Origin of the sequence: Pseudomonas borbori, from assembly GCF_900115555.1 — a bacterium.
Classification (GTDB): Bacteria; Pseudomonadota; Gammaproteobacteria; order Pseudomonadales; family Pseudomonadaceae; genus Aquipseudomonas; species Aquipseudomonas borbori.
In genome coordinates this window covers 57672-112189 of record NZ_FOWX01000013.1, presented here as the reverse complement: position 1 = coordinate 112189, position 54518 = coordinate 57672, and the positions used below count along the sequence as shown (strand labels likewise).

The window sequence follows — 54518 nt, the reverse complement described above, 5'->3', positions numbered from 1 at the left end:
GCCGGTGGCCGCGGTCATCCTGCTGTCCGCCTGGCACCTCGAGTATCACCCGCTGGCGGACTTCGGCTGGCTCGGCTGGGGCGCGCTGCTGGCCGTGCATCTGCTGGCGCTGCGGCGCCTGGGCGATCTGCTGCCGGCCGGGGCGCTGAGCGCCGCCCATGTGCTGGGCTGCTGGCTGATCCTCGGGGTGCTGGCTCTGGAACTGCGCTACCTGCTTTATCTGCTGGCGCAGCACTACAACGCCTGGCGCTGGCTGGGTTGGGCGCTGCTGCCGAGCCTGTATCTGCTGCTGATGGCGGCGCCGCGGCAGTGGCCCTGGCCGGTAGCGGCCTATCCACGCGAGTACCGCCTGTGGGCCGCGACGCCGCTGGCGCTGTCGATGCTGGCCTGGTTCTGGCTGGCCAATATCGCCAGCGATGGCGCCGCCGAGCCTTTGCCTTATCTGCCTCTGCTCAACCCGCTGGAGCTGGGTTTGCTGATCAGCCTGTTCGCGCTTTTCCAGTGGCTGCGCAGCGCCCTGGCGCAACTCGGTCTGGCAACTGTGCTGCGCGGCCAGTTGCCCCAGCTGCTGGCCGGCGTTTCGCTGTTTGCCCTGCTGACGGCGGCGGTGTTGCGTGCGGCCCACCATTGGGGCGGGGTGCCCTACCAGCTGCAGGCGCTGCTCGAGTCGATGCTGGTGCAGGCGGGCTTGTCCATCGTCTGGACCCTGATCGCCCTGCCGCTGATGATCGTCGGCCACCTGCGTGGCCGGCGCGAGCTGTGGCTGGTCGGCGCGGCCCTGATCGGCGTGGTGGTGGCCAAGCTATTCTTCGTCGAGCTGGGCAACCAGGACGGCCTGGAGCGCATCGTCTCCTTTATCGGCGTGGGCGTGTTGCTGTTGATCGTCGGCTATTTCGCGCCGCTGCCGCCCCGGCAGTCGGCGCCCGCAACTGAGCAGGTGCAGGCATGAGTGGGTTGATCGGTGTGCGTGGCTGGCTGTTGGCGTGGCTGGCCCTGGTTGCGCCGCTGGCGCTGGGGCAGGAAAACCTCGGTGACTATGCCGTCCAGGTGCCGCTGAGCCTGAGTGGCGAGGGCCCCTGGTATCGCCTGGAACTGCCGATGGCCGTGCATCTGGCCGCGCGTCACGCCGACCTGCGTGACCTGCGGGTGTTCAACGGCGATGGCGAGGCGCAGGCCTATGCCCTGATCCAGGGCGGTGCCCGCGAGCGCGAGACGCAACAGGACAGCGCGGTGAAGTGGTTCCCCCTGCGTGGCCCGCTGCATGCCGAGCAGAGCCCCGGCGTGCGGGTGCGGCGCAGCAGCGGCGGCACCCTGGTCGAGGTGCTGGACGACGATGCGCCGCATGCCGCTGAAGAGGTGCTGCGCGGCTGGTTGCTCGACACCAGCGGCATAGAGGCGCCGCTGCACCAACTGATTCTCGATTGGAGCGCCGAGCGCGAAGGCTTCCAGCGTTTCAGCATCGAGGCCAGCGATGACCTGCAGCACTGGCGGGCCTGGGGCGAAGGGCAGATTGCCCGACTGTCGTTTGCCGACGAGCGCATCGATCAGCGCGAAGTGCGCCTGCCGGGCCAGTCAGCGCGTTACCTGCGCCTGCTCTGGAGCAGTCCCCGGCAAGCGCCGCAGCTGTTGTCCGCGCGGCTGCTGAGTGGCGGCGGCGACAGGCCGGCGGCCCTGAGCTGGTCGGCTGATCTGTCGCCGAGCAGCGCCAAGGCCGGCGAGTACCGCTGGGACCTGCCCCTGGCGCTGCCGCTGCAGCGTGTGCGGGTCGAACTGGCCGAGGCCAACACCCTGGCGCCGGTGAGCGTCACGGGTCGGCGCGAGGGCAAGGTGCAGTGGCAGCCACTGGCGCGCGGCCTGCTCTACCGTCTGCCGCAGGATGGCCAGGAGGTGCTGCAGGATGAGCTGGAGCTGCACGGCGTGCCAGTGCAGCAGTTACGCCTGCGGGTGGATGAGCGCGGCGGCGGCCTGGGCAGTGCCGCGCCGAGCATCCGGGTCGGCATCCGCGCGACCCAGCTGGTGTTCCTCGCCCGCGGCGCACCGCCCTATGTGCTGGCCACCGGCAAGGCGACGGGCAGCGCGGCGAACCTGCCGCTGAGCACCCTGATACCCGGCTACGACGATCAGCGTTTGGCAGCCCTGGGCGTGGCGACCGCGGCGCCCCTGCTCGAGGCAACTGCAGGCACCGGGCAGGCGCCAGGCCGGGACTGGCAGCGCCTGGGGCTGTGGGCCGTGTTGCTCGCCGGGGTCGGCCTGCTGCTGCTGATGGCCTGGAGCCTGTTGCGCGCCAGACCCAGCGCATCCTGAGGCGTGCTTCAGCTCAGCGCTTTGGGCTTGTACGCGCAGTAGCCGGGGCGCGGGCCGACCTTCGGATGGTTGCGGCAGGTGTCCGGGCGCTTGTCGTAGATGGTGCACAGGCGCGTCTTGCGGTCCAGGTACAGGCAGTCGTTGTTGCTCATGCGAATCAGGGTGAAGATCCCCGACTTCTGGTTGAAACGCTCGACGATGCCCTCTTTCTGCAGGCGCTTGGCGATATTCTTCGGCGGATCGCCGCGCTCGAAGTCGTCGACCACGCCGATGCGGATCAGGTCGCCGATGCGCACCTCGACCGGCAGCGTGCAGCAGCTGGACATGCAGCTGTGGCACATGTCGCTGGTGTATTTGGCCCAGGTGTCCAGGCGGTCGAGTTCGGCGGCGGCGATCAGGTTGTTCTTCATGGGGCTACGGGCGCGTAATGGCTGGGCGGCGGGCGATGATAGCGGCCTTGGCGGATTTGTGAACCAACATCTGCCGGCTGGTCGGTTTTCCTTGCCGGTGGCCAGTGCGGTTTGGCTGCTGCAGGGGCTGTCTGTCTGCGTGCCTTGCCGCGAACGCTTGGAGTCGCTCTTGCGTTGGCGTTGGCTGTTTTCGCAATTGCTGAGCGCCCCGAATACCGGCTTGTGCGCTCCACCCATCCCGGGGCGGAGGCGCTGCGGCCTGTAAAGGGTTAAACTGCGCACGATTTCTTTCCTTCCCGGAGCCATCCATGTCCCGCGTTACCCTGAGCCGCTATCTGATCGAACAGACCCGCAGCCATAACACTCCCGCCGATCTGCGTTTCCTTATCGAAGTGGTGGCACGGGCCTGCAAGGCCATCAGCCATCAGGTGTCCAAGGGTGCCCTGGGTGGCGTGCTCGGCAGCATGGAAACCGAGAACGTGCAGGGCGAAGTGCAGAAGAAGCTCGATGTGCTGTCCAACGAGATCCTCCTGGAGGCCAACGAGTGGGGCGGTCACCTGGCCGGCATGGCCTCGGAAGAAATGGACAACGCCTACCAGATTCCCGGGCGCTACCCGAAAGGCGCCTACCTGCTGGTATTCGACCCGCTGGACGGCTCTTCCAACATCGACGTCAACGTCTCGGTCGGCACCATCTTCTCGGTATTGCGCTGCCCCGACCGTAATGGCGAATGCGGTGATCTCGGCGAGGAGGCCTTCCTCCAGCCCGGTACCGAGCAAGTCGCCGCCGGTTATGCGATCTACGGCCCGCAGACCATGCTGCTGCTGACCCTGGGCAATGGCGTCAAGGGTTTCACCCTGGACCGCGAGCTGGGCAGCTTCGTCCTGACCCACGACGACATCCGGGTGCCGGAAACCACCCAGGAATTCGCCATCAACATGTCCAACCAGCGCCACTGGGAAGCACCGGTGCAGCGTTATGTCGGCGAGTTGCTGGCCGGCGAGACCGGGCCGCTGGAAAAGAACTACAACATGCGCTGGATCGCCTCCATGGTTGCCGACGTGCACCGCATCCTCACCCGGGGCGGTCTGTTCATGTACCCGCGCGACAGCCGCGAGCCGGAAAAACCGGGCAAGCTGCGCTTGATGTACGAAGCCAATCCGATGTCCTTCATCATCGAACAGGCGGGAGGCGCTGCGACCAATGGCAGCCAGCGCATTCTCGATATCCAGCCAACCTCCCTGCACCAGCGTGTGGCGGTCTTTCTTGGCTCCAAGGAAGAAGTCGAGCGCGTGACCGCCTACCACCAGGAGTGAGCCATGAACAAACCGTGGCAGCCCTTGCTCGACTGGTGGTTCGGTAGCGGGACAACGGCTGCCGAGGTGGCTGCGGCGCGTTCCGCGCTGTGGTTTGGCAAGCAGGACAGCCAGGATGCCGAGGCGCGTGAGCGCTTTGGCGGGCTGGTGGCGCAGGCGCTGGCCGGCGAGCTGGATGCCTGGACGGATTCGCCGCACGGCTGGCTGGCGCTGATCCTGCTGCTGGACCAGTTGCCGCGGATGATTTTTCGCGACAGCCCGCGGGCCTTCGCCGGTGACGAGCGAGCCCGGCAACTGGTGCTCGCCGGGCTGGACGAGGAACGGGAAGAGGCGCTGACGCCGCTGCAGCGGGTGTTCATTTACCTGGTGCTGGAGCACGCCGAGGATCTGCTCCTGCAGGACGAGGCGGTGCGCCGCTTCACCCGCCTGTTGTCCGTCGCCGCGGACAGCGAAAAACCCCTGTTTGCCAATTACCTGGACTACGCCGAGCGGCATCGCCAGGTGATTGCCCGGTTCGCGCGCTTTCCCCATCGCAATGCCGCGCTTGGTCGGCCCTCGACCGCGCAAGAGTTGGCCTTCCTGCAGGAACCCGGCTCGCGTTTCTGACGTCCAATCGGGCAACTGCTGCTAGTTTGTTCCCCCTTTCAATTCTGGAGCCCGCGCCATGTCGTTGCGCTATTTCGCCGTGCTGTTGTGTTGTCTGCTGCTGGCTGCCTGCAGCAAGGTCAATCAGGACAATTATTCCAAGCTCAGGGCCGGGATGAGCAAGCCAGAGGTCGAACAGTTGCTCGGCGCGCCCAGCGAGTGCGCGGGCGCCTTGGGCATCACCAGCTGCACCTGGGGCGACGAGCAGAGTTTCATCAGCGTGCAGTACGCCGGCGACCAGGTGGTGATGTTCTCGGGCAAGGGTCTGAAGTAAGGAGTGGCAATGCGTGTATTTGCGGGGCTGTTAGCCGTTGCAGTGCTGGCAGGTTGCGCCAACTCCGGTACCGGGGTAGTGCCGCCGACAACCGTCGACCAGGTCGATCTGCAGCGTTATCAGGGCACCTGGTACGAGCTGGCGCGACTGCCGATGTTCTTCCAGCGAAACTGCGCGCAATCCGAGGCGCGTTATGATCTGCAGGACGATAGCCGTGTCGAGGTGACCAATCGTTGTCGCACCCTCGAGGGTGAGTGGCAGGAGGCCAAGGGGCAGGCCGTGCCGCAGCTGGCGGGCAAGACTGACAAGCTGTGGGTGCGCTTCGATAACTGGTTCAGCCGCCTGCTGCCGGGCGTCGCCAAGGGCGAGTATTGGGTGCTTTATTTGGATGACGATTACCAGACTGCGCTGGTCGGCCACCCGAACCGCGACTACCTGTGGTTGCTGGCGCGTACCCCGCACGTAGCGCCGGCCCTGCTCGACAAGTTGCTGGAAGTCGCGCGTGGCCAAGGCTACGACACCGATGCGCTGATCTGGCGCACGCCAGACGACAAACTGCCCCCTCCCTGAAATATGCCCCGCCAGGGCAATGCCGTTCACTTAAACCCAAAGAGCGTTTTTTAGCCCGGATGCAATCCGGGGGAAGTCTGGCGCCTGAAAAGCCGCTCCCGGATTGCGCTGGCGCTTATCTGGGCTACGGGGTTGGCGTGTGCGCGGACCAACGTCGCTGCCAGGTTGCTGATGCGGTTAACCGAGCAGTTCGCGCAGCACCCGGGCGAAGGCCTGGGCGCTTTCCAGCTCTCCGGCATGCTGGCGGTCACGCACCACCCAGCGCCCGCCGACCATGACATCGCGGATCTGTCGCTCGCTGCCGGCGAACAGCCAGCGGCCCAGCAGGGCATCGTCGCTGGCCGTGGCGATGTAAGGGTCGTCGCCATCGAGCACCAGCCAGTCGGCGCGCTTGCCGAGCGCCAGCACCCCCACCGACTGGCCGAGCGCCTGGGCGCCGCCGCTCAGGGCCGCGTCGTACAGGCTGCGGCCGATCAGCGGCTGATCGCTGCGGTAGAGCCGGTTGCGGCGCTGGTCGCGCAGGCGTTGGCCGTATTCCAGCCAGCGCAGCTCTTCGGCCATGTTGACCGAGACGTGGCTGTCCGAACCGATGCCCAGGCGCCCGCCCTGGGCGAGGAAATCCACCGCCGGGAAGATGCCGTCACCGAGGTTGGCCTCGGTACTCGGGCACAGCCCGGCTACGGCGCCACTGCGCGCCATCAGGCTGACTTCGTCGGCCTGCGCATGGGTGGCGTGCACCAGGCACCAGCGTTGATCCACCGGCGCGTGCTCGTACAGCCATTGCAGGGGGCGGCGGCCGCTCCAGGCCAGGCAGTCGTCGACTTCCTTCTGCTGTTCGGCGATATGGATATGGATCGGGCTGTCGCTGTCGGCGGCGGCTAGCACCGTCTCGATCTGTTGCGGGGTGACCGCGCGCAGCGAATGAAAACACAGGCCCAGGCGCTGCGCCGGGCGCTGTTCGAGCAGTGGCTGCAGGCGCTGCTGCAGGGCCAGGTAGCTGTCGCTGCTGTGAATGAAGCGACGCTGCCCCTGATTTGCCGGCTGACCGCCGAAGCCGGAATGGCTGTAGAGCACCGGCAGCAGGGTCAGGCCGATGCCGGCATCCAGGGCGGCCTGGCTGATGCGCAGGGCCAGTTCGGCCGGATCGGCATAGGCCTGGCCCTGCGGGTCATGGTGCACATAGTGGAATTCGGCGACCGAGGTGTAGCCGGCCTTGAGCATCTCGATATACAGCTGGCGGGCGATGACCTCGATCTGTTCGGGGCTGAGCTGGCCGACCAGGCGGTACATCAGTTCGCGCCAGGTCCAGAAGCTGTCGTTGGGGTTGCCGGCCACTTCGGCGAGGCCGGCCATGGCGCGCTGGAAGGCGTGCGAATGCAGGTTGGGCATGCCCGGCAGCAGCGGGCCGCGCAGGCGCTCGGCGCCGGCGTCCGAGCCGTCGACGCTGATGCTTTCCAGGCTGCCGGAGGCGCTGACTTCCAGGCGGACGTTGTGTGCCCAGCCGTGGGCGAGCAGGGCGCGGGGGGCGAAGAATGCGGGCATAATGCGTATCCAGCTGCTGGTATTTATTTGTATATACATATACAGGTGTTTGTGGCGCGGGTAAACTGCCGGTCAGGCGACAAGGGGAAATACATGACAAAAGCATTCTCGAAGCCATCCGCGCTTGCCGCTCAGCTCAGTGAGGCGCCGGCGCCGCTATATGCCCAGGTCAAGCAGATGATCGTCCAGCAGATCCACAGTGGCGCCTGGCCGGCGCATCACCGGGTGCCCTCGGAAAGCGAGCTGGTGGAGCAGCTGGGCTTCAGCCGCATGACCATCAACCGCGCCCTGCGCGAGCTGACCAATGACGGTCTGCTGCTGCGCATGCAGGGGGTGGGCACCTTCGTCGCCGAGCCCAAGGGCCGTTCGGCGCTGTTCGCGGTGAACAACATTGCCGACGAGATCGCTGCCCGCGGTCATCGGCATCAGAGCAAGCTGATTCGCCTGGGCGAGGAGTTGGCCAACCCGGAGCGGGCCATGGCGCTGGATCTGCGCGAAGGGCAGAAGGTCTTCCATTCGTTGATCGTGCATTACGAGAACGAGGTGCCGGTGCAGCTCGAGGACCGCTACGTCAATGCGGCGGTGGCGCCGGATTACCTCAAGCAGGACTTCACCCAGCTGACCCCCTATGCCTACCTGTCGCGGGTCGCGCCGCTGACCGAGGGCGAGCATGTGGTCGAGGCGATCCTCGCCGATGCCGAAGAATGCCGCCTGTTGCAGATCGAGCGCGGCGAGCCCTGCCTGCTGATCCGCCGGCGCACCTGGTCGGGGTCGCAGGCCGTGACCTCGGCGCGCCTGCTGCATCCCGGCTCGCGCCATCGTCTGGAGGGGCGTTTCAGCTCATGAGGCGGATACAGATCCTGCGCGCGGCCGACTACCCGCGCATGCCGTGGAAGAACGGCGCGGGCAGTACCCTGGAAATCGCCCGTGACCAAGGCGAAGGCCTGGACGGCTTCGGCTGGCGCCTGTCGATCGCCGATATCGGCGAGTCGGGTGGCTTCTCCGCGTTCACCGGCTACCAGCGCATCATCGGCGTGCTGGAAGGCGACGGCATGCAGTTGCAGGTCGACGGCGCGCTCTCGCGGCCCTTGTTGCCGTTCGATCCCTTCGCCTTTTCCGGCAACAGTCGAGTCGAGTGCCAGCTGCTCGGTGGCGCCATTCGCGATTTCAATCTGATCTATGCGCCGCAGCGCTATGCGGCGCGCCTGCAGTGGCTGGCCCTGGAGCGGCCGCAGCGGCTGTTCAGTTCGGCGCCTGTCGTGCTGGTGTTCAGCGCCGCGCAGGCGCTCGAAGTGCGCCTCGATGAGGGCGGCGCTGCACGCCTGGAGCGTTACGACTGCCTGCGCATCGAGCGGGACGCCGAGCTGGCCGAGCTGCAGTTGCGGGGTGCGGATGCCGGCCACTGTTGCCTGATCGAACTGACCCCGCGCTAAATTCCTCTGTCCAGGTCATGCGCTCGCCGCTCTTCCGATCGGCCGGCCGTGCTCGCTGCCGTTCCAGCCTGTGGCCCGCTTGCCAGCATCGATGGCTGGGCTGGGTGCGCGCAATGGCTGCAACGGGCCTGGAACTATCCTTACAGAATGCAATGGGTCTGCTGTCGATGGGACGGTGATATTCTTGCTTGATCTTACCTGTATATACATGTTTAGATCTGCGCATGCCCAGCCGTAGCGCGTAACAATAGCCAGGCTGACGGCGATCTTTCCCTGGAGGATTTCTTGTGAGCAACCCGACCCGTTTTCGCGACATCGAAATCCGCGCCCCGCGCGGCAATCAGTTGACCGCCAAGAGCTGGCTGACCGAAGCGCCGCTGCGCATGCTGATGAACAACCTCGACCCGGAAGTGGCCGAGAACCCCAAGGAGTTGGTGGTGTATGGCGGCATCGGCCGCGCCGCGCGCAATTGGGAGTGCTACGACAAGATCGTCGAGTGCCTGACCAAGCTGAACGACGACGAGACCCTGCTGGTGCAATCCGGCAAGCCGGTCGGCGTGTTCAGGACCCACGGCAACGCGCCGCGGGTGCTGATCGCCAACTCCAATCTGGTGCCGCACTGGGCGACCTGGGAGCACTTTAACGAACTGGATGCCAAGGGCCTGGCCATGTACGGCCAGATGACCGCCGGCAGCTGGATCTACATCGGCAGCCAGGGCATCGTCCAGGGCACCTATGAAACCTTCGTCGAGGCTGGCCGTCAGCATTACGCCGGCGACCTCAAGGGCCGCTGGGTACTGACCGCCGGCCTCGGCGGCATGGGTGGCGCGCAGCCCCTGGCCGCGACCCTGGCCGGCGCCTGCTCGCTGAACATCGAGTGCCAGCAGAGCCGCATCGACTTTCGCCTGAAGACCCGCTACGTCGACGAGCAGGCCAAGGATCTGGACGACGCCCTGGCGCGCCTCGAGAAATATTGCGCCGAGGGCAAGGCGATCTCCATCGCCCTGTGCGGCAACGCCGCCGAGATCCTCCCCGAACTGGTGCGCCGTGGCGTGCGCCCGGACCTGGTCACCGACCAGACCAGCGCCCACGACCCGCTCAACGGCTACCTGCCGATCGGCTGGAGCTGGGACGAGTACCGCGAGCGCGCCCAGAGCGAGCCGGCGGCGGTGGTCAAGGCGGCCAAGCAGTCGATGGCCGTGCACGTGCGCGCCATGCTCGATTTCCAGCAGCTCGGCGTGCCGACCTTCGACTACGGCAACAACATCCGCCAGATGGCGCTGGAGGAGGGCGTGAGCAACGCCTTCGACTTCCCCGGCTTCGTCCCGGCCTATATCCGTCCGCTGTTCTGCCGCGGCATCGGCCCGTTCCGCTGGGCCGCCTTGTCCGGCGATCCGCAGGACATCTACAAGACCGACGCCAAGGTCAAAGAGCTGATCGCGGACGACGCCCATCTGCACCACTGGCTGGACATGGCCCGTGAGCGCATCGCCTTCCAGGGCCTGCCGGCGCGGATCTGCTGGGTCGGCCTGGGCCAGCGCGCCAAGCTCGGCCTGGCGTTCAACGAGATGGTGCGCAGTGGCGAATTGAGCGCGCCGATCGTGATCGGCCGCGATCACCTGGACTCCGGCTCGGTGGCCAGCCCCAACCGCGAGACTGAGGCGATGGCCGACGGTTCCGATGCGGTGTCCGACTGGCCGCTGCTCAACGCCCTGCTGAACACCGCCAGCGGCGCCACCTGGGTCTCGCTGCACCACGGCGGCGGGGTCGGCATGGGCTTCTCCCAGCATTCCGGGATGGTCGTGGTCTGCGACGGCACGGATGAGGCCGCCGCGCGCATCGCCAATGTATTGAACAACGATCCGGCCACCGGGGTGATGCGTCACGCCGACGCCGGTTACCAGATCGCCATCGATTGCGCCCACGAGCAGGGCCTCAACCTGCCGATGATTAAAGGACTCTGAACATGAACACCTTGAATATTCTGCCCGGCCAACTGAGCCTGGCCCAACTGCGCCAGGTCCACCAGGGCGCAGTGAGCGTCAGCCTGGACGAGAGCGCCGCCGCGGCCATCGAGGCCAGCGTCGCCTGCGTCGAGCAGATCCTCGCCGAGAACCGCACCGCCTACGGCATCAACACCGGTTTCGGCCTGCTGGCTTCGACCCGCATTGCCAGTGGGGATCTGCAGAACCTGCAGCGCTCGCTGGTGCTGTCGCACGCGGCCGGCGTCGGCCAGCCGCTCGACGATGGCCTGGTGCGCCTGATCATGCTGCTCAAGATCAACAGCCTGGCCCGCGGCTTCTCCGGCATCCGCCGCAAGGTGATCGATGCGCTGCTCGCCCTGCTCAACGCCGAGGTCTACCCGCACATCCCGCTCAAGGGTTCGGTCGGCGCCTCCGGCGACCTGGCACCGCTGGCGCACATGTCGCTGGTGCTGCTCGGCGAGGGCCAGGCGCGCTATCGCGGCGAGTGGCTGCCGGCGCGCGAGGCGCTGGCGATCGCCGGCCTCGAACCGCTGACCCTGGCGGCCAAGGAAGGCCTGGCGCTGCTCAACGGCACCCAGGTGTCCACCGCCTATGCCCTGCGCGGCCTGTTCGCCGCCGAGGATCTGTACGCCGCGGCGCTGGTCTGCGGCAGCCTCAGTGTCGAGGCCATGCTCGGCTCGCGCTCGCCCTTCGACGCACGCATCCATGCCGCCCGTGGCCAGCGCGGGCAGATCGATGCAGCGGCCGCCTACCGCGACCTGCTCACCGCCAGCAGCGAGATTTCCCGCTCCCATGAAAAGTGCGACAAGGTGCAGGATCCCTACTCGCTGCGTTGCCAGCCCCAGGTGATGGGCGCCTGCCTCACCCAGATGCGCCATGTCGCCGAGGTGCTGCGGGTCGAGGCCAACGCGGTATCGGACAACCCGCTGGTGTTCGCCGCCGAGGGCGACGTGATCTCCGGCGGCAACTTCCACGCCGAGCCGGTGGCCATGGCCGCCGACAACCTGGCCCTGGCCATCGCCGAGATCGGCGCGCTCTCCGAACGGCGCATCTCGCTGATGATGGACAAGCACATGTCGCAGTTGCCGCCGTTCCTGGTGGCCAATGGCGGGGTCAACTCCGGCTTCATGATCGCCCAGGTCACCGCTGCCGCCCTGGCCAGCGAGAACAAGGCGCTGGCCCATCCGCACAGCGTCGACAGCCTGCCGACCTCGGCCAACCAGGAAGACCACGTATCCATGGCGCCGGCCGCCGGCAAGCGCCTGTGGGAGATGGCCGACAACGTGCGCGGCATCCTCGCCGTCGAGTGGCTGGGCGCCTGCCAGGGCCTGGACTTTCGCGAAGGGCGCAAGACCTCGGCGAAACTGGAGCAGGCCCGCGCCGCCCTGCGCGAGCGGGTTGCCCACTATGAGCAGGATCGCTTCTTCGCCCCGGATATCGAGGCGGCCAGCGAGTTGCTGGCTTCGCGCTGTCTGAGTGCGCTGCTGCCGGCGCAGTTGCTGCCGTCGCAGGGCTGAGAAACGGAGGAGGAACAGCCCTTATGCAATCTCTCTGGTTCAACTGCCACGCCGCGACCATGGCCGGCGGGCGTTACTCGATCATCGAGGACGCCGCGCTGGTCACCGAGGGCGCGCACATCGCCTGGATCGGCCCGCGGGCCGAGCTGCCCGCCGGCGACTACGCCGAGCGGCATGATCTCGAGGGCGCCTGGCTGACCCCCGGGTTGATCGACTGCCACACCCACCTGGTGTTCGGCGGCGATCGCAGCGGCGAGTTCGAACAGCGCCTCGAGGGCGTCAGCTATGCCGAGATCGCAGCAAACGGCGGCGGCATCGCCAGCACCGTGCGCGCCACCCGCGAGGCCAGTGAGGGCGAGTTGCTGAGCGGCGCGCTGCAGCGTGCGCGGCAGCTGCTGCGCGAGGGTGTCACCACCCTGGAGGTGAAGTCCGGTTATGGCCTGGACCTGGCCAGCGAGCGCAAGATGCTGCGGGTGATCCGCCTCCTCGGCGACATGCTGCCGCTGACCGTGCGTGCCACCTGCCTGGCCGCCCATGCCGTGCCGCCGGAGTTTGCGGGCCGCGCCGACGCCTATATCGAGCGGGTCTGCCGCGAGATCCTGCCGGAGCTGGCGGCCGAGGGACTGGTGGATGCGGTGGACGCCTTCTGCGAACACCTAGGCTTCTCCCCGGCCCAGGTCGAGCGGGTGTTCGTCGCCGCGCAGGCGCTGGGCTTGCCGGTCAAGCTGCACGCCGAGCAACTGTCTTCACTGCACGGTTCCAGCCTGGCGGCGCGCTACCAGGCGTTGTCGGCCGATCATCTGGAGTACATGACCGAGGACGACGTCATCGCCATGGCGGCGGCCGGCAGCGTGGCGGTGCTGTTGCCGGGGGCCTTCTACCTGCTGCGCGAAACCCGCTTGCCGCCGATCGAGCTGCTGCGCCGGCACGGCGTGGCCATGGCGGTTGCCAGCGATCTCAATCCCGGCACCTCGCCGGCGCTGTCGCTGCGCCTGATGCTCAACATGGCCTGCACCTCGTTCCGCCTGACCCCCGAAGAAGCCCTGGCCGGGGTCACCCTGAACGCCGCCAAGGCCTTGGGTCTGGCGGCCAGTCGCGGTAGCCTTGAAGTGGGCAAGCTCGCCGATTTCGTCGCCTGGCAGATCCGGCGACCGGCGGAGCTGGCCTATTGGTTGGGCGGCGATTTGCCCAAACGGGTGATTCGCCATGCACGGGAGGTCGACCATGGATAACGTATTGAGTTTCAAGCGCGGCAGCACGCCGCTGCTGATCAGCATGCCGCATCCCGGCATCCTGCTGACGCCTGCAGTGGAGGCGGGCCTGGTCGAGGAGGCGAAGCGCCTCGGCGATACCGACTGGCATATCCCGCGGCTCTATGACTTTGCCGATGAACTGGGCGCCAGCACCCTGGAGGCCTGCTACTCGCGCTATGTCATCGACCTCAACCGCCCGCAGGATGACGCGCCGCTCTACGCCAGCGCCACCACCGGCCTGTTCCCGGCGACCCTGTTCACCGGCGAGCCGCTGTACCGCGCCGGCTGCGAGCCGTCCCGCGAGGAACGGGCGCGCTATCTCGCCGAGATCTGGCAGCCCTACCACCAGACCCTGGCCGCCGAACTGGCGCGGCTCAAGGCCGAGTTCGGCTATGCGCTGCTGTTCGATGCGCACTCGATCCGCTCCTGCGTGCCGCACCTGTTCGACGGCCTGCTGCCGGACTTCAACCTGGGCACCAACGCCGGCGCCAGTTGCGACCCGCAACTGAGCGAGCGCCTGCTGGCGGTCTGCGCCGCCGCCCGGGACTACAGCCATGTGCTCAACGGGCGCTTCAAGGGCGGACACATCACCCGTCACTACGGCCAACCGCAGGCCCAGGTGCATGCCGTGCAGCTGGAGCTGGCGCAGTGCACCTACATGGAGGAGCAGGTGCCCTTCGACTATCGCGCAGACCTCGCCGAGCCCACCCAGGAGGTGCTGCGCGACCTGCTGCAGGCGATGCTGGAGTGGGGCCGCGAACGCTACGGGCGTTAGCGGGCGCAGTGACTCCCTCGCGGGCCGGCGGCGCCTCACCCATTTGGGTGGCTGTGCCGTTCGAGCGGCCTGGATACTCTTCTATGCTTGCCCTCTGGCAATACTAATAAGAAGGAGCATCCATGAGCCCGACCTTGAAAACCCTGACCGCTGCCGTCCTGCTCGCCGTCCTGCTCGCCGTCCTGCCCGCCGCGACGCAGGCCATGCCCTATTCGCAATTGGTGATCTTCGGCGACTCGCTGAGCGACAGCGGGCAATTTCCCGACCTTGGCAGCCCCTTGCTGGGCGGCAATCCGACTGGTGGCTTGCGCTTCACCAACCGCACCGGCCCCAGCTACCTGAGCAACAACACCGAGTACTTCGATGCCGTCGCCACCCAGCGTCTGGCGTCGTTGCTCGGCCTGCAGGCATTGCCCTCGACGCCCATTCTGCCGCAGATACTAACTGGCAACGCCGATGGCACTAACTATGCGGTGGGGGGCTACCGCACCGACCAGATCTTGAATTCGATTACGGCGGTCAATGGTTCGGTGGTGGATGCCGGTGGCGGCACCATTCGGACCCGTAACGGTTATCTGGTGGATGTGCCGCGAGTCGATCCCGATGCCTTGTTCTATGTCAACGGCGGCGGCAACGACGTGCTGCAGTTCGTGGTCACCGATCAGGCCAGCGCCGCCGCGGCGGCGGCCGACCTGGTGGCGGGGGTCGCCGCCCTGCAGCAGGCCGGCGCGCGCACCATCATCGTCTCGGACCTGCCGGACGTCGGCCTGACGCCCGCCGGCTTCGCCTCGGGCTTTCGCGATGCCTGGTCGAGCGCCGCGGGCCTGCTCAATGCCGAGCTGGGCAGCCAGCTTGCGGCCCTGGGCGGCAATGTCATCCGCCTGAATTTCCGCGGCCTACTGGCCGAGGTGCAGGGCGACCTGGCGACCTACGGTTTCGATCCGCTGGTGAGCCAGACCGATGTCTGCTTCAGCGGCAGCGGTTGCCTGGCCGATCCGACCTGGGGTCTCGGCGGGCTCACGCCGAACCCGGCCCGCCTGATGTTCAACGACGGCGTGCACCCCACCGCCGCGGTGCAGCAGATCAGCGCCGACTACATCTATTCGATTCTCGGCGCACCCTGGGAAGTGTCCCTGTTGCCGGAAATGGCCATGGCCAGCCTCAACGGTCACCAGCAGCAACTGCGCAGCGAATGGCAGGCCGACCGTGGTGCCTGGCAAGCCGTCGGCCAGTGGCGCAGCTTCGTCGCTGCCAGCGGTCAGCGCCAGCAGTTCGAGCGCGGCGAGGCGGTGGCCAGCGGCGACAGCGATGGCCTGGGCGTGAATCTGGGCAGCAGCTACCGGCTGAGCGAGCAGTGGCGCCTGGGCCTGGCCCTGGGCCTGCAGCAGCAGACCCTCGAAGTGGGTGAGGCCGACTCCGAGTACGACCTGCGCAGCTACCTGCTTAGCGCCTTCGCCCAGTATCAGCAGGGTCGTCTGTGGGCGGACGCCAGCTTCAGTCTCGGTCATCTGGATTACAGCGACCTCAATCGCCAGTTCGCCCTGGGCATCGCCCAGCGCAGCGAGAAAGGCGACAGCGATGGCCAGCTCTGGGCCCTGTCCGGGCGCCTGGGCTATGACCTGGCCAATGCCGACACGGGCTGGCGGGTCAGTCCGTTCATCAGCGCTGACTATGCCAAGGTGGAGGTGGATGCTTATCGCGAGGACGGCTCCAGTTCGACGGCGCTCAACTACGACGATCAGCAGCGCGACAGCACGCGGCTGGGTCTGGGTCTGCAAGCCAATTACCAGCTATCCGCGGCGACCCAGGTATTTGCCGAGATCGCCCGCGAGCTGGAGTTCGAGGACGATAGCCGCGACCTGCGCCTGGGCCTCAATGCGGTAGCCGGCAACAGCTTCGAGCTGCAGGGGCATACGCCAGCCAGTGGCCAGACCCTCGCCGGGCTGGGCATCAGCCATGCCCTGGCCGAGGAGCTGCAGCTGCGCGCGGCCTATCACTTGCGCGGCACCGACGACCGTCAGCATGGCCTGAACCTGTCCCTCAGCTGGGACTGGTAAGGCGTCAGCCAGCCGCGCTTAAAGGCGCGGTTGGCGTCATTCCCAGCGCAAGCGCGCCAGTCGCCATTCATCGCCTTCCCGCCACCACTCCAGCTTGACCCCGTAGTGCCGCGCGCTGTCGGGGATCAGGCCTTCGGCCCCGGTCAGGGCGACCTGCGCCTGGCTGTGGCCTTTGTCGCGGTAAGTCGGGTCGAGGCGGCTATTCTTGCTGAGGGCGATCACCCGGACGTGCTTGTGCCGCAGAAACAGCAGGGCCATGGTGCGCCTGGCCCAGTCGCGGTCGAATTCCTGCTGGGCGGAAAACTGCGGGTGCAGTTGCTCGAGGACGGCGCCGCTGTCTTTCGCTTCCAGGTTGTCCTGCAACTGTTGCACCGCTGCTTCCAGGCTCGCCTGCGGGTCATCCTTGGCCCCGCAGCCCGTCAGCAGGGCGAGAAGCATCACGAAAGGTAGGGCAAATTGCCGAGCCGACATGCTCAATTCCTTTTACATGGTTATGATGCGAGGCAGAGCGGGAAGCGCTAGCGGGCCGTTTGCACACGAGTTGGCGCCGTACCCCACGTATACATCCAGGAGTGCACCATGCAGACTTTGTATCCGGAGATCAAACCCTACGCCCGCCATGAACTGGCGGTAGAGGCGCCGCACGTGCTCTATGTGGACGAGAGCGGTACGCCGGAGGGTCTGCCGGTGGTGTTCATTCACGGTGGCCCGGGCGCCGGTTGCGATGCCCTGAGCCGGCGCTTCTTCGATCCCAACCTGTACCGCATCGTCACCTTCGACCAGCGCGGCTGCGGGCGCTCCACCCCCCATGCGAGCCTGGAAAACAACACCACCTGGGATCTGGTCGCCGACCTGGAGCGCATCCGCGAGCACCTGGGCATCGACAAGTGGGTGCTGTTCGGCGGCTCCTGGGGCTCGACCCTGGCGCTGGCCTACGCCCAGCGCCACCCCGAGCGGGTGCACGCGCTGATCCTGCGCGGCATCTTCCTCTGTCGTCCCCAGGAGTTCCACTGGTTCTACCAGGAAGGCGCCAGCCGCCTGTTCCCCGACTACTGGCAGGATTACCTGGCGCCGATTCCGGCCGAGGAGCGTGGCGAGTTGATGCAGGCGTTCTACAAGCGCCTGACCGGTTCCGACCAGATCGCCCAGATGCACGCGGCCAAGGCCTGGTCGAACTGGGAAGGGCGTACCGCCACCCTGCGACCGAATCCGCAGGTGGTCGAGCGTTTCAACGATTCGCACCGGGCGCTGTCGATCGCCCGGCTCGAGTGCCACTACTTCGTCAACAACGCCTTCCTCGAGGCCGACCAGTTGCTCCGCGACATGCCGAAGATCGCCCACCTGCCCGGGGTGATCGTGCATGGTCGCTATGACGTGATCTGCCCCCTGGACAACGCCTGGGACCTGCACCAGGCCTGGCCCAACAGCGAGCTGCAGATCATCCGCGATGCTGGCCACGCCGCCTCCGAAGTGGGCATCACCGACGCCCTGGTGCGGGCGGCCGACCAGATCGCCCGGCGCCTGCTCGACCTGGCGCCCGACGAAGCATGAAGGCGCTGATCCAGCGGGTCAGTGGCGCGCGGGTGGAAGTCGCCGGCGAGGTCGTCGGCGCCATCGATAGGGGCCTGCTGGCCCTGGTCGCGGTCGAGCCGCAGGACGATCCGGCCAGCGTCGCCAAGCTGCTGCACAAGCTGCTCAACTACCGGATATTCGGCGATGCCGACGGCAAGATGAACCTGTCGCTCGGCGATGTCGGCGGCGGCCTGCTGCTGATCTCGCAGTTCACCCTGGCAGCCGACACGCGCAACGGTCTGCGCCCGAGTTTTTCCACAGCGGCGCCGCCAGCCCTGGGCGCCGCGTTGTTCGAGTTGCTGGTCGAGCAGGCCCGGCTCAAGCATGCGCCGGTCGCCTGCGGCTGCTTCGGTGCCGACATGCAGGTGCATCTGGTCAACGACGGCCCGGTGACCTTTCTGCTTGAAGTCTGAAGGCATGCTCTGGCGAGCGCCGCTGATGAGCCGCCCGCCAGATCTGCTTTGCTGGAACTCCGCACCCTCTTCGTCAACCACCGCGCCAGCAACGGCCCCCATGCAACTCAAACAGAAGATCGTCGCCCTCGCCATTCTGCCGCTGCTGCTGGCCATTGCCGTGATCGGCGCGCTGGTGCTGACGCATGCCCAGCGCCTGGGCGAGCAGCAGGAATTGCTGATCGAGACCAGCATCATCGCCAGCAAGAAGGCCGAGCTGAAGAACTATGTCGAGCTGGGCTTGAGCGCGGTTGCGCCGCTGTATGCCAGCGGTCGCGACGATGCCGTCACCCAGCAGCAGGTGCTGAGCATCTTGCTCGGCCTCGATTACGGCAGCGATGGCTATTTCTTCGTCTACGACGGCAAGGGGCGCAACCTGATGCACCCACGCCAGCCGGAGTTGATCGGTCGCGACCTGGTGAACATGACCAATCCGCATTGGGTGCAGGCGATCCAGGCGCTGTTGCTCAGCGCGCGCAGCGGCGACGGCTTCCAGCGCTATCAATGGGAGAAACCTTCCTCCGGCCAACTGACCGAAAAGCTCGCCTACGTGGTAATGCTCGAGCGCTGGGACTGGATGATCGGCACCGGCCTCTATCTCGATGATGTCGAACTGGCCACCCAGCAGGCGCGGGCCAAGGTGACGGAGAACATCCGCAGCACCATGTGGGCGCTGGCCGGCGTGGCGCTGGTGGCGGTGCTGCTGGTGTCGGCCGCTGGGCTGACCCTGAATGTCAGCGAGCAGCGCCTGGCCGACCGCAAGCTGCAGTTGTTGGCGCAACGCATCGTCAGTTCCCAGGAGGAGGAGCGTTCGCGGGTTTCCCGCGAGCTGCACGACGGCATCAGCCAGTTGCTGGTGTCGGTCAAGTACCGCCTCGAACTGGCCTGTCACGAGCTGGAAAGCGGCCGCAGCCAGGCGTTGGAAACGCTGCGCGGCGGGCTGGCGCGCCTCGGCGGGGCGATCGCCGAGGTGCGGCGCATCTCCCATGATCTGCGCCCCTCGCTGCTGGACAGCTTCGGCCTGCCGGCGGCCATTGGCCAGTTGGCGGTCGAGTTCGAGCAACGCAGCGGGCTGCTGGTCGAATACCGGCAGAGCCTGGACATGCCGCGTCTGCCCGATGGCGAGTCGGTCGCCCTGTTTCGCATCGTGCAGGAGGCGCTGGCCAATATCGCGCGCCACTCCCGTGCCCACCGGGTCAGCATCGCGCTGGAGCAGGAGGGCTCGACCGTGCAGCTGCGGGTGCGCGATGATGGCGTCGGCTTCGACATCGCCCGGATCGAGCAGGGGCGCAGTAGCGGCATCGGCTTGCGCAACATGCGCGAGCGGGTCGAGCACCTGGGTGGCCGTTTTACCTTATCTTCCACGCCAGGCCGCACCGAGCTGATGGTGAGTCTGCCGTTACCGGGGTGAGTCATGTCCAACCTATCCGAAGATCGCCAACCCATCCGTGTCGCCCTGGTCGATGACCACGAGCTGGTGCGCGACGGCCTGCGCGGGCTGTTGGCGGCCATGCCGCAGCTGGAGGTGGTGGGCGAGGCCAGCAGCGGCGCCGAGGCGCTGATCCTGGTCGGCCAGGTGCGCCCGGACCTGCTGCTGGTCGACATCGGCATGAAAGACATGACCGGCCTGCAGCTGACCGAGATCCTCTGTCGTCAGTACCCGGGCATGCAGATCCTGATCCTGAGCATGTACGACCACGCCGAATACGTGACCAGCTCGATCCGTGCCGGCGCCCGCGGCTATGTGCTGAAGGATGCCGCCTCACGGGAAATAGTCGCTGCCATCGATGCGATTGCCGCCGGCGGTACCTACTACAGTGCCGACCTGCTGGAGAAAACCGTCAGCCCGCCGAGCGCCGACGACGAGCTGACCCCGCGTGAGCGCGAGGTGCTGCAGATGCTCGCACAGGGCCTGAGCAACAAGGCCATCGCGCGCCTGCTCGAGATCAGCGTGCGCACCGTCGAAACCCATAGGCTGAGCATTAGGCGCAAGCTGGGCGTCGATACCCCGGCCGGGCTGGTGAAATATGCACTGGAGCGCGGCTGGTTGAGTGTCTGAGGCGGGGCTCTGCAACCGTCCGCCAGGCTAGTCCGCGGCCTCGAGGCCATTGCTGTCTAGCCACTCGAGGGCCCGTTCGCGCGCCTGGCGGGCCTGAAAAGCCTGCCAGGCGGGCTGCAGCTGCGGCAGCTTTTCCAGCTCATAGTCGAAGGTAGGCAAGGGCCGGCGTCCGCTCAGAGCATGGCTGAGCAGGGTGTGCGCGTGCGGGTCGTGCAGGCCGAACAGAAAGGCTGCGCGCATGGCCAGCAGCTCGTCCAGGTCCAGGGGGGCTATGGCCAGGTAGCGGTCGGGCTGGACGTCGTATTTCTCCTCGGTTCCCGGTGCGGGCGCGCCGGGGGCGACGCGCAGCACGCTGCCGGTTGCCAGGTCCAGGTAGCGTTCGCCGGCGTCCTGGCTGAGCAGGGCCTGTTCGAGGCGCGCCAGATCGATGGTCAAGGGGCGCATGGTCGTTGGCTCCGGGTGGAAACCGGTGACATTAACGCGGCTGTCGCAGAGTTGCACCCTGTGGCCTGGCCGGATTGTCTTTCAGGCTTGTTGGGCGAGCGCCTCGGCGACGAAGTCGAGGCGGTCCTGGCCGAAGAACATCTGGCTGCCGACGAAGAACGTCGGGGCGCCGAATACGCCACGCCCGAGCGCTTTCTCGGTGTTGTCCTTGAGCCGTTGCTTGACCGCTTCGTCGCCGACCAGTCGCTCGAATTCGGCGGTATCCAGGCCGGCGGCGCTCAGCACCGCGGCGACGACCTCGGCTTTAGCGAGGTTCTGCTGGCGCACCCAGAGTGCCTCGAAGACCGCCTGTACATAGGGCTGGAACCGCTCCGAGCCGAGGTAACCGACGGCGCCGCGCATCAGCTGCAGGGTATTGATCGGGAAGTGCGGGTTGAACGCCAGGGGCACGCCGTAGCGTCTGGCGAAGCGGGCCAGATCCTGCAGCATGTAGCGACCCTTGGCCGGGATGCTCACCGGCGACTGGTTGCCGCTGGCCTTGAACACGCCGCCGAGCAGCATCGGCCGCCAGAGGATCTGCGCCCCGGCCGCTTCGGCGATACGCGGTAACTGGGTCCAGGCCAGATAGCTGGTCGGGCTGCCGAAGTCGAAGAAAAACTCCACATTCTTGCTCATCGTTTTTTCCTGCTGGTTGGGGCTCTGGCCCAGTCCGTCGCTCGGATGCAATCCGGGTTACGGGTTGGCAAGGTCGGAGGTTCAGAAGGTTTCCGTCCACGGGCGCAGATCCAGTTCGTGCACCCAGCAGTCGCGTGGCTGGCAATGGATCTGCCAGTAGGTCTCGGCGATGTGCTCGGGGTTGAGGATGCCGTCCTGTTCCTTGCGCTGGTACAGCTCGGGGAAGCTTTCGCGGATAAAGACGGTGTCGATGGCGCCATCGATGATCGGGTGGGCGACATGGATGCCCTGCGGACCCAGTTCGCGGGCCATGCTCTGGGCCAGGGCGCGCAAGGCGAACTTGGCGCCGGCGAAGGCGGAAAAATTGGCTCGCCCGCGCAGGGAGGCGGTGGCGCCGGTAAAGATGATGCTGCCGCGGGCGCGTGGCAGCATGACTTTCGCCGCTTCACGACCGGTGAGGAAACCGGCCAGGGCGGCCATCTCCCAGACCTTGCGATAGACCCGCTCGCTGGTCTCGGTGATGGAAAATTGCACATTGGCGCCGATATTGAACACCACCGCCTCCAGCGGGCCGACCTCGCGCTCGATGCTGGCGAACAGTTCGATCACCTCGGCCTCGACCCGCGCATCGCAGCCGAAGGCCCGCGCCGTGCCGCCTGCGGTCTCGATGGCGGCGACCAGCGGCGCCAGTTTGTCCGCGTGGCGGCGGGCCACACAGGCGACATAGCCCTCGCGGGCGAAGCGGCTGGCGATGGCGCCGCCGGTTGCGTCGCCGGCGCCCATCACCAGGATTGCTTTGCGTTCAGCCATTGCGCCTCTCCGTTAGTTCTGTTTTGGAACCTTGCTCGATAGTCGGTTCCATTTTGGAACCTGTCAAGCTATGGTGAGCCATTCCTGATTGGAGGCTGTGCAATGCGTTGGGAAGAACTCGAGCAACAACCCTGTTCCCTGGCCCGCACCCTGTCGGTGGTCGGTGACCGCTGGACCCTGCTGCTGTTGCGTGAATGTTTTCTCGGTATCCGGCGTTTCGACGAATTCGAAAAACGCCTGGGCGTGACCCGTCATGTGCTGGCCGAACGCCTGAAGAAGCTGGTCGAAGCCGGGGTGCTGGACAAGGTCGCCTATCAGCAGCGGCCGTTGCGCGAGGAATACCGCCTGAGCGACAAGGGCCGCGACCTGTATCCCGCCGTGCTGGCCCTGGTCAACTGGGGCGACCGCCATATGAGCGGCGCCGAAGGCGCGCCGATTCGTCATCGGCACAGCCACTGTGGCCAGCCGATGCACGGGGTGCTGGTCTGCTCGGAATGCGGCGAGGCGCTGCAGCCGGGCGCTGTAGTGCTGGAGGAGGCGCCGGCGTTCAAGGGGCAATTGCTGCCGGCGCATTGGCAGGTACAGCGGAGTGGAGAAAAACCGTAGGAGCACGCCATGCGTGCGATCGATTTTCCGGCTATTGCCTTTTCGCGGGCATGGCCCGCTCCTACGGAGTCAGGTGCTCGATTAGAACAAACGCGCCAGCAGGGCGGTAACCGCGGTTTCCACGCGCAGGATGCGCTCGCCCAGTTGCACCGGTTGCAGGCCGGCCTCTTGCAGCTTGTCCACCTCGTAGGGAATCCAGCCGCCTTCCGGGCCTATGGCCAGGGTCACGGCTCGATCCACCGCCCGCGGACAGGCCGGGTAGGCGCCGGGGTGGCCGATCAGGCCGAGGCTGCCGGCTGCCAGCGCCGGCAGGCGGTCCTCGACGAAGGGTTTGAAGCGCTTCTCGATGATGATCTCCGGCAGCACCGTGTCGCGGGCCTGCTCCAGGCCGAGGATCAGCTGTTCGCGAATCGCCGCCGGCTCGAGAAAGGGCGTCTGCCAGAAGCTTTTCTCGACCCGGTAGCTGTTCAGCAGCACCAGCCTGGGTACGCCCATGGCGCTGACCGTCTGCAGCACGCGGCGCAGCATCTTCGGCCGTGGCAGGGCCAGCAGCAGGGTGAGCGGCAGTTTGTCCGGGGCGCGCTGGTCGAGTTCGACGCTCAGCTCGGCTTCGTTGGCATCCAGGCGCAGCAACTGCCCGCTGCCCATCAAGCCATCCAGGCGACCGACGCGCAGGCTGTCGCCGACTGCGGCGCGGTGCACCTCGTGCAGGTGCTTGAGGCGCCGACCACGGAGCAGCGCCCGGTCAGCGGCAACGAAGTCGCCGTCTTCCAGCAACAGCAGGTTCACGGCTGCGCGGCAGGCGGTTGGTCGTCGTGTTCGTGCTCGGCGGCTTCGGCTTCGTGCTCGTCACGGCGCTTGACCAGGCTGCCGCAGAGCAGGCCGGCCTCGAACAGCAGCCACATGGGCACCGCCAGCAGGGTCTGCGAGAACACGTCCGGCGGGGTCAGCACCATGCCGACGGCGAAGCAGCCGACGATCACATAGGGCCGGCTCTTGCGCAGGGCGGCCACGTCGACGACGCCGACCCAGATCAGCAGGAAGGTCGCCACCGGGATCTCGAAGGCCACGCCGAAGGCGAAGAACAGGGTGAGGACGAAGTCCAGGTACTGGCCGATGTCGGTCATCATCGCCACGCCTTCCGGGGTCACGCTGGCGAAGAAGCCGAACATGATCGGGAACACCACGAAATAGGCGAAGGCCATGCCGCCGTAAAACAGCAGGATGCTGGAGATCAGCAGGGGGATGGCGATGCGCTTCTCGTGCTTGTACAGGCCCGGCGCAATGAAGCCCCAGACCTGATGCAGGATGATCGGCATCGACAGGAACAGGGCGACCATCATGGTCAGCTTGAACGGGGTGAGGAAGGGTGAGGCCACGCCCGTGGCGATCATGGTCGCGCCTTCCGGCAAGTACGCCCGCAGGGGCGCGGCGACCAGCGCGTAGATCTCCTGGGAGAAGTAGAACAGCCCGGCAAACAGCAGCAGCACGGCGCCCACGATGCGCAGCAGGCGCGTGCGCAGTTCAGTCAGGTGCGATACCAGGGGCATTTCCTGGTCGCTGTCCGTTGCTCGGCTCATGGTTGTGGGTTCTTTTCCTGGCGGGTGCTGTTGTCTGTTTCGGCCGTAGGGGCGACGTCACTGACCGGGCTTGACTCGGTCATGCTGCTGAGGGGCGCATCGAGGGTCTGCTTCATGGCCTTCATTTCGCGCTCAAGCTCTAGAATCTGCTCGTTATGCAGTTGCCGGCGGATTTCGTCGGCACCGATCTCGCGCTCGACCTCGGCCTTGATCGCGCTGAAGCTGCGCTTGATCCGGCCGATCCAAAGCCCGGCCGTGCGCACTGCACCGGGCAAACGCTCGGGGCCCAGCACCACCAGGGCGACCACGCCGATCAGCAGCAGCTCGGTAAAGCCTATGTCGAACATGGCTCAGTCTTTCTTCGTCGGTTCTTCGACCTTGCGCGCCTGGGCATCGATGGTCTGGCCCTTGGACTCTTCTACCGCCGGCTTGTCGGCGTCGTCGTTACCCATCGATTTCTTGAAGCCCTTGATCGCGTCGCCGAGGTCGGAGCCCAGGCCTTTCAGGCGCTTGGTACCGAACAGCATGACGACGATCAGCAGGATGATCACCAGTTGCCAAATGCTAATGCCACCGAAACCCATGATGTGTACTCCTCAGTAGCTGGTTGTTGATAAATAGCGGGTCAGGATTGCGGGCGCGCGGCTTTTTCCGCGTGTCCGGACAGGCCGAAGCGGCGATCCAGTTCGTCCAGCACCGCTTGCGGATGCTGGCCGAGGGCGGCAAGCATGATCAGGCTGTGGAACCACAGATCGGCGGTTTCGTAGATCAGCTCGTTGCAGTCGCCGCTGACGGCAGCGTCCTTGGCGGCGAGAATGGTTTCCACCGATTCTTCGCCGACCTTTTCCAGAATCTTGTTCAGACCCTTGTGGTACAGGCTGGCGACGTAGGAACTGTCGGGCGCGGCACCTTTGCGCGCCTCCAGGACCTCGGCCAGGCGGCTCAGGGTGTCAGTCATGGCGGTGTCCTTTGGCATAGATGGCATGCGGGTCCTTGAGCACGCCATCGACGGTTTTCCAGGCGCCGTTGTCGAGCACCCGATAGAAGCAGCTTTGCCGACCGGTATGGCAGGCGATGCCGCCCAACTGCTCGACCTTGAGAATGACCACGTCGGCGTCGCAGTCGAGGCGCAGCTCATGCAGCTTCTGCACGTGGCCGGACTCTTCGCCCTTGCGCCACAGCTTGCCACGCGAGCGCGACCAGTAGATGGCGCGCTGTTCGGCGGCGGTCAGGGCCAGGGCTTCGCGGTTCATCCAGGCCATCATCAGCACGCGGCCGGTTTGGTGATCCTGGGCAATCGCCGGCACCAGGCCGTCGCTGTTCCAGTTGATTTCGTCGAGCCAGTCGGTCATCGCTGCTTCCGCCCGTCACGGGCCTGTGGGATAGGGTTCTAGTGTGCCAGCGTGGCTGCGGTGTGGCTATCGGCGCATGACCAGATAAACGCCGCCAGCGAGCATCGCCCAGCTTGGCCAGGCGGCGAGGCTGAGCAGCAGACCTTGGCTGGCCGCGCCGCCAATCAGTACGGCGCCGAGCAGGCGCACCGGCCAATGCGGCTTGCCGCTGGCTGCGAGGGGCGGACTCTGGGGCTGCCGGTTGAGGCGTTCCAGGGCGTCGCGGGCTATTTGCGACAGGTGCGGCACTTGTTCGGCCTGCTGTTGCAGGTTGCGCAGCAGGTGCAGCGGATTGACCCGCTCACGCATCCAGCGCTCGAGGAAGGGCTGGGCGGTGGTCCACAGGTCCAGATCCGGGTAGAGCTGGCGGCCCAGGCCTTCGATATTCAACAGGGTCTTCTGCAGCAGCACCAGCTGCGGCTGGACTTCCATATTGAAGCGCCGGGCGGTCTGGAACAGGCGCAGGAGCAACTGGCCGAAGGAAATATCCTTCAGCGGCCGCTCGAAGATCGGCTCGCAGACGGTGCGGATGGCCGCCTCGAAGTCGTTGACCCGGGTCTCGGCCGGTACCCAGCCGGAGTCGATGTGCAGTTGCGCCACGCGGCGGTAATCGCGCTTGAAGAAGGCCAGCAGGTTGCGCGCCAGGTAGTCCTGGTCTTCGGCGGTCAGGCTGCCGATGATGCCGCAGTCGATCGCGATGTACTGCGGATCCCAGGGCGTGCGGGTGCTGACGAAGATATTGCCGGGGTGCATGTCGGCATGGAAGAAGCTGTCGCGGAACACCTGGGTGAAGAAGATTTCCACGCCGCGCTCGGCCAGCAGCTTCATGTCGGTGCGCTGGTCGGCGAGGGTGGCCAGATCGGTGACCTGGATGCCGTAGATGCGCTCCATCACCAGCACCTTGGGTCGGCACAGCTCCCAGTGGACCTGGGGCACGTAGAGCAGTGGCGAACCTTCGAAGTTGCGCCGCAACTGGCTGGCGTTGGCCGCCTCGCGCAGCAGATCGAGTTCGTCGTAGATGGTTTTCTCGTAGTCGCCGACCACTTCCACCGGGCGCAGGCGGCGGGCATCGGTGGAGGCTTTCTCGGCCAGTCTGGCGAGCAGGAACAGCCAGGCCAGGTCCTGGCGGATCACCGGTTCGAGGCCGGGGCGGATCACCTTGACCACCACTTCCTCGCCGCTCTGCAGTTGCGCGCCATGCACCTGCGCGACCGAGGCGGAGGCCAGCGGCTGGGCATCGAAGCGGGCGAAGACATCGCCGACCTTAGCGCCGAGTTGCTCTTCGATCAGCGCCCGCGAGTGCTCCGGGTCGAACGGCGGCACCTGATCCTGCAGCTTGGCCAGTTCATCGGCGATGTCCACCGGCAGCAGGTCGCGGCGGGTGGAGAGCAATTGGCCGAATTTGATGAAGATCGGCCCCAGTTCTTCCAGGGCCAGGCGCAGGCGCGCACCGCGCGACAAGTGCAGGGCTCTGCGTGGCAACCAGCGCCACGGCAAGGCATAGCGCAGGGCGCGCAGCCAGAGTGGCAGGGGTTGCTGGGCGAACAGCAGGTCATCCAGTTGGTAGCGGATGACCACGCGTTGAATACGCAGCAGACGACGAACGGCGAGCAGCTTCATGCGGTGGGCTTATGCGGTTGGATGAGGCGCTCGATGCGGGCATCGAGACGGTCGAGGTCGAGTTTGAGGCGGTCCAGTTCGGCGAAGTGGGCATCGGCTTCGCGTTGGCCGACCAGGCTGCGCGATTCTTCGCTGAGGTAGTCGGCCAGATTCAGGCGCAGGCTGTCGAGGGTCTGGCTGGTCCAGCTGGCCCGGCTGCGGATATGGCTGCCAAGCAGCTGGCTGGCCACCGGGCCGAGCCAGCGCGACAGCTCGTATTCCCAGTCCAGCTCCAGGTCCTGGAGGATGCCGGCCAGTTCCAGCAGGGCGGCGCTGTCGCCGTCCAGTTCGACTTCGGGGCTGTGCAGCACCGCCGTCTTGTCCTGGCCGGTGGCCAGGCGCAACAGGCTGGTAGCGGGGGCGCGCAGGCGGCAATCGGCCTCGCCGGCCCATTGCCCGGCCAGTTGCAGGCCTTCGCCACTGGGCAGGATGAACAGCTGCAGGGCCGGCGCCGTGCAGTCCACTGCGATGACTTGGCCGCTCAAGCGCGCCAGACGTGGCAGCGCCGTGCTGTCCAGGGCCAGTACCCGGTTGAGGCCGAGCTCGACGCCGGCCAGCAGGGCGGTGCCGAACATCAGGGTTTGATGCCGCGGTGCAGGGCGACGATACCGCCGGTCATGTTGTGGTAGGTGACGCGCTCGAAGCCGGCCTCGACCATCATGGCCTTGAGGGTGTCCTGATCGGGGTGCATGCGGATCGATTCGGCCAGGTAGCGGTAGCTCTCGGCGTCGTTGGTGATCAGCTTGCCCATCAGTGGCATGAAGTTGAACGAGTAGGTGTCGTAGACCTTCGACAGCAGGCTGCTCGACGGCTTGGAAAATTCCAGCACCAGCAGGCGACCGCCAGGCTTGAGCACGCGCAGCATGGAGCGGATGGCGTCTTCCTTGTGGGTGACGTTGCGCAGGCCGAAGGCGATGGTCACGCAATCGAAATGATTGTCCGGGAACGGCAGCTTCTCGGCGTCGGCCTGGACGAATTTGACGTTGCCGGCCACGCCGCGGTCGAGCAGGCGGTCGCGACCGACCTTGAGCATCGATTCGTTGATGTCGGCCAGCACCACTTCGCCGGTCGGGCCGACCAGGCTGGCGAACTTGCGCGCCAGGTCGCCGGTGCCGCCGGCGATATCCAGCACCCGGTTACCCGGGCGCACGCCGGACAGTTCGATGGTGAAGCGCTTCCACAAACGATGCATGCCGCCCGAGAGCAGGTCGTTCATCAGGTCGTATTTGGCGGCCACCGAATGAAACACTTCGGCGACTTTCTGCGCCTTCTGGCTTTCCGGTACATCCTGAAAACCAAAATGCGTGGTGGGTTCGCTGTCGCTGTGCTTGCGCGGGTCGTTCATCTCGCCCTTACCTGAATATAGAGAGGCTGAATAAAGTGGCGGCCATTCTAAACCGAAAAGACGGCTTGCAGCTTGTAGCTTGCCGCTTGCGGCTGCAGCATATTGCTATAGTCGCGCGACTTAAGGTCGCAGTTGGTCTGCTCAGGAGAAACGCCATGGCCAGAATTGATGTGCAACGCCCGCATTCGCTCGGTCGCGAGGTCGCCCGGGAAAAAGCCGAGCAATTGGCCGAACGCCTGGCCCGCGAGTACGCCGTGCGTTACAGCTGGAACGGCGACACCCTGGAGTTCAAACGCAGCGGTGCCGATGGGCGTATCGAGGTGGGCGAAGACCGGGTGCATGTGCAACTCAACCTCGGCCTGCTGCTGTCTGCCATGAGCGGTAGCATCAAGCGGGAAATCGAAGACGTGCTGGATAGGAGCCTCAAGGTCTGAGGCGCTCGTGACATTTTTTCGCGACTAGTATGTGGATTCTAATTTTCCTCGATACCGTGTGCCCAAGCCTGCATTCCGTGGGCGTTTCCTCAAACCACTGCGCGTGAGGTGCACCATGTCGAAAGTTACCGTGAAGAAGAAAATCGAAGTCGAAGACAAAGCCACCGTGCTGACCGACGTCAAAGGCTATGCCCGCAAGATCTGGCTGGCCGGCCTGGGTGCCTATGCCAAGGCTGGACAGGAAGGCGCCGAGTATTTCAAAGAGCTGGTCAAGAGCGGCGAAAGCGTCGAAGAACAGGGCAAGAAGCTGGTCAATGAACAGGTCGAAGCAGCCAACAGCCAGATCGATAGCGTCAAGAGCAGCGTGACCGGCAACGTCAACAGCGTCAAAGGTAAAGTCGAAGTGCAACTCGATAAAATCGAGAAGGCTTTCGACGCGCGTGTGGCCGGCGCACTCAACCGTATCGGCATCCCGTCCAAGCAGGATGTCGCAGCACTCTCTGCTAAGCTTGATGAGCTGAGCGCGTTGCTCGAGCACGTCGCGCGTACCAAATAAGGAGAACAGCATGGCCGTCAAAAAGAAAACCGAAAAGCAGACCAGCTCCTGGATCGGCGAAGTTGAAAAATACTCGCGGCAGATCTGGTTGGCAGGCCTGGGGGCTTACTCCAAGGTCAGCAAGGACGGCACCAAGCTGTTCGATACGCTGGTCAAGGACGGCGAAAAAGCCGAGAAGCTGGCCAAGAGCGAAGTCGAGAAGCAAGTCGATGCGGTGAAGTCCACGGTCGAGTCGAAAGTGGGCAGCACCAAGTCCAAGGTCGACGAAGTCAAGGATCGGGCGATCGGCAAGTGGGGCGAGCTGGAAGAAGCCTTCGACAAGCGCCTGAACAACGCCATTTCGCGTCTCGGCGTACCGAGCCGCAATGAAGTGAAAGCACTCAATGCCAAGGTCGAAAGCCTGACCAAGCAGATCGAGCAATTGACCGGCGTCTCGGTCAAATCGGTCAAGCCGGCAGCCAAGCCAGCAGCAAAAGCCGCCGCCAAACCTGCGGCCAAGACCGCTGCCAAGCCGGCCGCTAAAGCTGCAGCCAAGCCTGCGGCCAAGCCAGCAGCCAAGGCCGCCGCTAAACCAGCAGTTAAAGCTGCGGCCAAGCCAGCGGCCAAGCCTGCTGTAAAACCAGCGGCCAAGCCGGCAGCCAAAGCCGCCGCCAAGCCGGCGCTCAAGCCAGCTGCCGCACCCGTTGCGGCTGAGTCAGTGGCAACTCCTGCGCCTGCTCCGACGCCTGTAGCTGCTCCAGTGGCACCGACCAGCCAGTCCTAAGGACCGGTTGTCGTAAGCGCAAACGCCCGGCACTAGCCGGGCGTTTGCGTTTCTGCGCCGAGATGCAGGCTGTATGTCGTTCAGGCTTCCAGATAGCGCCGGGCCAAATGCTCGGCAGCGAAGCGTGATTCGCTGGTCAGGTGTGGCGCCACCAGCATCATCACCTGATAGACCACCAGGCGGCTCTCACCCTCGCGGCCGATGATGCGCTGATAGTCGAGGGAGAACAGCAGGGTCAGGGTGATCTGCTCGACCAGTTGGCCGAGGGAGTTGGTGTCGCTGACCAACTGGTTTTCCGCCTTCAGTCGTGCCAGCAGCGAGGCCAGGGTGCGTTTCAAGGTGTTCAACCAGTTACGGATACCGCGGGCCAGCTTGGGCAGGCGTCCGGCCAGGTTGGACAGATCCTGGAACAGGAAACGGTAATGCGCCAGGCGTTCGACGATCAGGTGCAGGAACAGCCAGTAGTCCTCGGCATCCAGGCGTACGTCGGGCGGAGGGTCGAGCAGCGGCGCCAGTTCCGCCTGGAAACGCTCGAACAGGCCGAGGATCAGCGGTTCCTTGCCATGGAAGTGGTAGTACAGGTTGCCCGGGCTGATCCCCAGTTCATTGGCGATTTCCAGGATGGAGACATTCGGCTCGCCTTGCTGGTTGAACAGCATCAGCGCGCATTCGAGGATACGATCGCGGGTTTTCATCCGGTCTTCTTATGCTGACGGGGGAGGCCGGAAGATAACCGGCCGAAGGTGGCTTCGGCCAGTGCCCGGTAGTGTGCGCTGCTAGCGTACATGCACGTAGGTGCCGGGGGCCGCCTCCATCGCCGGGTAGTGCGCGTTGCCCAGGGTCATCAGGGTCTCGCGTTGCTTGCCGGCGTGCTCCTGGATCCAGCTCAGCCATTGCGGCCACCAACTGTCGTCGTGCCGCTGGGCGTCATGGTACCAGGCACGCGGGTCGCCGCTGAGCTTGCTGCTCTCGAAGTAGTTGGCCTTGGGATTGCCTGGTGGGTTGAGAATGCTCTGGATATGCCCGCTGTTGGACAGGACGAAACGCTTGTTGCCGCCGACCAGCATGGCCGAGCGATAGACCGCGTCCCAGGGGGTGATGTGGTCATTGATCCCGGCGACGTTGAAACTGTCGACCGTGACCTTTTTCAGGTCGACCGGGGTGCCGCAGACTTCCAGGCCGCCGGCACGGATCAATGGGTTGTGTTTGAAGAAGTCGATCAGGTCGCCATGCAGGGCCGCCGGCAGGCGGGTGTTGTCGTTGTTCCAGTAGAGAATGTCGAAGGCTGGTGGCAGCTTGCCGAGCAGGTAGTTGTTGATCCAGTAGTTCCAGATCAGGTCGTTGGGACGCATCCAGGCGAACACCTTGGCCATGTCGCGACCGTCCAGTACGCCTTGCTGGTAGGAGCGCCGTTTGGCCGCTTCCAGGGTTTTTTCGTCGGCGAAGAGCATGGCTGGGCTGTCGATCTGGCTGTCCAGCAGGCTGACCAGATAGGTGGCGCTGGCGACTTTGCGCAGTTGCCGCCTGGCTTGCAGGTGGCCCTGCAGTGCAGCGATGGTCAGGCCGCCGGCGCAGGCGCCCAGCAGGTTGACTTCCTTGCTGGCGGTGATCGCCCGGCAGGCATCGATGGCCTCCTCGACCGCCTGCACGTAGCTCGACAAGCCCCACTCGCGGTGCCGTGCATCGGGATTGCGCCAGCTGATGATGAAGGTTTGCAAACCGTTCTTCAGGGCGTATTGGACGAAGCTCTTGTCGGGCGACAGGTCGAAGATATAGAACTTGTTGATTTGCGGCGGCACGATCAGCAGCGGTCGGGCGTATTGCTGCTCGCTCATTGGCTTGTACTGGATCAGCTCCAGCAGTTCGTTGCGAAACACCACTGCGCCGGGGGTTGCGGCCAGGTTGCGGCCGACTTCGAAGGCCTGCTTGCTGACTTGGCTGGGCATGCCGTCGTTATGCAGCAGGTCGTCGAACAGGTGGCCCAGGCCTTTGACTACGCTGCTGCCGCCACTGTTGAACAGTTCCTTGAGCGCCAATGGGTTGAGCAGGGTATTGGAGGGGGACAGGGCATCGCCGAGCATGCTGACGACGAAGCGCGCGCGGCTGCGGTCGTCGGCGCTCATGTCGCTTTCCTCGATCCAGCTGTCCAGCTGGTTTTGCCAGGCCAGGTAGGCCTGCAGGCTGCGCCGGTAGAACGGATTGAGCTGCCAGGTCGGGTCGGCAAAGCGCGGATCCTTCGGGTTGACCTTGTACGGCGTGTCGCCGAGCAGTACGCGGCCCAGTTGCCCACCCAGGGCCAGTGCGTGGCGGGCACTGTGGACCGGCTGGCGCAAGCCCTGCAAGGCCAGGCCGCGCAGGGTGGACAGCATATCTCTGGCGCGCAGGCCCGCAACTGCACTCTGGACGTTCATCGGGCTGGTCTGGGCCGGGAGGTGGCGTGTCGGGGGTTGTTTGCGCATGAAGGGGTACTCCAAAGCTATCCGTGATCAGGGAGCAGTACAGCAAGGCTTATACCAGAATCCTGCTAGTTGGCAGACTAGACCAGTGCGCTGTCTCAGAATTATTGTTCCGATGACACCGCCTCGTAGGGTGCGCCGTGCTCACCAGGGTTGTCGGTGGCGCGCACGGCGCGGCCAGCCGCAGCCGCTTGATTGCGGACAGCAACCTGGCGCAGTTTGCTCGCGGGTATGTGACGGAGTAGATCATCACGTGCGGGGTCAGGTGCGCCTGCACCGTGATGGGGCAGGAGGGCACTGGGCGTACCCTCGTCCGATCAGGGGTTGTGAAAAAATCGAGCGCCGTAGCGCAACACCGCAGCGGGCGTTTGGAGGCGGTCGCAGTAGGAGAGCGTTTTTTCACAGCCTCTCAGTGCTGGCGAGCAGGGGTGGGCTGTGGGTGCATCACTGCCCGTTGGCGTTCTTCGGCGAGGAATTTCATGATGATCGGTGCCACTGCTTCGGCGCGGGTCACCAGGAACAGGTGGCCGTCGTCGATCACGTGCAGCTCCGAATTGGGGATGCGCCAGGCCAGCAGGCGCATGTTGATCAGCGGAATCAGTGGGTCGTCGTCGCCGGCCAGTACCAGGGTCGGCTGGCGGATCTTGTGCAGCCAGTGGATGCTGGTCCAGCCAAGGCCGGCGAACAGTTGCCAGTAGTAGCCCATCTTGCCGCCCGAACGCACCTTGCTGGCGTGGGCCAGGGCCAGCTTGGGGTCGCGGCGGAAGGCGCCGCCGTAGATGTCCGGGGCGATCTGTACGCCGTAGGACGGCTGCACATAACGACGCGGGCTGGCCATGCGCCAGAGCACCTTGGGCTTGCCCGGCACCATCACCGCTCCGGCGGCAGTGGCGGCCAGCACCAGTTTCTTGCAGCGCTCCGGGTAGTCATGGGCGAACTGTTGGGCCAGGGCGCCACCCCAGGACACGCCGATCACATTGACCTGGCCGTAGTCCAGGTAGTCGAGCATGCGTGCCGTCAGTTTGGCCAGGCCGGAGAACCGGTACGGTGATCTGGGCGTCGAGGAGCCACCTACGCCGGGTACGTCGAAGGCGATCACTTCGAGTTCGGGGTCGAGCGCCTGGACGAAGGGCATGACCAGTTCCAGGTTGGCGCCGATGCCATTGAAGATCAGCAGTGGCGCCATCTTGCCGTTGCCGGGGCGAACGGCCGTGCGAATGGTCTGACCGTCCAGGTCGATGGTGCGGAATACGAAAGGTAACGACATGCGCGCAGGCCCTATGAGTCAAAACACTGGGTGAGACCATCCAAGGTCACTCCCAGAACTACCAGGGCAAACCTGGTCGCCGGTTCGGCGGATGTGCCGGCTGGGCGAGCGGCACTTCCAGGTGCCGCGGGCAGTGGTGCGCAGTGCGCAATCGATCAACGTTCGTGTACGTAGGTTCCAGGTGCGGCCTCGCCAGGCGGGAACTGTTTGTTGCCCAGCTTGGTGGGGGCTTTCTTGCTGGCGCCGGAGCGTTCGCTCAGCCACTTCTGCCAGTACAGCCACCAGGAGTCGGTGTGTTTGGTCGCGCTGTCCTGCCAGGCTTTCGACTCGTACGGTAGTTCCGTGTTGGTCATGTAGCGCGCCTTGGGGTTGCCCGGCGGGTTGAGAATGCTCTGGATATGCCCGCTGTTGGACAGGACGAACTCGCATTTGCCGCCGAACAGGTGGGCCGATTTGTAGCACGCCTCCCAGGGCGTGATGTGATCGGTGGTGCCGGCCAGGCAGAAGACGTCGCAGGTGACCTGTTTCAGGTCGACGGGGGTGCCGCAGACTTCCAGGGCGCCGGGGCGGGTCAGTGGGTTGGCCTTGAACATGTCGATGAACTCGCCATGCAGCGCGGCGGGCAGGCGCGTGGTGTCGTTGTTCCAGTAGAGGATGTCGAACACCGGCGGTTCGTTGCCGAGCAGGTAGTTGTTGACCCAGTAGTTCCAGATCAGGTCATTGGGACGCATCCAGGCGAACACCTTGGCCATGTCGCTGCCTTCGATGACGCCGGCCTGATAGGAGCGCCGCTTGGCCACCTCCAGGGTCTTCTCGTCGGCGAACAGCGCGACCTGGGTGTCCAGCTTGTTGTCCAGCACGCTGACCAGCAGGGTCAGCGCATGCACCTTCTGCTCGCCGAGCGCCGCGTAGTGGCCGAGCAGCGAGGCGGTGGTCATGCCGCCGGAGCAGGCACCGAGCATGTTGATGTCTTGGCTGCCGGTGATCGCGATGACCGCCTCGATGGCCTCTTTCAGTGCTTCGACATAGCTCGACAGGCCCCACTCGCGTTGCGCCTTGGTCGGGTTGCGCCAGCTGACCACGAAGGTCTGTACGCCGCTGCGCAACAGGAAGCGCGCCAGGCTCTTCTCCGGCGACAGGTCGAACACATAGAACTTGTTGATCTGCGGCGGCACTACCAGCAACGGGCGCTCGTGCACCTGTTCGGTGGTCGGTCGGTACTGGATCAGCTCCAGCACGCTATTGCGGAACACCACCGCGCCTTCGGTGGTGGCCAGGCTTTTGCCGACCTCGAAGGCCTTCATGTCGACCTGGCTGGGCATGCCGCCGTTATTGACGATGTCCTTGGCCAGGTGCGACAGGCCGTCGAGCAGGCTCTTGCCGCCGGTTTCGAAGAAGCGCTTGACCGCCGCCGGGTTGGCCATGCTGTTGCTTGGCGCCAGGGTGTCGGTCATCAGGTTGACCAGGAAGTGGCCGCGGTTGGCGTCCTGTTCCGACAGGTTGCTGTGTTCGACCCAGTCATGCAGTTCCTTGCGCCAGGCCAGGTAGGTCTGCAGATAACGCTTGTACAGCGGATTCTGGCTCCAGGCCGGGTCGACGAAACGGCGGTCGCCACTCTCGGGTTGCAGCTCGGACTTTCCAAACAGGACGTTCTTCAGTTCCACGCCGAAATGAGCGACGTGTTTGGCGCTGTGCAGCGGTTGCCGGATGGCCTGGGTGAGCACCGTGCGTGCCGACGTCAGCAGATCCTTGCTCTGGATGCCGACGATCGGATTCAGGCCGAGGGTGTTCTCTGAAGCTTGGTGTTTCAGATCATCATTGCTTTTTTCAGACATCTACGACGCTCCATTGTCCTGAGGCGAATACCGGCGTGTTGCTGTGCAAGGCGACACGGGACCAGGGCCGGGTATTGCTCGGGTTGCCGGGGGGCGGAACTGATCCGCTTCTCAATCTATGCATCCGGCTTGGCCAAATGCAGGGAACCTGCCAGTTCCTTGGTTACCCGAGTTTGTTGATTTGCGCAAGCTTGCCGCGGTACGGGCAAATGCGCGGAGAGTATGCCGAGATAGATTAGAAAGTGCGCTCTAACCTCGGCGCGGAGAGGGCTTGAGCGTGCGGCCGGCCACCCGTTGCAGGCGGCCGGGACAGGTGGAGAGGCTCTGGCTAGCCTCCCAGGAGTCTGTCGGACTTAACACTGTTCTACTGCGGAAAAGCCACTTTCTTTAGGTAGAGGGGGGCAGTTTTGCTGCTTTCCCTTGTTAAATAGCCAGCTATTCGCCTCGGAAAAGCCCCAAAACTGCCGCAAGCCGAAATGTCGGACCACGGACTTTCCCTCGCTACGAACGGTCAAGTCCGACAGGCTCCTAGAGCATCAGCTTGACCACGGACTCGTCGGGGTCGCGGGCTTTTCCGGCGGCCGCGAGCGCGGCCAGGTAGTCGGCCCACAGGCTGTCCTGATGGGTGGCCAGTTCATACAGGTAGTCCCAGCTGAACAGCCCGCTGTCGTGGCCGTCGTCGAAACAGAGTTTCAGGGCGTAATTGCCGGCCGGCTCGACGCCGCTCAGGGCGACGTGCAATTTACCGGTCTGCATGATCGGCTTGCCATGGCCCTGCACTTCCGCCGAGGGCGAGTGCACGCGGAGGAACTCGGCGCTCAGGCTGTAACTGGCGCTGCCGTACTGCAGCTCCAGGGTTCGCGATGCCTTGTGCAGTTTGACGGCGCTGGGTATGTGCATGGGGCTCAGCCTCAAGTCATAAGCGGCAAGCTACAAGCGCTGTTACGTGCCGCTTGTAGCTTGGCGCTGCGTTTAAAGAATATAACGCGAGAGGTCTTCGTCCTGGGCCAGTTCGCCGAGGTGGCCGTTGACGTAGTTGGCATCGATGCGGATCGGCTTCTCGTCGTGTTGGGCGGCCAGGTCGCCGGCGCTGAAGGACACCTCTTCGAGCAGGCGCTCGAGCAGGGTATGCAGGCGGCGCGCGCCGATATTTTCGGTCTTCTCGTTGACCTGCCAGGCGATCTCGGCGAGACGTTTGATGCCGTCTGCGGCGAACTCGATTTTCAGACCCTCGGTGTTGAGCAGGGCCATGTACTGCTCGGTCAGCGAGGCATGCGGTTCGGTGAGGATGCGTTCGAAGTCTTCCGGCGACAGTGCCTTGAGTTCGACGCGGATCGGCAGGCGGCCTTGCAGTTCCGGTACCAGGTCGCTGGGCTTGCTCAGGTGGAAGGCGCCGGAAGCGATGAACAGGATGTGGTCGGTCTTGATCATGCCCAGCTTGGTGTTGACCGTGCAGCCCTCGATCAGCGGCAGCAGGTCGCGCTGCACGCCCTCGCGGGAGACATCGGCGCCGCCGACATTGCCACGCTTGGCGACCTTGTCGATCTCGTCGATGAAGACGATGCCGTTCTGTTCCACCGCCTCGAGGGCGCGGGCTTTCAGCTCTTCCTCGTTGACCAGGCGTGCGGCCTCTTCGTCGCGCACCAGCTTCAGCGCTTCCTTGACCTTGAGCGTGCGGCTCTTCTTCTTGCCCTTGCCCATGTTGGAGAACAGGTTCTGCAACTGGCTGGTCATCTCTTCCATGCCCGGCGGGGTCATGATCTCGATGCCGGCCGGGCTGTCGGCCACCTCGATGTCGATGTCCTTGTCATCCAGCTGGCCTTCGCGCAGGCGCTTGCGGAACAGCTGGCGGGTATTGGAGTCGCTGCTCGGCGTCGGGTCTTCGTTGAAGCCGGTACGCGGTGGTGGCAGCAGGGCATCGAGGATGCGCTCTTCGGCGGCGTCTTCGGCGCGGTGGCGGACCTTGACCATCTCCTGCTCGCGGAGCATTTTCACCGCCGCATCGGCCAGGTCGCGAATGATCGATTCGACATCACGGCCGACGTAGCCGACTTCGGTGAACTTGGTCGCCTCGACCTTGATGAAGGGTGCGCCGGCCAGTTTGGCCAGGCGGCGGGCGATCTCGGTCTTGCCGACCCCGGTCGGGCCGATCATCAGGATGTTCTTCGGCGTCACTTCGGCGCGCAGCTCCAGCGGCAGCTGCATGCGTCGCCAGCGATTGCGCAGGGCGATGGCCACGGCGCGCTTGGCGTCGTCCTGGCCGATGATGTGGCGGTTGAGTTCGTGCACGATCTCACGGGGCGTCATGGACATAGCAGGCGGCTCCAAACGGAAATCGGCTCAGATGGCCGAGTCCAGTTCCTCGATAGTCAGATTCTGATTGGTAAAGACGCAGATGGACGCGGCAATGTTCAACGCCTTTTCCGCGATTTCGTGGGCCGACATCTGCTCGGTGTTCTCCAGCAAGGCCAGGGCCGCCGCCTGGGCGAAGCCGCCACCGGAACCCATGGCGATCAGGCCGTGCTCCGGCTCCACCACGTCGCCATTGCCGGTGATGATCAGCGAGGCGTCCTTGTTGGCCACTGCGAGCATGGCTTCCAGGCGGCTCAGTGACCGATCGGTGCGCCAGTCCTTGGCCAGTTCGACGGCGGCGCGCACCAGGTGGCCCTGATGTTTTTCCAGCTTGCCTTCGAAGCGCTCGAACAGGGTGAAGGCATCCGCGGTGGCACCGGCAAAACCGGCCAGTACTTGGCCGTGATAGAGGCGCCGAACCTTTTTCGCATTGCCTTTCATCACGGTGTTGCCGAGGGAAACCTGGCCGTCGCCGCCCATGACGACTTTGCCGTGGCGGCGCACTGAAACGATGGTGGTCAAGGGGAGAGTCTCCACGCAGCGGGGCGAAAATGCCCAATGCAGATGCAAATGGGGGGGCGTGGGCTACTTTTCAACCGGCGGCGGAAATTTCTCGACCAAGCGGCGTGAACGCGGCTGTAACAGCAGGTTGCCGATACGGGGCCATGCGCCGTCAGGAGAAGCCCCCGGCCGGCCCTGGCGAGCCGGTCGGGCGAGGCTCAGCGGCTCTGTCGTTGCTGCAGCAGCAGATTGCCGAAGCCGTTGGCGGACAGGGCTTTCTGCGAGACCGCGAGTTGCTCGCGGTTGGCGAAGGGGCCGACCAGTACGCGGTACCAGGTTTCTTCGCGCACCCTGCCGGACTCCACGCGCACGCTCTGGCCGAGCAGGGTGATTTGCGCGCGGACGCTTTCTGCATCGTCCTTGCGCCGGAACGAACCGGCCTGGAGAAAAAACTGGGTGCTCAGTGGCGCCTGGGTAACGGTGGGCGCCGGAGCCACGGGCGGTGCGGGTGGCGGGGTTTCGCCGTTGAGTGCGGCCAGGGCGCGCGCGGCGTCGATCTTCGCCGCTTGCTCCGGGGTCACCGCGGGTTGTGCGGGGGCGGGTGGCGGCAGGGCGTCCGGCGGCACTATGACTTCCGACTCGGGCAGCAGGGTGTAGAAGTCGTACTTGGGTTTGCTCGGCTGCGGCTGCGTACTGGCTTTCGGCGCTGGCTTGCTGGCGCGGGCGCTCTCGGCCTTGTTGCGTTTGACCGCATCGCCACCCGGTTGCAGGTTCATCAGCAGCATGACGAACACGCCAACGGCAAGACCGCAGGCCAGCCAGATCCAGCCGGGTACGGGTTGCTTGGCCGGTGCCTTGTAGCGGCTGGCACCGCGTTTGGCTGGCGGCTTCTTCTTCGCTGCCACTTACATGCGCTCCAGGGTTTCCAGGCCGAGCAGTTCCAGGCCCTGCTTGAGCGTGCGGCCGGTCAGTGCGGCCAGGCGCAGGCGGCTCTGCTGGGTGGCTTGGTCTTCGGCAGCGAGGATCGGGCAGTGCTCGTAGAAACTGGAGAACAGTCCGGCCAGGTCATAGAGATAGGCGCAGAGCAGGTGCGGCTCGCCCTTGTCGGCGACGTTGTTCAGCACTTCGCCGAGCTGCGCCAGTTTGCCGGCCAGGGCCAGTTCCTGTTCGGCCTCGAGGGCGATCTGCCCTGCGAGGCTGCTGTTGCCCAGCTTGCGGAACACGCTGGCCACCCGGGTGTAGGCGTACAGCAGGTAGGGCGCGGTGTTGCCCTCGAAGCTGAGCATCTGCTCGAAGTTGAAGCGGTAGTCGCTGGTGCGGTGCTTGGACAGGTCGGCGTACTTCACCGCGCCGATGCCGACGGCGTGGGCGATGCTGCGCAGCTCGCTTTCATCCAGCTCCGGATTCTTGCCCTTGACCAGGCTGTAGGCGCGTTCTTCGGCCTCGTCGAGCAGGTCGATCAGTTTCACCGTGCCGCCGTCGCGGGTCTTGAACGGGCGGCCGTCGGCGCCGTTCATGGTGCCGAAACCCATGTGCTCGAGTTGCATGCCCGGGTGGACGAAGCCGGCGCGGCGCGCCACTTCGAAGGCCATCTGGAAGTGCAGGGCCTGGCGCTGGTCGACGAAGTACAGGGCGCGGTCGGCCTTGAGCACCTGGCTGCGATAACGCATGGCGGCCAGATCGGTGGTCGCGTAGAGGTAGCCGCCGCCGGCCTTCTGCACGATCACCGGCAGCGGATTGCCTTCGGCGTTCTTGAACTCGTCCATGAACACGCACTGGGCGCCGTCGCTCTCGCTGAGCAGGCCCTTGGCGCGCAGGGCCTCGATGATGGCCGGCAGCTCGGCGTTGTAGGCGCTCTCGCCCTTGACGTCGGCCGGGCTCAGCTTGACGCCCAGGCGGTCATAGGCCTGCTGGCAGTGCGACAGGGAAATCGCGTTGAAGCGGTGCCACAGGCGCAGGCACTCGGCTTCGCCGGCTTGCAACTGGACCACCAGTTCGCGGGCGCGTTCGGCAAACTCGGCGGAATCGTCGAAGCATTTCTTCGCCGCGCGGTAGAAGCCTTCGAGGTCGGCCAGCTCGCTTTCGGCGGCGGCCGGATTGGCTTCCATAAAGGCCAGCAGCATGCCGAACTGGGTGCCCCAGTCGCCGACGTGGTTCTGTCGGATCACTGTATCGCCGAGGAATTCCAGCACCCGGGCCACGGCGTCGCCGATGATGGTCGAGCGCAGGTGGCCGACGTGCATTTCCTTGGCCAGGTTCGGCGAGGACAGGTCGACTACCACGGTCTGCGGCTTGCCGGCCTTGCGCACGCCGAGCTTGGCATCCGCGAGCAGGGCATCCAGGCGCCCGGCCAGTGCTTGAGTGTTCTGGTAGAAGTTGAGGAAGCCGGGGCCGGCGATTTCGACCTTGCTGATCTGCTCGTCGCCGGGCAGCGCGGCAATCAGCTTCTCGGCCAGCTCGCGCGGTTTCAGGCTCGCCGGCTTGGCCAGCATCATGGCGATATTGCTGGCGAAATCGCCGTGGCTCTTGTCCTTGGTGTTCTCCACCTGGATCGTCGGGCTCAGGCCCTCGGGCAGCACGCCTTCGGTTGTCAGGCGGGTCAGGGCTTGCTGGATCAGGTGGCGAATAGTGTCTTTCATGGTCTCTCGGATCGCCCATGGGCATTGGTCGAAAACTGCGCATTATACGAGCAGCGGCAAGCGGCAAGCCACAAGCAGCTGTAGGGGGGCTGTGCGCACCATTTAGCAGGCCTGTTAGCCGGGGGTGAAGCCTGGTGCGCATGGCGCACCCTACCTTAGAACAGGTCGATCGGGTCGACATCCAGCGACCAGCGCACCGCGCGACCGCCGGGCATCTGCTCCAGCGCCAGCATCCAGCTGCCGAGCAGGCGGTGCAGCGGGGCGCGGGCGTTGGCTTGCACCAGCAGTTGCGCGCGGTAACGGCCGGCGCGGCGTTCCATCGGTGCCGGTACCGGGCCGAGCAGTTCGATGCCGCTCAGCTTGAGTTCGTTCACCAACAATTCGGCTGCGTTGCAGGCCTCGTCGAGAAAACCTTCGGCCTGTCCCGGCTTGTGCGCTTCGGCACGCAGCAGGGCCAGGTGGCAGAAGGGCGGCAGGCCGGCACTGCGGCGCTCGCTGAGGGCTTGCTCGGCGAAGGCGAAGTAGCCCTGTTCGGTCAGTTGCACCAGTAGCGGGTGGTCGGCCAGGTGACTCTGGATGATCACCTTGCCGGGTTCCTCGGCGCGCCCGGCGCGGCCGGCGACCTGGACGATCAGTTGGGCCATGCGCTCGCTGGCGCGAAAGTCGGCGGAGAACAGCCCGCCGTCGGCATCCAGGATCGCCACCAGGGTCACGCGGGGGAAGTGGTGGCCCTTGGCGAGCATCTGGGTGCCGACCAGGATGCACGGCGCACCGCGCTGCACGGTGTTGAACAGGCTGGTCATGGCCTCCTTGCGCGAGGTGCTGTCGCGGTCCACGCGCAATACCGGAACCTGCGGGAAGAGAATGCCCAGGCGCTCTTCGGCGCGCTCGGTGCCGGCACCGACCGGGCGCAGGTCGACGTTGTTGCAGGTCGGGCAGTTGCTCGGCTGGCGTTCGACATGCCCGCAGTGGTGGCAGCGCAACTCGCCGGAACGCTGGTGCACGGTCATCCGCGCGTCGCAGCGCGGGCATTCCGACAGCCAGCCGCAGTCGTGGCAGAGCAGGGTGGGAGCGAAGCCGCGGCGGTTGAGAAACACCAGCACCTGCTGGCCAGCCGCCAGGGTCTGGGCGATGGCCTGCTGCATGGGCGCGGAAATGCCGGAGTCGAGCGGTCGGCTCTTCACGTCCAGGCGCAAGAAACGCGGTTGCTGGGCGCCACCGGCGCGCTGGTGCAGGTGCAGCAGGGCGTAACGGCCGCTGTGGGCGTTGTGCAGGCTTTCCATGGACGGCGTGGCCGAGCCGAGCAGGATCGGGATGTTTTCCTGGTGCGCGCGCACCACGGCCAGGTCGCGGGCGTGGTAGCGCAAGCCCTCCTGCTGTTTATAGGAGGCGTCGTGCTCCTCATCGATGATGATCAGGCCGGGGCGCTGCATCGGCGTGAACAGTGCAGAGCGGGTGCCGATGATGATGTCGGCCTCGCCGTCGCGGGCGGCCAGCCAGGCATCCAGGCGTTCACGATCGTTGACCCCGGAGTGGAGCAGGGCGATCCGCGCGTTGAAGCGCCGTTCGAAACGCGCCAGGGTCTGCGGGCCGAGGTTGATCTCCGGGATCAGCACCAGAGCCTGCTTGCCGGCTTCCAGGGTCTCGCGGATCAGCTGCAGGTAGACCTCGGTCTTGCCGCTGCCGGTCACCCCGGCGAGGAGGAAGGCATTGAAGCGGCCGAAGCCGGCGCGGATGGCTTCGGCAGCGCTGCGCTGCTCCGGGTTCAGGGGCAGTTCCGGCTCCGCCAGCCAGTTGAGGTGGCGTTCGCTGGCGGCATGCCGGCGTATCTCGATGCGCACCAGGCCCTTTTCATGCAGCAGGCCGAGGCTTTCCCTGCTCAGTTGCAACTGGCCAAGCAGTTGCTGGGCGACGCCGTGGGGGTGCTGGGCGATGGTTTGCAGGGCCTCGCGCTGGCGCGGCGCGCGGCTCAGGCGCGGGTCATCCAGCTGGGCGCCTGCGGCCAGGTGCCAGAAGCGCTGCTGACGAACCTCCGCCGGCTCGCCCTGACGCAGGAGTACCGGCAGCGCCCAGCTGAGGGTGTCGCCCAGGCTGTGCTGGTAATACTGCGCCGTCCACAGGCATAGCTTGAACAGCGCGGGCGGCAGCGGCGATTGGGCGTCGAGCAGTTGCCGGGCAGGTTTGAGTTTGTCTGCCGGCACTTCGCTGTGATCCGTCACCTCGATCAGGATGCCGATCAGCTCGCGCCGACCAAAGGGCACGCGCAGCCGAGCGCCCGGCTGCAGAGCGCTGCGCGGTACACCGGGCGGCGCACGGTAGTCGAACAGGCGGCGCAGCGGCGAGGGCAGGGCAATGCGCAGAATGGCGTCGGGCACGCGGCGGGCTCCAGGCAGAAGGGCGCGATCTTAGCACGCGGCCTGGCGACGGCCGGTGTCGCGATGGCTTGCGTCGTGGCGGCGCTCTGGTATCATCGCCGGCCTAATTCCGTGCGGTACTCGACAATAGTGTCGGGTGGCGGCACGTCAGCCCCGAGGAATACTCCATGAAAGCCGATATCCATCCGAACTACGTAGCCCTTACCGCGACCTGCAGCTGCGGTAACGTGATCGAAACCCGCTCCACCCTGGGCAAGCCGATGAGCCTGGACGTGTGCAACGAATGCCACCCGTTCTACACCGGCAAGCAGAAAATGCTGGATACCGGCGGCCGTGTTGATCGCTTCAAGCAGCGTTTCGGCATGTTCGGCGCCAAGCAGTAAGTTTGCGCGCAGCGACGGGTGCCCTGATGGGCGGTTCCGCGCTACTGAAAAAGGCGTCCCTGGTGGGCGCCTTTTTTATTTCCGTGTTGTACCTGGGCTCCGTTCAGGCGTTCTGTCCGGCGCCCGGCAAATTGTCGAGCGTCAAGGTCCAGCGGGTGGTCGATGGCGACACCCTGCGCCTGCAGGATGGCCGCAGTGTGCGCTTGATCGGTCTGAACAGTCCCGAACTCGGGCGTCAGGGGCGCAGTGCCGAACCCTTGGCCGAAGCTGCGCGCAGCCGCCTGAGCGAGTTGGTGGCGGCCAATGACGGGCATGTCGGCCTGCAACTTGGCCGTGAGCCGAAGGATCACTACGGGCGTACCCTGGCCCATGCTTACGACGCCAGGGGGCGTAACCTCGAAGCGCAACTGTTGGCCGAGGGACTGGGCTATCTGGTGGCGATTGCACCCAATGTGGCGCTGGTCGAGTGCCAGCAGACGGCCGAGCGGCTGGCGCGGCAGTCGCGCGTCGGCCTCTGGCGCCGCTCGCCGGTACAGGCGCCCGGACAGCTGAGCCGTGGCGGTTTTGCCCTGATCGAAGGGCGGGTCGAGCGGGTCGAGCGCAATCGCGGTGGGGTTTGGCTGGAGCTGGGCGATTCGTTGGTCCTGCGTGTGCCACCGCAGGCACTGGCGGGTTTCGATCTCCATCGACTGCACGGTCTGGCTGGGCGCCGGGTCGAAGTCCGGGGTTGGGTGATTGACCGCTCGCGGCGCGCAGGGGTAAAACCGGGACAGGCACGCTGGATGTTATCCGTGACCCATGAAGCGATGCTGGAGGTGCTGCCATGAGCCTGCGTTATTGGGCGGTGGGGCTGCTGGTGCTCGGCCAGCTGAGCGGTTGTGCGGTCAACCCCGCCACCGGGCGCAGCAATTTCGTGATGATGAGTGAGCGTCAGGAGTTGGACCTCGGCCAGCGTTACAGCCAGGAAATTCTCAAGCAATACCCCCGTTATGCCGACGAGAAACTGCAGGCTTATGTCCAGCAGGTCGGCGAGCGAGTGGCCAGGCACAGTCATCGCAGCCAGCTCGATTACCAGTTCACCGTGGTGGACAGCCCGGATATCAACGCCTTCGCCCTGCCGGGCGGCTATATCTATATTCACCGCGGGCTGCTTGCCTACCTCAACTCGGAAGCCGAGCTGGCGGCAGTCCTGGGCCACGAGGTCGGCCATGTCACCGCGCGGCACGGCGTGCAGCAGCAGAGTCAGTCGAGCGCCTGGGGTATTCTCGGTCAGGCGCTGGCGATCGGCACCGGGGTCGGTGCGGCGGCCGACCTGGCCAGCGTCCTCGGCAGCGCCTTCGTGCGTGGCTACGGTCGTGACATGGAACTGGAGGCCGATGGCCTGGGTGCCCAGTACCTGGCGCGCAGTGGCTATGATCCGCAGGCGATGATCGAAGTGGTCAAGGTGCTGAAGAATCAGGAAGACTTCGCTCGTGAACAGGCGGCCAGGCGTGGTCAGGCGCAGCCGGCGGGCGGCTATCACGGCGTATTCGACACCCATCCGGATAATGACCGGCGTCTGCAGCAGGTTCTGGGGCCGGCGCGGGCGCTGGCGAGTGGGCAGCAAGAGGTCAATCGCGAGGCCTTTATCAGGCATCTGGAAGGGCTGCCATTTGGCGATTCTGCCGCCAGTGGGGTGCGCCGCGGTCAGCATTTCTACCATGCTGAACTGGACTTGACCCTGGAATTTCCGCAAGGCTGGAGCATGGTCAATCGAGCGGATGCGCTGATCGGTCACAGTGCCGATCAGCAGGCCTTTATCGCCATGACCCAGCAGGCCAATCCACAGCGCCTTTCTGCGGCTCAACTGTTGCGTCAGCGCGTCGGCGGGCAGCGTCTGCAGGCGGAGAGCGAATTGCATCAGGCCGGGTTGACGGGCTACAGCGCCATCATTCCCGGTGCTGCCGCCAAGCGCGTCGCAGTGCTGCTGCATGGGCAGCGGGCCTACCTGTTTGTTGCGGCGGTGCGCGGGCGCGCATCGCTGGGCGCTCAGGATGATAAATTCCTCAAGGTGATCAAGAGCTTGCGCCCGCTGACCGCGGCCGAGCGGCGCCTGGCCGAACCGCTGCGCCTGCATCTGGTCAAGGCGCGAAGCGGGCAGGACATGGCGGCGCTGGCCAGGCAAAGCAAGTTGCCGGGCGATGCCCAGGCGACCTTGCGCCTGCTCAACAATCTCTATCCCGCAGGCGAGCCGGCCTCTGGCAGCTGGCTCAAGGTCGTGCGTTAGGCACAAGGCTTAACGGTCTTGTGCAGATGTATACAACTTGCGTATCCTCGGCCGCCTGCCTGTTCAACAGCCAAAAAGCGGAAATGCCCCTATGTCTGATCTGAAAACTGCCGCTCTCGAATATCACGCCAAACCCCGTCCGGGTAAGCTGAGCGTCGAGCTGACCAAGCCCACTGCCACTGCCCGTGATTTGGCGCTGGCCTACAGCCCGGGTGTTGCCGAGCCTGTGCGTGAAATCGCCCGTGATCCCGAGTTGGCTTACCGCTATACCGGTAAGGGCAATCTGGTCGCTGTCATTTCCGACGGTACTGCGATTCTCGGTCTGGGCAACCTGGGTCCATTGGCTTCCAAGCCGGTTATGGAAGGCAAGGGCGTGCTGTTCAAGCGCTTCGCCGGTATCGACGTATTCGACATTGAAGTCGATGCCGAAAGCCCACAGGCCTTCATCGACACGGTCAAGCGCATTTCCATCACCTTCGGTGGCATCAATCTGGAAGACATCAAGGCGCCGGAGTGCTTCGAGATCGAGCGTGCCTTGATCGAGCAGTGCGACATTCCGGTGTTCCACGATGACCAGCACGGTACCGCCATCGTTACCGCGGCCGGCATGCTCAACGCTCTGGAGATCGCCGGCAAGACCCTGGAACAGGCGAAGATCGTCTGCCTGGGCGCTGGCGCCGCGGCGACCTCCTGCATGAAGCTGCTGGTGAGCATGGGCGCCAAGGTCGAAAACATCTACATGATCGACCGCAAGGGCGTGATCCACGCGGGGCGTGACGATCTGAACCAGTACAAGGCGGTGTTCGCCACCGAAACCGACAAGCGCACGCTGTCCGAGGCGCTCGAGGGCGCCGATGTGTTCGTCGGTCTGTCCGGTGCCAATCTGCTCCAGGCGGAAGACCTCCAGCGTATGGCGGCCAACCCGATCGTGTTCGCCTGCTCCAACCCGGATCCGGAAATCGCACCGGAACTGGCCCATGCCGCACGCAATGACGTGATCATGGCCACCGGTCGTTCGGATTATCCGAACCAGGTCAACAACGTGCTGGGCTTCCCGTTCATCTTCCGTGGTGCTCTGGACGTTCGCGCCACGCGCATCAACGAAGAGATGAAGATCGCCGCGGCCCTGGCCCTGCGCGACCTGGCCAAGCTGCCGGTGTCGCAGGAAGTCTGCGATGCCTACGGCGGCATTGCGCTGTCGTTCGGTCGCGAGTACATCATTCCCAAGCCGATGGACCCGCGCCTGATCGCCGTGGTCTGCGATGCCGTGGCCAAGGCCGCCATCGAAAGCGGTGTGGCGACTCTGCCCTACCCGAAACACTATCCGCTGACATCGGTGGATGATGTATTCAACGGCTAAGCCCGTCGCATAAAAAAACCCGCTTCGGCGGGTTTTTTTATGGGTTCAAGACATAAGGTTTGAAGCCGTTGGGGCGGCACCCTGGCTCGCTTGCAGCTTGCAGCTTGCAGCTTGCAGCTTGCAGCTTGCAGCTTGCAGGGGGCGGCCACCCGCCTTGCAGCTTGCAGCTTATGGCTGCTCCTCTAAAACAAATCGATCGGCGCCGCCTCGTCAGCGGGTAGCGGGCTGCCCGGCGCGCGGAGGCCGGGATCCAGTTCGCTCATCGGCGGTGGCGAGTCTTCGCTCTTGAACAGTTCGAAGTAGGCATCGGCGGTTCCAGGTACGGCTGCGCGGCCGCTATAGGGGTCGATGCGCAGGGTCAGCAGGCCTTTGGGTTCGACAGGGGCATGGCTGGGGTTGTCTTTGAGGGCGCTGGCCATGTAACTCATCCAGATCGGCAGAGCGACGGTGCCGCCATACTCATGTTTGCCGAGACTTTCCGGTTGATCGAAGCCAGCCCAGACGGTGGTCACGTAATCGGCGTTGTAGCCGGAGAACCAGCTGTCCTTGGATTCGTTGGTGGTGCCGGTTTTCCCCGCCAGGTCATTGCGCCCCAGGGCCATGGCTCTGCGCCCGGTGCCGCGCTTGATCACGTCCTGCAGCATGCTGGTCATGATATAGGCGGTGCGTTCGTCGATGATGCGTTCGGCAGCCACAGGTTCGCCGGTCGGCACCTGCTCGGGGGCGATTTCGCGGCTGCTGGTGGCGGCTACTGCATCGATTTCATCGGCGGTTGCGGCGCTGACGGCCCTCGGGGTGCTTGCCGGGTTGGCGATATACAGCGGTTCACCGTAGCGACTGTCGATACGCTCGATCAGGTAAGGCTGGGTTTTATAACCGCCGTTGGCGAATGCTGCCCAGCCGCCGGCCACTTCCAGTGGCGTCAGGTTGGCGGTGCCGAGTGCCAAGGACAGGTTGCGCGGTAGGTCCTGCTTGTCGAAGCCAAAGCGGCTTATATAGTCCAGGGCGTAGTCGATACCGATGGCTTGCAACAGGCGGATCGACACCAGATTGCGTGATTTATACAGAGCTTCGCGCAACCGGATCGGGCCAAGAAAGGTATTGTTGTCGTTTTTTGGCCGCCAGCCCTGGTCGAGGTACTCGTCGACGAACACGATCGGGGCATCGTTCACCAGACTCGCGGCGGTGTAGCCACGGTCCAGTGCGGCGCTGTAGATGAAGGGCTTGAAGCTGGAGCCTGGCTGGCGCTTGGCTTGCGCTGCGCGGTTATAGTTGCTCTGTTCGAACGAGAAGCCGCCGACCAGTGCGCGGATCGCGCCAGTGTGTGGGTCAAGTGAAACCAGGGCGCTTTGCGCCTGCGGGAGCTGGACGAAGCGCAGGCTGCCATCGTTGTGCCGTTGCACGCGAATCAGGTCGCCAGTCTGGACGACATCGCCTGGTTGCTGCGGGCGGGGCCCGAGGCTGTTGGTGTTGAGGAAGGGCCGCGCCCACTTCATGCTGTCCCAGGCGACCGCTTCTTCCACGCCGCTACGCAACAGCACAAGGATGCCGCTTTTTTCGATTTGGCTGACGATCGCCGGCTCAAGACCGCCCAGCGAGCTTTGCTTGTTCAGCTCGCTCAACCAGGCTGCTTTGTCCATGTCGGGCAGGCGGCGTATCGGGCCGCGATAGCCATGGCGCTGATCATAGGTGATCAAACCTTCGCGAACAGCGCTGTTGGCCGCGTTTTGCAAGTCGCTCGGGACGGTGGTGGTGACGTTGAAACCTTCGGTGTAGGCCTCGCTGCCGTAGCGGCCGACCATTTCCGCGCGGACCATTTCCGCTATATAGGGGGCGGTGACTTCGGGGCTCGGTGCGTGATGGCTGGCGTCGCCAGGCTCGGCCAGGGCGGCTTCATAGCGCTGCTGGTCGATCCTGCCGAGCATGTGCATGCGCCCGAGGATCCAGTCGCGGCGCTCTTTGGCCCGGGTGGGGTTGGTCAGCGGGTTGAAGCGTGAAGGCGCTTTCGGCAGTCCTGCAATCATCGCCAGCTGGGCCAGGCTGAGCTCGTTGATCGATTTACCGTAATAGACTTGGGCGGCGGCTTCGATTCCGTAAGCGCGGTGGCCGAGATAGATCTTGTTGACATAGAGTTCGAGAATTTCATCCTTGCTCAATTCGCGCTCGATCTGCAGCGCAAGGAGGATCTCATTGATCTTGCGCGAGAAGCTTCGCTCGCTGGTCAGGAAGAAATTCTTCGCCACTTGCATGGTGATGGTGCTGCCGCCGGTCTGGATGTGCCCGCTTTTCAATATTTGCGTGGCAGCGCGCATCAAGCTGGTAAGGTCGACGCCATAATGATTGGCAAAGTTGTCGTCTTCGGCGGCAAGCAGGGCGCCGATGAAGTCAGGGGGGATGTCGTCGAATTTGATCGGCGAACGGCGCATTTCGCCAAATTCCGCGATCAGCTTGGCGTCGCTGCTGTATACCCGCAGGGGAATCTGCAGCTGGATGCTGCGCAACGACTCAACGGATGGCAGGCTGGGGCTGAGATAAAGAAAGGCGCCACTCAGACTGAGTAGCAGCGCACAAAAAGTGGCGACACCAGACCAGCAGATGAACTTCAGCAAACGCATCAAGATTTTTGGATTTCCAGATAAAAGAATGAGTTAAGCGGAAGGCAATGCTAAAAGGGAAAAACTGGTCACATTATAAGCAGTTTTTTTCCCGGGTATCCATTTGCGCTTCTGTCAAGACTGTTATTTAATGTGAAAAAACATAAATAGTCCGTAAGTCGCGGATGCCAATAGGAAATCGGTCGTGCTAGGGCTCTTCAATAAGAAAGCGAATACGCTGTTGGGGATCGATATCAGTTCGACCTCCGTCAAGCTCCTCGAATTGAGTCGCTCAGGAAGCCGCTACAAGGTAGAGGCTTACGCTGTCGAGCCGCTCCCGCCAAATGCGGTGGTCGAGAAAAACATTGCCGAGCTTGAGGGCGTTGGGCAGGCCCTTTCGCGCCTGCTGGCCAAAGCCAAGACCGGAGTGAAATCCGTAGCGGTCGCTGTCGCTGGCTCCGCGGTGATCACCAAGACCATCGAGATGGAAGCCGGGCTTTCCGATGATGACCTCGAGAACCAGCTGAAGATCGAAGCCGATCAGTACATTCCCTATCCGCTTGAGGAAGTGGCGATCGACTTCGAGGTGCAGGGTTCTTCGCAGCGCAATCCTGAGCGGGTCGAAGTGCTTTTGGCAGCCTGCCGCAAGGAGAACGTAGAGGTTCGCGAGGCCGCCCTGGCCTTGGCCGGATTGGTCGCCAAGGTGGTCGATGTCGAAGCCTATGCCCTGGAGCGGGCTTATGGCTTGCTCACTGAGCAGTTGGGCGGCGGGCATGACGAGCTGACGGTTGCAGTGGTCGATATCGGTGCAACCATGACCACGCTCAGCGTGCTGCACAACGGCCGGACTATCTATACGCGCGAGCAGCTATTCGGCGGCAAGCAGCTCACCGAGGAGATCCAGCGGCGCTACGGGTTGTCCGTGGAAGAGGCGGGTCTTGCGAAAAAGCAGGGCGGCCTTCCCGATGACTACGACAGCGAAGTGTTACAGCCGTTCAAGGAAGCGGTTGTGCAGCAGGTTTCGCGCTCCCTGCAGTTTTTCTTCGCTGCAGGTCAGTTCAATGATGTCGATTACATCCTCCTGGCCGGTGGCACGGCTTCCATTCCCGACCTCGATCGGCTGATTCAGCAAAAAATCGGCACACAAACCCTGGTGGCCAATCCCTTTGCGGATATGGCGCTGAGTAGCAGGGTCAATGCGGGGGCCTTGGCCAGTGATGCTCCGGCATTGATGATTGCCTGCGGTTTGGCGATGAGGAGTTTCGACTAATGGCGCGGATTAACCTTCTTCCATGGCGCGAGCAGTTACGCGAGGAGCGCAAGCAGCGCTTTCTGGTGACGCTCGCCGGTGTCCTGGTGGTCGCGGCCGGTGCGGTGTTCCTCGGGGACCAGTATCTGAATGGGGCAATCGAGCAGCAAAACGCGCGCAACCAGTTCGTGCGTAAAGAAATTGCCGTGCTGGATGCGCGGATCAAGGAAATCAGCGAACTGAAAACCCGCCGCCAGCAGTTGCTCGAGCGCATGAAGATTATTCAGGATCTGCAGGGCAACAGGCCGATCATTGGCCGGGTATTCGACCAGTTGGTGCGGACCTTGCCGGATGGTGTGTATTTCAATAGCGTCAAAATGACGGGCAAGAATATCGCTATTGTCGGGGCGGCCGAGTCCAACAATCGGGTGTCGAATTTGATGCGTAACCTGGATGCCTCCGATTGGCTGGATGCGCCTAACTTGACGCAAGTTAAAGCGACCACGGCGGGGGCTCTGGATCAGGCCAATGTATTCCAGTTGACGGTTAAACAAACGCAGCCTGGTGTTGAGCCGGTAGAGGGTGATGAAAAATGAGCCTGGCTGAATCCATCGAGAACTTGCGCAAGATCGAACTTGGTAATCTTGATCTGAATAATATTGGCTCATGGCCAGCCGTCATCAAGGGTGTTGTCTTTGTTCTGTTTTTTGTGCTGGTGCTGGCGCTTGGCTACAATTTTCACCTGAAGGACTTGCAGGCTAGTCTGGAGCTCGCGCAGGCAGAGGAGCAAACCCTCAAGCAGCAGTTTTCCAGCAAGGCGTTCCAGGCCGCTAATTTGGAGGCCTATAAGGAACAGATGCAGGAGATGGAAGTTTCCTTTGGCGCGCTCTTGCGGCAATTGCCGAGTGATACCGAAGTGCCTGGTCTGCTGGAGGATATTACCCGTACCGGGCTGGGCAGCGGTCTTGAGTTCGAAGAGATCAAGTTGCTGCCCGAAGTGACACAGCCATTTTATATAGAACTACCCATTCAGGTGGTTGTGGTGGGTGGCTATCATGACTTGGCAACCTTTGTCAGTGGTGTTGCCAGTCTTCCGCGAATTGTGACCTTGCATGACTTCGACACTAAGCCGGTTGGCACGGAGAGCGCTTCTGTCATTCGGATGAGCGTTATGGCGAAGACATACCGTTATAACGATAAAGGGATGGATAAATGAAGACTCTTCGTTTGACAGTATCTATCTGTTTATTCTCGTTTCTGCAGGGCTGTGGTTCGGGGGGCGACTTTTCCGATCTGCAGTCATTCATGGATGAGGTTCGCGCCAGGCCGAAAGGCGCTATCGAGCCGTTGCCAAAATTTCAACCCTATGAAGCATTCACCTACGGAGCCTCTTCCCTGCGCAGCCCATTCCAGCCGCCGGTCAAAATTGACATGGTGCGCCGTCAAAAAGGCACGCAGGAAATCAAGCCGGATGAAGCGCGGGTCAAGCAGTTCCTCGAGGGGTTCAATATCGAGGTCTTCGAGATGGTCGGCACGCTTGCCAATGCAAACGGTGTTTTTGCTTTGGTGAATGGAGCCGGCGGGGTTCATCGCGTCAAGGTGGGGGATTATTTAGGCCGAAATTACGGCCGCATCCTGGCGATAGATGAAGCAAAAATCGAAGTGGTTGAGATCGTTCCAGACGGTGAAGGCGGCTGGCTCGAGCGGCCGCGCAGCCTCTCGCTCAAGGAGCGCTCTTGAATGATCATGAAAAAAAATAACCGGTCTGCCCAACGGAACCCGAGAATGAATAGCTCCTTATCGCATCTAGGTATCTCTCTATTGGCGCTGTTGCTATCGCCGGCATTGTTGGCCGCTGACTTGCAGGCGCTGGATGTTGCTGCGTTGCCAGGCGACCGCGTCGAGTTGAAGTTGACGTTTGATGAGTCGGTACCTGCTCCGCGTGGCTATACGATCGAGCAGCCGGCACGTATTGCCCTGGACTTTCCGGGTGTTTCCAGCCAATTGGGCGCAAAGAACCGAGAGCTGGGCGTGGGTAATGCACGCAGTGTCACAGTGGTCGAAGCCAAGGACCGAACTCGGCTGATCATCAATCTGACCAGCCTGGCGCCCTACAATACGCGGGTCGATGGCAACAACCTTTATGTCGTCATTGGCGAGGGGGCGTCCAGCACCGCGTCAGTTCGGCCGGCGACTGCCGCGCCAGTTGTCAGCACCGCCGCGCCAGCAAAGAGCTATGCCGCACAGGGCAAGGCCATTAGCAACATCGATTTCCAGCGGGGCGAGCAAGGCGAGGGTAATGTGGTCATTACCCTGTCGGATGCATCGGTAAGCCCCGACATTCAGGAGCAGGGCGGCAAGATTCGTCTGGACTTCGCCAAGACTCAGTTGCCTGAGGCGCTGCGGGTTCGCCTGGACGTCAAGGACTTTGCCACGCCGGTACAGTTCGTCAGCGCAACGGGTTCGGCCGACAAGGCGAGTATAGTGATTGAGCCGACCGGCTTCTATGATTACCTGGCCTATCAAACCGACAACAAGCTCACGCTCAGCATCAAGCCGTTGACCCAGGATGAAGTCGAGACGCGGAAAAGCGAGCGTTTCGCTTACAGTGGCGAAAAATTGTCGTTGAACTTCCAGGACATCGATGTCCGCTCGGTGTTGCAGTTGATTGCAGACTTCACCGATCTGAACCTGGTGGCCAGCGACACGGTGCGCGGCAACATAACCTTGCGCTTGCAGAATGTACCTTGGGATCAGGCGCTGGACCTGGTGCTGAAAACCAAGGGCCTGGACAAGCGCATGGTGGGCAATGTG

General features: G+C 64.4%; 56 protein-coding genes (2 of these 56 cut by a window edge). 30 read left to right on the top strand and 26 right to left on the bottom strand.

Going from position 1 to position 54518, the window contains the following annotated elements:
* Both BM315_RS11925 and BM315_RS11920 read left to right on the top strand, forming a co-directional pair.
* On the top strand, positions 1 to 949 hold the end of the coding sequence (locus BM315_RS11925; protein WP_090501184.1) for a DUF2339 domain-containing protein. The gene continues 2630 nt to the left of window position 1, outside the view; only the last 949 of its 3579 coding nucleotides appear in the window; its start codon lies beyond the left edge, outside the window; its stop codon occupies positions 947 to 949.
* Positions 946 to 2304, top strand: a complete 1359-nt coding sequence (locus BM315_RS11920; RefSeq protein WP_090501183.1) for a DUF3999 domain-containing protein — start codon at positions 946 to 948, stop codon at positions 2302 to 2304. The genes BM315_RS11925 and BM315_RS11920 overlap by 4 nt, the downstream gene beginning before the upstream one ends.
* Before the next feature lie 8 nt (positions 2305 to 2312).
* Here BM315_RS11920 and BM315_RS11915 read toward each other — a convergent pair whose 3' ends face one another.
* The gene (locus BM315_RS11915) at positions 2313 to 2714 is read right to left on the bottom strand and encodes a YkgJ family cysteine cluster protein (protein WP_090501182.1); all 402 of its coding nucleotides are present in this window, start codon (positions 2712 to 2714) and stop codon (positions 2313 to 2315) included.
* Positions 2715 to 3022: 308 nt separating this feature from the next.
* On the opposite strand from BM315_RS11915, the gene BM315_RS11910 reads away from it, so the two are divergent.
* Genes BM315_RS11910 through BM315_RS11895 form a run of 4 tightly spaced genes read left to right on the top strand, consistent with a single transcriptional unit; the run spans position 3023 to position 5519 of the window.
* Positions 3023 to 4030, top strand: coding sequence for a class 1 fructose-bisphosphatase (locus BM315_RS11910; RefSeq protein ID WP_090501180.1), 1008 nt, complete (start codon positions 3023 to 3025; stop codon positions 4028 to 4030).
* 3 nt (positions 4031 to 4033) lie between these two features.
* Entirely contained in the window at positions 4034 to 4636 is a 603-nt protein-coding gene (locus BM315_RS11905; protein WP_090501178.1) for a DUF924 family protein, read from the top strand.
* Positions 4637 to 4694: 58 nt separating this feature from the next.
* Positions 4695 to 4949 (top strand): hypothetical protein, encoded by a 255-nt coding sequence (locus BM315_RS11900; RefSeq protein WP_090501174.1) that lies wholly within the window; start codon positions 4695 to 4697, stop codon positions 4947 to 4949.
* 9 nt (positions 4950 to 4958) lie between these two features.
* Positions 4959 to 5519, top strand: coding sequence for a lipocalin family protein (locus BM315_RS11895; protein WP_090501172.1), 561 nt, complete (start codon positions 4959 to 4961; stop codon positions 5517 to 5519).
* A 177-nt stretch (positions 5520 to 5696) separates the two neighbouring features.
* On the opposite strand, the gene BM315_RS11890 is transcribed toward BM315_RS11895, so the two are convergent.
* On the bottom strand, positions 5697 to 7061 hold the full coding sequence (locus BM315_RS11890) for a formimidoylglutamate deiminase (protein ID WP_090501171.1): 1365 nt from the start codon (positions 7059 to 7061) through the stop codon (positions 5697 to 5699).
* A gap of 93 nt (positions 7062 to 7154) precedes the next feature.
* Here BM315_RS11890 and hutC point away from each other — a divergent pair, with 93 nt between their 5' ends.
* The 7 genes from hutC (at position 7155) to BM315_RS11855 (ending at position 16081) form a co-directional block, all read left to right on the top strand.
* Entirely contained in the window at positions 7155 to 7907 is a 753-nt protein-coding gene (gene hutC / locus BM315_RS11885) for a histidine utilization transcriptional repressor HutC (protein ID WP_090501167.1), read from the top strand.
* On the top strand, positions 7904 to 8494 hold the full coding sequence (locus BM315_RS11880; protein WP_090501165.1) for a HutD/Ves family protein: 591 nt from the start codon (positions 7904 to 7906) through the stop codon (positions 8492 to 8494). The genes hutC and BM315_RS11880 overlap by 4 nt, the downstream gene beginning before the upstream one ends.
* Positions 8495 to 8781: 287 nt before the next feature.
* Positions 8782 to 10458, top strand: coding sequence for a urocanate hydratase (hutU, locus tag BM315_RS11875; RefSeq protein ID WP_090501163.1), 1677 nt, complete (start codon positions 8782 to 8784; stop codon positions 10456 to 10458).
* Positions 10459 to 10460: 2 nt separating this feature from the next.
* The gene (gene hutH, locus BM315_RS11870; protein ID WP_090501161.1) at positions 10461 to 11996 is read left to right on the top strand and encodes a histidine ammonia-lyase; all 1536 of its coding nucleotides are present in this window, start codon (positions 10461 to 10463) and stop codon (positions 11994 to 11996) included.
* Positions 11997 to 12019: 23 nt separating this feature from the next.
* Positions 12020 to 13228: an imidazolonepropionase gene (gene hutI, locus BM315_RS11865; RefSeq protein ID WP_090501159.1), complete on the top strand. Its 1209-nt coding sequence runs from the start codon at positions 12020 to 12022 to the stop codon at positions 13226 to 13228.
* Positions 13221 to 14024 (top strand): N-formylglutamate deformylase, encoded by an 804-nt coding sequence (gene hutG, locus BM315_RS11860; RefSeq protein WP_090501157.1) that lies wholly within the window; start codon positions 13221 to 13223, stop codon positions 14022 to 14024. Before hutI ends, hutG begins: the two co-directional genes overlap by 8 nt.
* Positions 14025 to 14146: 122 nt before the next feature.
* Positions 14147 to 16081 carry an autotransporter domain-containing SGNH/GDSL hydrolase family protein gene (locus BM315_RS11855; RefSeq protein ID WP_090501155.1) on the top strand — a complete coding sequence of 645 codons (1935 nt, stop codon included), beginning with the start codon at positions 14147 to 14149 and terminating at the stop codon, positions 16079 to 16081.
* A gap of 36 nt (positions 16082 to 16117) precedes the next feature.
* On the opposite strand, the gene BM315_RS11850 is transcribed toward BM315_RS11855, so the two are convergent.
* Positions 16118 to 16552 (bottom strand): hypothetical protein, encoded by a 435-nt coding sequence (locus BM315_RS11850; RefSeq protein WP_090501153.1) that lies wholly within the window; start codon positions 16550 to 16552, stop codon positions 16118 to 16120.
* A gap of 108 nt (positions 16553 to 16660) precedes the next feature.
* Here BM315_RS11850 and pip point away from each other — a divergent pair, with 108 nt between their 5' ends.
* The 4 genes from pip (at position 16661) to BM315_RS11830 (ending at position 20164) form a co-directional block, all read left to right on the top strand.
* Positions 16661 to 17632: a prolyl aminopeptidase gene (gene pip, locus BM315_RS11845; RefSeq protein ID WP_090501151.1), complete on the top strand. Its 972-nt coding sequence runs from the start codon at positions 16661 to 16663 to the stop codon at positions 17630 to 17632.
* On the top strand, positions 17629 to 18066 hold the full coding sequence (gene dtd / locus BM315_RS11840) for a D-aminoacyl-tRNA deacylase (protein WP_090501149.1): 438 nt from the start codon (positions 17629 to 17631) through the stop codon (positions 18064 to 18066). Before pip ends, dtd begins: the two co-directional genes overlap by 4 nt.
* A 100-nt stretch (positions 18067 to 18166) precedes the next feature.
* On the top strand, positions 18167 to 19516 hold the full coding sequence (locus BM315_RS11835) for a cache domain-containing protein (RefSeq protein ID WP_090501147.1): 1350 nt from the start codon (positions 18167 to 18169) through the stop codon (positions 19514 to 19516).
* 3 nt (positions 19517 to 19519) lie between these two features.
* Positions 19520 to 20164 (top strand): response regulator, encoded by a 645-nt coding sequence (locus tag BM315_RS11830; protein ID WP_090501145.1) that lies wholly within the window; start codon positions 19520 to 19522, stop codon positions 20162 to 20164.
* 27 nt (positions 20165 to 20191) lie between these two features.
* On the opposite strand, the gene BM315_RS11825 is transcribed toward BM315_RS11830, so the two are convergent.
* The 3 genes from BM315_RS11825 to BM315_RS11815 form a co-directional block, all read right to left on the bottom strand.
* Entirely contained in the window at positions 20192 to 20608 is a 417-nt protein-coding gene (locus tag BM315_RS11825; protein WP_090501143.1) for a UPF0158 family protein, read from the bottom strand.
* A gap of 81 nt (positions 20609 to 20689) precedes the next feature.
* Positions 20690 to 21283, bottom strand: coding sequence for a 2-hydroxychromene-2-carboxylate isomerase (locus BM315_RS11820; protein WP_090501142.1), 594 nt, complete (start codon positions 21281 to 21283; stop codon positions 20690 to 20692).
* Between the two features lie 81 nt (positions 21284 to 21364).
* The gene (locus BM315_RS11815; RefSeq protein ID WP_090501140.1) at positions 21365 to 22093 is read right to left on the bottom strand and encodes an SDR family oxidoreductase; all 729 of its coding nucleotides are present in this window, start codon (positions 22091 to 22093) and stop codon (positions 21365 to 21367) included.
* Positions 22094 to 22195: 102 nt separating this feature from the next.
* Here BM315_RS11815 and BM315_RS11810 point away from each other — a divergent pair, with 102 nt between their 5' ends.
* A complete protein-coding gene (locus BM315_RS11810) occupies positions 22196 to 22699 on the top strand; it encodes a winged helix-turn-helix transcriptional regulator (RefSeq protein WP_090501138.1) in 504 nt (167 codons plus the stop codon).
* 81 nt (positions 22700 to 22780) lie between these two features.
* On the opposite strand, the gene BM315_RS11805 is transcribed toward BM315_RS11810, so the two are convergent.
* The 9 genes from BM315_RS11805 to ubiE form a co-directional block, all read right to left on the bottom strand.
* A complete protein-coding gene (locus BM315_RS11805; RefSeq protein WP_090501135.1) occupies positions 22781 to 23488 on the bottom strand; it encodes a 16S rRNA (uracil(1498)-N(3))-methyltransferase in 708 nt (235 codons plus the stop codon).
* Positions 23485 to 24279 (bottom strand): twin-arginine translocase subunit TatC, encoded by a 795-nt coding sequence (gene tatC, locus BM315_RS11800; RefSeq protein WP_090501133.1) that lies wholly within the window; start codon positions 24277 to 24279, stop codon positions 23485 to 23487. Before tatC ends, BM315_RS11805 begins: the two co-directional genes overlap by 4 nt.
* A complete protein-coding gene (gene tatB, locus BM315_RS11795; RefSeq protein WP_090501131.1) occupies positions 24276 to 24626 on the bottom strand; it encodes a Sec-independent protein translocase protein TatB in 351 nt (116 codons plus the stop codon). Before tatB ends, tatC begins: the two co-directional genes overlap by 4 nt.
* A gap of 3 nt (positions 24627 to 24629) precedes the next feature.
* Positions 24630 to 24863: a twin-arginine translocase TatA/TatE family subunit gene (gene tatA, locus BM315_RS11790; RefSeq protein WP_090501128.1), complete on the bottom strand. Its 234-nt coding sequence runs from the start codon at positions 24861 to 24863 to the stop codon at positions 24630 to 24632.
* Positions 24864 to 24904: 41 nt separating this feature from the next.
* Complete coding sequence (locus BM315_RS11785) at positions 24905 to 25237, bottom strand: phosphoribosyl-ATP diphosphatase (RefSeq protein WP_090501126.1); 333 nt, start codon at positions 25235 to 25237, stop codon at positions 24905 to 24907.
* The gene (gene hisI, locus BM315_RS11780; protein ID WP_090501124.1) at positions 25230 to 25631 is read right to left on the bottom strand and encodes a phosphoribosyl-AMP cyclohydrolase; all 402 of its coding nucleotides are present in this window, start codon (positions 25629 to 25631) and stop codon (positions 25230 to 25232) included. Before hisI ends, BM315_RS11785 begins: the two co-directional genes overlap by 8 nt.
* A 66-nt stretch (positions 25632 to 25697) precedes the next feature.
* A complete protein-coding gene (gene ubiB / locus BM315_RS11775; protein WP_090501122.1) occupies positions 25698 to 27290 on the bottom strand; it encodes a ubiquinone biosynthesis regulatory protein kinase UbiB in 1593 nt (530 codons plus the stop codon).
* On the bottom strand, positions 27287 to 27904 hold the full coding sequence (locus tag BM315_RS11770) for a ubiquinone biosynthesis accessory factor UbiJ (protein ID WP_090501120.1): 618 nt from the start codon (positions 27902 to 27904) through the stop codon (positions 27287 to 27289). The genes ubiB and BM315_RS11770 overlap by 4 nt, the downstream gene beginning before the upstream one ends.
* Positions 27904 to 28674 carry a bifunctional demethylmenaquinone methyltransferase/2-methoxy-6-polyprenyl-1,4-benzoquinol methylase UbiE gene (gene ubiE, locus BM315_RS11765; RefSeq protein WP_090501118.1) on the bottom strand — a complete coding sequence of 257 codons (771 nt, stop codon included), beginning with the start codon at positions 28672 to 28674 and terminating at the stop codon, positions 27904 to 27906. The genes BM315_RS11770 and ubiE overlap by 1 nt, the downstream gene beginning before the upstream one ends.
* Positions 28675 to 28829: 155 nt before the next feature.
* Here ubiE and BM315_RS11760 point away from each other — a divergent pair, with 155 nt between their 5' ends.
* From BM315_RS11760 to BM315_RS11750, 3 genes are all read left to right on the top strand, one after another.
* Complete coding sequence (locus BM315_RS11760; RefSeq protein WP_090501116.1) at positions 28830 to 29108, top strand: polyhydroxyalkanoic acid system family protein; 279 nt, start codon at positions 28830 to 28832, stop codon at positions 29106 to 29108.
* A 115-nt stretch (positions 29109 to 29223) separates the two neighbouring features.
* Positions 29224 to 29664 carry a phasin family protein gene (locus BM315_RS11755; protein ID WP_090501114.1) on the top strand — a complete coding sequence of 147 codons (441 nt, stop codon included), beginning with the start codon at positions 29224 to 29226 and terminating at the stop codon, positions 29662 to 29664.
* 10 nt (positions 29665 to 29674) lie between these two features.
* Positions 29675 to 30427, top strand: a complete 753-nt coding sequence (locus tag BM315_RS11750) for a phasin family protein (protein ID WP_090501112.1) — start codon at positions 29675 to 29677, stop codon at positions 30425 to 30427.
* Positions 30428 to 30507: 80 nt separating this feature from the next.
* Here the strand turns inward: BM315_RS11750 and BM315_RS11745 are convergent, their stop codons facing one another.
* The 10 genes from BM315_RS11745 to BM315_RS11700 form a co-directional block, all read right to left on the bottom strand.
* On the bottom strand, positions 30508 to 31122 hold the full coding sequence (locus BM315_RS11745; RefSeq protein WP_090501110.1) for a TetR/AcrR family transcriptional regulator: 615 nt from the start codon (positions 31120 to 31122) through the stop codon (positions 30508 to 30510).
* An 81-nt stretch (positions 31123 to 31203) separates the two neighbouring features.
* The gene (gene phaC / locus BM315_RS11740; RefSeq protein ID WP_090501108.1) at positions 31204 to 32886 is read right to left on the bottom strand and encodes a class II poly(R)-hydroxyalkanoic acid synthase; all 1683 of its coding nucleotides are present in this window, start codon (positions 32884 to 32886) and stop codon (positions 31204 to 31206) included.
* A 406-nt stretch (positions 32887 to 33292) separates the two neighbouring features.
* Entirely contained in the window at positions 33293 to 34150 is an 858-nt protein-coding gene (phaZ, locus tag BM315_RS11735) for a poly(3-hydroxyalkanoate) depolymerase (RefSeq protein ID WP_090501106.1), read from the bottom strand.
* A 155-nt stretch (positions 34151 to 34305) separates the two neighbouring features.
* Positions 34306 to 35985, bottom strand: a complete 1680-nt coding sequence (gene phaC / locus BM315_RS11730) for a class II poly(R)-hydroxyalkanoic acid synthase (RefSeq protein WP_090501103.1) — start codon at positions 35983 to 35985, stop codon at positions 34306 to 34308.
* A gap of 528 nt (positions 35986 to 36513) precedes the next feature.
* Positions 36514 to 36885 carry a gamma-butyrobetaine hydroxylase family protein gene (locus BM315_RS11725; RefSeq protein ID WP_090501101.1) on the bottom strand — a complete coding sequence of 124 codons (372 nt, stop codon included), beginning with the start codon at positions 36883 to 36885 and terminating at the stop codon, positions 36514 to 36516.
* A 72-nt stretch (positions 36886 to 36957) separates the two neighbouring features.
* Positions 36958 to 38298 carry an ATP-dependent protease ATPase subunit HslU gene (gene hslU, locus BM315_RS11720; RefSeq protein ID WP_090501099.1) on the bottom strand — a complete coding sequence of 447 codons (1341 nt, stop codon included), beginning with the start codon at positions 38296 to 38298 and terminating at the stop codon, positions 36958 to 36960.
* Between the two features lie 27 nt (positions 38299 to 38325).
* Positions 38326 to 38859, bottom strand: coding sequence for an ATP-dependent protease subunit HslV (gene hslV / locus BM315_RS11715; protein ID WP_090501097.1), 534 nt, complete (start codon positions 38857 to 38859; stop codon positions 38326 to 38328).
* A gap of 197 nt (positions 38860 to 39056) precedes the next feature.
* Complete coding sequence (locus BM315_RS11710; RefSeq protein WP_090501095.1) at positions 39057 to 39743, bottom strand: SPOR domain-containing protein; 687 nt, start codon at positions 39741 to 39743, stop codon at positions 39057 to 39059.
* Positions 39744 to 41477, bottom strand: a complete 1734-nt coding sequence (gene argS / locus BM315_RS11705; protein ID WP_090501093.1) for an arginine--tRNA ligase — start codon at positions 41475 to 41477, stop codon at positions 39744 to 39746.
* A gap of 155 nt (positions 41478 to 41632) precedes the next feature.
* The gene (locus tag BM315_RS11700) at positions 41633 to 43852 is read right to left on the bottom strand and encodes a primosomal protein N' (RefSeq protein ID WP_090501091.1); all 2220 of its coding nucleotides are present in this window, start codon (positions 43850 to 43852) and stop codon (positions 41633 to 41635) included.
* Between the two features lie 167 nt (positions 43853 to 44019).
* Here BM315_RS11700 and rpmE point away from each other — a divergent pair, with 167 nt between their 5' ends.
* The 4 genes from rpmE to BM315_RS11680 all read left to right on the top strand — a co-directional run bounded on the left by rpmE (position 44020) and on the right by BM315_RS11680 (position 47861).
* The gene (gene rpmE / locus BM315_RS11695) at positions 44020 to 44235 is read left to right on the top strand and encodes a 50S ribosomal protein L31 (RefSeq protein ID WP_090501089.1); all 216 of its coding nucleotides are present in this window, start codon (positions 44020 to 44022) and stop codon (positions 44233 to 44235) included.
* A gap of 26 nt (positions 44236 to 44261) precedes the next feature.
* On the top strand, positions 44262 to 45062 hold the full coding sequence (locus BM315_RS11690) for a thermonuclease family protein (protein ID WP_090501087.1): 801 nt from the start codon (positions 44262 to 44264) through the stop codon (positions 45060 to 45062).
* Positions 45059 to 46501, top strand: a complete 1443-nt coding sequence (locus BM315_RS11685; RefSeq protein WP_090501085.1) for a M48 family metalloprotease — start codon at positions 45059 to 45061, stop codon at positions 46499 to 46501. Before BM315_RS11690 ends, BM315_RS11685 begins: the two co-directional genes overlap by 4 nt.
* 91 nt (positions 46502 to 46592) lie before the next feature.
* A complete protein-coding gene (locus BM315_RS11680; RefSeq protein ID WP_090501083.1) occupies positions 46593 to 47861 on the top strand; it encodes a malic enzyme-like NAD(P)-binding protein in 1269 nt (422 codons plus the stop codon).
* 182 nt (positions 47862 to 48043) lie between these two features.
* Here BM315_RS11680 and BM315_RS11675 read toward each other — a convergent pair whose 3' ends face one another.
* Entirely contained in the window at positions 48044 to 50476 is a 2433-nt protein-coding gene (locus tag BM315_RS11675) for a penicillin-binding protein 1A (protein WP_425287781.1), read from the bottom strand.
* 184 nt (positions 50477 to 50660) lie between these two features.
* On the opposite strand from BM315_RS11675, the gene BM315_RS11670 reads away from it, so the two are divergent.
* The 5 genes in view from BM315_RS11670 to BM315_RS11650 are tightly spaced (at most 45 nt apart) and all read left to right on the top strand, a layout consistent with a single transcriptional unit that may run on beyond the window.
* Entirely contained in the window at positions 50661 to 51725 is a 1065-nt protein-coding gene (locus BM315_RS11670) for a pilus assembly protein PilM (RefSeq protein ID WP_090501079.1), read from the top strand.
* Positions 51725 to 52300, top strand: coding sequence for a type 4a pilus biogenesis protein PilN (gene pilN, locus BM315_RS11665; protein WP_090501077.1), 576 nt, complete (start codon positions 51725 to 51727; stop codon positions 52298 to 52300). Before BM315_RS11670 ends, pilN begins: the two co-directional genes overlap by 1 nt.
* Entirely contained in the window at positions 52297 to 52920 is a 624-nt protein-coding gene (gene pilO / locus BM315_RS11660) for a type 4a pilus biogenesis protein PilO (RefSeq protein WP_090501075.1), read from the top strand. The genes pilN and pilO overlap by 4 nt, the downstream gene beginning before the upstream one ends.
* Positions 52917 to 53444 carry a type 4a pilus biogenesis lipoprotein PilP gene (pilP, locus tag BM315_RS11655; RefSeq protein ID WP_090501074.1) on the top strand — a complete coding sequence of 176 codons (528 nt, stop codon included), beginning with the start codon at positions 52917 to 52919 and terminating at the stop codon, positions 53442 to 53444. The genes pilO and pilP overlap by 4 nt, the downstream gene beginning before the upstream one ends.
* A gap of 45 nt (positions 53445 to 53489) precedes the next feature.
* Positions 53490 to 54518, top strand: the start of a protein-coding gene (locus tag BM315_RS11650; RefSeq protein WP_090501073.1) for a type IV pilus secretin PilQ. Its footprint extends 1119 nt past the window's final position; 1029 of the gene's 2148 nt are visible here — the first part of the coding sequence; it begins with the start codon at positions 53490 to 53492; its stop codon lies beyond the right edge, outside the window.

Excerpts from the sequence above, each read along its gene's own strand:
- BM315_RS11920 (WP_090501183.1), top strand. The coding sequence starts at position 946 with ATGAGTGGGTTGATCGGTGTGCGTGGCTGGCTGTTGGCGTGGCTGGCC.
- BM315_RS11915 (WP_090501182.1), bottom strand. The coding sequence starts at position 2,714 with ATGAAGAACAACCTGATCGCCGCCGCCGAACTCGACCGCCTGGACACC.
- BM315_RS11910 (WP_090501180.1), top strand. The coding sequence starts at position 3,023 with ATGTCCCGCGTTACCCTGAGCCGCTATCTGATCGAACAGACCCGCAGC.
- BM315_RS11905 (WP_090501178.1), top strand. The coding sequence starts at position 4,034 with ATGAACAAACCGTGGCAGCCCTTGCTCGACTGGTGGTTCGGTAGCGGG.
- BM315_RS11900 (WP_090501174.1), top strand. The coding sequence starts at position 4,695 with ATGTCGTTGCGCTATTTCGCCGTGCTGTTGTGTTGTCTGCTGCTGGCT.
- BM315_RS11895 (WP_090501172.1), top strand. The coding sequence starts at position 4,959 with ATGCGTGTATTTGCGGGGCTGTTAGCCGTTGCAGTGCTGGCAGGTTGC.
- BM315_RS11890 (WP_090501171.1), bottom strand. The coding sequence starts at position 7,061 with ATGCCCGCATTCTTCGCCCCCCGCGCCCTGCTCGCCCACGGCTGGGCA.
- hutC (WP_090501167.1), top strand. The coding sequence starts at position 7,155 with ATGACAAAAGCATTCTCGAAGCCATCCGCGCTTGCCGCTCAGCTCAGT.
- BM315_RS11880 (WP_090501165.1), top strand. The coding sequence starts at position 7,904 with ATGAGGCGGATACAGATCCTGCGCGCGGCCGACTACCCGCGCATGCCG.
- hutH (WP_090501161.1), top strand. The coding sequence starts at position 10,461 with ATGAACACCTTGAATATTCTGCCCGGCCAACTGAGCCTGGCCCAACTG.
- hutI (WP_090501159.1), top strand. The coding sequence starts at position 12,020 with ATGCAATCTCTCTGGTTCAACTGCCACGCCGCGACCATGGCCGGCGGG.
- hutG (WP_090501157.1), top strand. The coding sequence starts at position 13,221 with ATGGATAACGTATTGAGTTTCAAGCGCGGCAGCACGCCGCTGCTGATC.
- BM315_RS11855 (WP_090501155.1), top strand. The coding sequence starts at position 14,147 with ATGAGCCCGACCTTGAAAACCCTGACCGCTGCCGTCCTGCTCGCCGTC.
- BM315_RS11850 (WP_090501153.1), bottom strand. The coding sequence starts at position 16,552 with ATGTCGGCTCGGCAATTTGCCCTACCTTTCGTGATGCTTCTCGCCCTG.
- pip (WP_090501151.1), top strand. The coding sequence starts at position 16,661 with ATGCAGACTTTGTATCCGGAGATCAAACCCTACGCCCGCCATGAACTG.
- dtd (WP_090501149.1), top strand. The coding sequence starts at position 17,629 with ATGAAGGCGCTGATCCAGCGGGTCAGTGGCGCGCGGGTGGAAGTCGCC.
- BM315_RS11835 (WP_090501147.1), top strand. The coding sequence starts at position 18,167 with ATGCAACTCAAACAGAAGATCGTCGCCCTCGCCATTCTGCCGCTGCTG.
- BM315_RS11830 (WP_090501145.1), top strand. The coding sequence starts at position 19,520 with ATGTCCAACCTATCCGAAGATCGCCAACCCATCCGTGTCGCCCTGGTC.
- BM315_RS11825 (WP_090501143.1), bottom strand. The coding sequence starts at position 20,608 with ATGCGCCCCTTGACCATCGATCTGGCGCGCCTCGAACAGGCCCTGCTC.
- BM315_RS11820 (WP_090501142.1), bottom strand. The coding sequence starts at position 21,283 with ATGAGCAAGAATGTGGAGTTTTTCTTCGACTTCGGCAGCCCGACCAGC.
- BM315_RS11815 (WP_090501140.1), bottom strand. The coding sequence starts at position 22,093 with ATGGCTGAACGCAAAGCAATCCTGGTGATGGGCGCCGGCGACGCAACC.
- BM315_RS11810 (WP_090501138.1), top strand. The coding sequence starts at position 22,196 with ATGCGTTGGGAAGAACTCGAGCAACAACCCTGTTCCCTGGCCCGCACC.
- tatC (WP_090501133.1), bottom strand. The coding sequence starts at position 24,279 with ATGAGCCGAGCAACGGACAGCGACCAGGAAATGCCCCTGGTATCGCAC.
- tatB (WP_090501131.1), bottom strand. The coding sequence starts at position 24,626 with ATGTTCGACATAGGCTTTACCGAGCTGCTGCTGATCGGCGTGGTCGCC.
- tatA (WP_090501128.1), bottom strand. The coding sequence starts at position 24,863 with ATGGGTTTCGGTGGCATTAGCATTTGGCAACTGGTGATCATCCTGCTG.
- BM315_RS11785 (WP_090501126.1), bottom strand. The coding sequence starts at position 25,237 with ATGACTGACACCCTGAGCCGCCTGGCCGAGGTCCTGGAGGCGCGCAAA.
- hisI (WP_090501124.1), bottom strand. The coding sequence starts at position 25,631 with ATGACCGACTGGCTCGACGAAATCAACTGGAACAGCGACGGCCTGGTG.
- ubiB (WP_090501122.1), bottom strand. The coding sequence starts at position 27,290 with ATGAAGCTGCTCGCCGTTCGTCGTCTGCTGCGTATTCAACGCGTGGTC.
- BM315_RS11770 (WP_090501120.1), bottom strand. The coding sequence starts at position 27,904 with ATGTTCGGCACCGCCCTGCTGGCCGGCGTCGAGCTCGGCCTCAACCGG.
- ubiE (WP_090501118.1), bottom strand. The coding sequence starts at position 28,674 with ATGAACGACCCGCGCAAGCACAGCGACAGCGAACCCACCACGCATTTT.
- BM315_RS11760 (WP_090501116.1), top strand. The coding sequence starts at position 28,830 with ATGGCCAGAATTGATGTGCAACGCCCGCATTCGCTCGGTCGCGAGGTC.
- BM315_RS11755 (WP_090501114.1), top strand. The coding sequence starts at position 29,224 with ATGTCGAAAGTTACCGTGAAGAAGAAAATCGAAGTCGAAGACAAAGCC.
- BM315_RS11750 (WP_090501112.1), top strand. The coding sequence starts at position 29,675 with ATGGCCGTCAAAAAGAAAACCGAAAAGCAGACCAGCTCCTGGATCGGC.
- BM315_RS11745 (WP_090501110.1), bottom strand. The coding sequence starts at position 31,122 with ATGAAAACCCGCGATCGTATCCTCGAATGCGCGCTGATGCTGTTCAAC.
- phaC (WP_090501108.1), bottom strand. The coding sequence starts at position 32,886 with ATGCGCAAACAACCCCCGACACGCCACCTCCCGGCCCAGACCAGCCCG.
- phaZ (WP_090501106.1), bottom strand. The coding sequence starts at position 34,150 with ATGTCGTTACCTTTCGTATTCCGCACCATCGACCTGGACGGTCAGACC.
- phaC (WP_090501103.1), bottom strand. The coding sequence starts at position 35,985 with ATGTCTGAAAAAAGCAATGATGATCTGAAACACCAAGCTTCAGAGAAC.
- BM315_RS11725 (WP_090501101.1), bottom strand. The coding sequence starts at position 36,885 with ATGCACATACCCAGCGCCGTCAAACTGCACAAGGCATCGCGAACCCTG.
- hslU (WP_090501099.1), bottom strand. The coding sequence starts at position 38,298 with ATGTCCATGACGCCCCGTGAGATCGTGCACGAACTCAACCGCCACATC.
- argS (WP_090501093.1), bottom strand. The coding sequence starts at position 41,477 with ATGAAAGACACTATTCGCCACCTGATCCAGCAAGCCCTGACCCGCCTG.
- rpmE (WP_090501089.1), top strand. The coding sequence starts at position 44,020 with ATGAAAGCCGATATCCATCCGAACTACGTAGCCCTTACCGCGACCTGC.
- BM315_RS11690 (WP_090501087.1), top strand. The coding sequence starts at position 44,262 with ATGGGCGGTTCCGCGCTACTGAAAAAGGCGTCCCTGGTGGGCGCCTTT.
- BM315_RS11685 (WP_090501085.1), top strand. The coding sequence starts at position 45,059 with ATGAGCCTGCGTTATTGGGCGGTGGGGCTGCTGGTGCTCGGCCAGCTG.
- BM315_RS11680 (WP_090501083.1), top strand. The coding sequence starts at position 46,593 with ATGTCTGATCTGAAAACTGCCGCTCTCGAATATCACGCCAAACCCCGT.
- BM315_RS11675 (WP_425287781.1), bottom strand. The coding sequence starts at position 50,476 with ATGCGTTTGCTGAAGTTCATCTGCTGGTCTGGTGTCGCCACTTTTTGT.
- pilN (WP_090501077.1), top strand. The coding sequence starts at position 51,725 with ATGGCGCGGATTAACCTTCTTCCATGGCGCGAGCAGTTACGCGAGGAG.
- pilO (WP_090501075.1), top strand. The coding sequence starts at position 52,297 with ATGAGCCTGGCTGAATCCATCGAGAACTTGCGCAAGATCGAACTTGGT.
- pilP (WP_090501074.1), top strand. The coding sequence starts at position 52,917 with ATGAAGACTCTTCGTTTGACAGTATCTATCTGTTTATTCTCGTTTCTG.